At 64.2% G+C, this 57,671-nt stretch carries 52 protein-coding genes (2 of these 52 running past the window's edge); 33 read left to right on the top strand and 19 right to left on the bottom strand.

Features of this window, described 5'->3' with window-relative positions:
- The 3 genes from ACODSP_RS00820 to ACODSP_RS00830 form a co-directional block, all read left to right on the top strand.
- Positions 1-2,087, top strand: the 3' portion of a protein-coding gene (locus tag ACODSP_RS00820; RefSeq protein ID WP_488963737.1) for a calcium-binding protein. The gene continues 640 nt to the left of window position 1, outside the view; 2,087 of the gene's 2,727 nt are visible here — the last part of the coding sequence; its start codon lies beyond the left edge, outside the window; it ends in the stop codon at positions 2,085-2,087.
- Between the two features lie 204 nt (positions 2,088-2,291).
- A complete protein-coding gene (locus tag ACODSP_RS00825; RefSeq protein WP_488963738.1) occupies positions 2,292-3,881 on the top strand; it encodes a calcium-binding protein in 1,590 nt (529 codons plus the stop codon).
- A gap of 30 nt (positions 3,882-3,911) precedes the next feature.
- On the top strand, positions 3,912-4,535 hold the full coding sequence (locus tag ACODSP_RS00830) for a hypothetical protein (protein WP_488963739.1): 624 nt from the start codon (positions 3,912-3,914) through the stop codon (positions 4,533-4,535).
- A 7-nt stretch (positions 4,536-4,542) separates the two neighbouring features.
- Here the strand turns inward: ACODSP_RS00830 and ACODSP_RS00835 are convergent, their stop codons facing one another.
- The gene (locus tag ACODSP_RS00835; protein WP_488963740.1) at positions 4,543-5,112 is read right to left on the bottom strand and encodes a hypothetical protein; all 570 of its coding nucleotides are present in this window, start codon (positions 5,110-5,112) and stop codon (positions 4,543-4,545) included.
- 191 nt (positions 5,113-5,303) lie between these two features.
- Between ACODSP_RS00835 and ACODSP_RS00840 the strand changes: the two genes are divergently transcribed.
- The 17 genes from ACODSP_RS00840 to lpxB all read left to right on the top strand — a co-directional run bounded on the left by ACODSP_RS00840 (position 5,304) and on the right by lpxB (position 21,212).
- Positions 5,304-6,284, top strand: coding sequence for a tetratricopeptide repeat protein (locus ACODSP_RS00840; RefSeq protein WP_488963741.1), 981 nt, complete (start codon positions 5,304-5,306; stop codon positions 6,282-6,284).
- A gap of 253 nt (positions 6,285-6,537) precedes the next feature.
- Complete coding sequence (gene rpsB / locus ACODSP_RS00845; RefSeq protein ID WP_488963742.1) at positions 6,538-7,311, top strand: 30S ribosomal protein S2; 774 nt, start codon at positions 6,538-6,540, stop codon at positions 7,309-7,311.
- A gap of 137 nt (positions 7,312-7,448) precedes the next feature.
- On the top strand, positions 7,449-8,372 hold the full coding sequence (tsf, locus tag ACODSP_RS00850) for a translation elongation factor Ts (protein WP_054167194.1): 924 nt from the start codon (positions 7,449-7,451) through the stop codon (positions 8,370-8,372).
- Between the two features lie 114 nt (positions 8,373-8,486).
- The gene (pyrH, locus tag ACODSP_RS00855; RefSeq protein ID WP_488963743.1) at positions 8,487-9,209 is read left to right on the top strand and encodes a UMP kinase; all 723 of its coding nucleotides are present in this window, start codon (positions 8,487-8,489) and stop codon (positions 9,207-9,209) included.
- 1 nt (position 9,210) lies between these two features.
- Positions 9,211-9,771 (top strand): ribosome recycling factor, encoded by a 561-nt coding sequence (gene frr, locus ACODSP_RS00860; protein WP_488963744.1) that lies wholly within the window; start codon positions 9,211-9,213, stop codon positions 9,769-9,771.
- Between the two features lie 36 nt (positions 9,772-9,807).
- Positions 9,808-10,548, top strand: coding sequence for an isoprenyl transferase (locus ACODSP_RS00865; RefSeq protein WP_488963745.1), 741 nt, complete (start codon positions 9,808-9,810; stop codon positions 10,546-10,548).
- Positions 10,549-10,552: 4 nt separating this feature from the next.
- On the top strand, positions 10,553-11,311 hold the full coding sequence (locus ACODSP_RS00870) for a phosphatidate cytidylyltransferase (RefSeq protein WP_488963746.1): 759 nt from the start codon (positions 10,553-10,555) through the stop codon (positions 11,309-11,311).
- Positions 11,293-12,489, top strand: a complete 1,197-nt coding sequence (locus tag ACODSP_RS00875) for a 1-deoxy-D-xylulose-5-phosphate reductoisomerase (protein ID WP_488963747.1) — start codon at positions 11,293-11,295, stop codon at positions 12,487-12,489. The genes ACODSP_RS00870 and ACODSP_RS00875 overlap by 19 nt, the downstream gene beginning before the upstream one ends.
- 23 nt (positions 12,490-12,512) lie before the next feature.
- A complete protein-coding gene (gene rseP / locus ACODSP_RS00880) occupies positions 12,513-13,070 on the top strand; it encodes an RIP metalloprotease RseP (protein WP_488963748.1) in 558 nt (185 codons plus the stop codon).
- A complete protein-coding gene (locus tag ACODSP_RS00885; protein ID WP_488963749.1) occupies positions 13,067-13,669 on the top strand; it encodes a M50 family metallopeptidase in 603 nt (200 codons plus the stop codon). Before rseP ends, ACODSP_RS00885 begins: the two co-directional genes overlap by 4 nt.
- 17 nt (positions 13,670-13,686) lie before the next feature.
- Positions 13,687-16,014: an outer membrane protein assembly factor BamA gene (bamA, locus tag ACODSP_RS00890; RefSeq protein WP_488963750.1), complete on the top strand. Its 2,328-nt coding sequence runs from the start codon at positions 13,687-13,689 to the stop codon at positions 16,012-16,014.
- A gap of 14 nt (positions 16,015-16,028) precedes the next feature.
- Positions 16,029-16,631 carry an OmpH/Skp family outer membrane protein gene (locus tag ACODSP_RS00895; RefSeq protein WP_488963751.1) on the top strand — a complete coding sequence of 201 codons (603 nt, stop codon included), beginning with the start codon at positions 16,029-16,031 and terminating at the stop codon, positions 16,629-16,631.
- Between the two features lie 39 nt (positions 16,632-16,670).
- Positions 16,671-17,720: a UDP-3-O-(3-hydroxymyristoyl)glucosamine N-acyltransferase gene (gene lpxD, locus ACODSP_RS00900; RefSeq protein ID WP_488963752.1), complete on the top strand. Its 1,050-nt coding sequence runs from the start codon at positions 16,671-16,673 to the stop codon at positions 17,718-17,720.
- Positions 17,698-18,171: a 3-hydroxyacyl-ACP dehydratase FabZ gene (gene fabZ, locus ACODSP_RS00905; protein ID WP_054167202.1), complete on the top strand. Its 474-nt coding sequence runs from the start codon at positions 17,698-17,700 to the stop codon at positions 18,169-18,171. The genes lpxD and fabZ overlap by 23 nt, the downstream gene beginning before the upstream one ends.
- A 123-nt stretch (positions 18,172-18,294) precedes the next feature.
- Complete coding sequence (gene lpxA, locus ACODSP_RS00910; protein WP_488963753.1) at positions 18,295-19,083, top strand: acyl-ACP--UDP-N-acetylglucosamine O-acyltransferase; 789 nt, start codon at positions 18,295-18,297, stop codon at positions 19,081-19,083.
- Positions 19,084-19,090: 7 nt separating this feature from the next.
- Entirely contained in the window at positions 19,091-19,915 is an 825-nt protein-coding gene (locus ACODSP_RS00915; RefSeq protein WP_488963754.1) for an LpxI family protein, read from the top strand.
- 136 nt (positions 19,916-20,051) lie between these two features.
- Positions 20,052-21,212: a lipid-A-disaccharide synthase gene (lpxB, locus tag ACODSP_RS00920; protein WP_488963755.1), complete on the top strand. Its 1,161-nt coding sequence runs from the start codon at positions 20,052-20,054 to the stop codon at positions 21,210-21,212.
- On the opposite strand, the gene ACODSP_RS00925 is transcribed toward lpxB, so the two are convergent.
- Positions 21,209-23,695 carry a sensor domain-containing protein gene (locus ACODSP_RS00925; protein WP_488963756.1) on the bottom strand — a complete coding sequence of 829 codons (2,487 nt, stop codon included), beginning with the start codon at positions 23,693-23,695 and terminating at the stop codon, positions 21,209-21,211. The genes lpxB and ACODSP_RS00925 overlap by 4 nt on opposite strands.
- 111 nt (positions 23,696-23,806) lie before the next feature.
- Between ACODSP_RS00925 and recO the strand changes: the two genes are divergently transcribed.
- On the top strand, positions 23,807-24,574 hold the full coding sequence (recO, locus tag ACODSP_RS00930; RefSeq protein WP_488963757.1) for a DNA repair protein RecO: 768 nt from the start codon (positions 23,807-23,809) through the stop codon (positions 24,572-24,574).
- 6 nt (positions 24,575-24,580) lie between these two features.
- Here the strand turns inward: recO and ACODSP_RS00935 are convergent, their stop codons facing one another.
- From ACODSP_RS00935 to gltX, 3 genes are all read right to left on the bottom strand, one after another.
- Complete coding sequence (locus ACODSP_RS00935) at positions 24,581-24,805, bottom strand: hypothetical protein (RefSeq protein ID WP_488963758.1); 225 nt, start codon at positions 24,803-24,805, stop codon at positions 24,581-24,583.
- Entirely contained in the window at positions 24,798-26,126 is a 1,329-nt protein-coding gene (gltA, locus tag ACODSP_RS00940) for a citrate synthase (RefSeq protein ID WP_488963759.1), read from the bottom strand. Before gltA ends, ACODSP_RS00935 begins: the two co-directional genes overlap by 8 nt.
- Positions 26,127-26,230: 104 nt before the next feature.
- Positions 26,231-27,634 carry a glutamate--tRNA ligase gene (gene gltX, locus ACODSP_RS00945; RefSeq protein WP_488963760.1) on the bottom strand — a complete coding sequence of 468 codons (1,404 nt, stop codon included), beginning with the start codon at positions 27,632-27,634 and terminating at the stop codon, positions 26,231-26,233.
- A 227-nt stretch (positions 27,635-27,861) separates the two neighbouring features.
- Here gltX and ACODSP_RS00950 point away from each other — a divergent pair, with 227 nt between their 5' ends.
- A complete protein-coding gene (locus tag ACODSP_RS00950; RefSeq protein WP_488963761.1) occupies positions 27,862-29,949 on the top strand; it encodes a ComEC/Rec2 family competence protein in 2,088 nt (695 codons plus the stop codon).
- A 262-nt stretch (positions 29,950-30,211) separates the two neighbouring features.
- Here the strand turns inward: ACODSP_RS00950 and ACODSP_RS00955 are convergent, their stop codons facing one another.
- Positions 30,212-30,901, bottom strand: a complete 690-nt coding sequence (locus tag ACODSP_RS00955; RefSeq protein ID WP_488963762.1) for a glutathione binding-like protein — start codon at positions 30,899-30,901, stop codon at positions 30,212-30,214.
- 96 nt (positions 30,902-30,997) lie between these two features.
- Positions 30,998-31,903: a LysR family transcriptional regulator gene (locus ACODSP_RS00960; RefSeq protein ID WP_488963763.1), complete on the bottom strand. Its 906-nt coding sequence runs from the start codon at positions 31,901-31,903 to the stop codon at positions 30,998-31,000.
- Between the two features lie 105 nt (positions 31,904-32,008).
- On the opposite strand from ACODSP_RS00960, the gene ACODSP_RS00965 reads away from it, so the two are divergent.
- Together ACODSP_RS00965 and ACODSP_RS00970 are read left to right on the top strand one after the other, a co-directional pair.
- A complete protein-coding gene (locus ACODSP_RS00965) occupies positions 32,009-33,199 on the top strand; it encodes an MFS transporter (protein WP_488963764.1) in 1,191 nt (396 codons plus the stop codon).
- A gap of 84 nt (positions 33,200-33,283) precedes the next feature.
- The gene (locus ACODSP_RS00970; RefSeq protein WP_488963765.1) at positions 33,284-34,219 is read left to right on the top strand and encodes a bifunctional riboflavin kinase/FAD synthetase; all 936 of its coding nucleotides are present in this window, start codon (positions 33,284-33,286) and stop codon (positions 34,217-34,219) included.
- Between the two features lie 156 nt (positions 34,220-34,375).
- Here the strand turns inward: ACODSP_RS00970 and ACODSP_RS00975 are convergent, their stop codons facing one another.
- Positions 34,376-36,118 (bottom strand): tetratricopeptide repeat protein, encoded by a 1,743-nt coding sequence (locus ACODSP_RS00975; protein WP_488963766.1) that lies wholly within the window; start codon positions 36,116-36,118, stop codon positions 34,376-34,378.
- A 66-nt stretch (positions 36,119-36,184) separates the two neighbouring features.
- On the bottom strand, positions 36,185-36,484 hold the full coding sequence (locus ACODSP_RS00980; protein WP_488963767.1) for a VanZ family protein: 300 nt from the start codon (positions 36,482-36,484) through the stop codon (positions 36,185-36,187).
- 358 nt (positions 36,485-36,842) lie between these two features.
- Between ACODSP_RS00980 and ACODSP_RS00985 the strand changes: the two genes are divergently transcribed.
- Both ACODSP_RS00985 and ACODSP_RS00990 read left to right on the top strand, forming a co-directional pair.
- Complete coding sequence (locus ACODSP_RS00985) at positions 36,843-37,127, top strand: hypothetical protein (protein ID WP_054167215.1); 285 nt, start codon at positions 36,843-36,845, stop codon at positions 37,125-37,127.
- Between the two features lie 111 nt (positions 37,128-37,238).
- Complete coding sequence (locus ACODSP_RS00990) at positions 37,239-37,700, top strand: MmcB family DNA repair protein (protein WP_488963768.1); 462 nt, start codon at positions 37,239-37,241, stop codon at positions 37,698-37,700.
- 131 nt (positions 37,701-37,831) lie between these two features.
- Here ACODSP_RS00990 and ACODSP_RS00995 read toward each other — a convergent pair whose 3' ends face one another.
- The 3 genes from ACODSP_RS00995 to ACODSP_RS01005 form a co-directional block, all read right to left on the bottom strand.
- A complete protein-coding gene (locus ACODSP_RS00995; protein WP_488963769.1) occupies positions 37,832-39,190 on the bottom strand; it encodes a hypothetical protein in 1,359 nt (452 codons plus the stop codon).
- Positions 39,171-39,698 (bottom strand): BON domain-containing protein, encoded by a 528-nt coding sequence (locus ACODSP_RS01000; protein WP_488963770.1) that lies wholly within the window; start codon positions 39,696-39,698, stop codon positions 39,171-39,173. Before ACODSP_RS01000 ends, ACODSP_RS00995 begins: the two co-directional genes overlap by 20 nt.
- A 159-nt stretch (positions 39,699-39,857) precedes the next feature.
- Complete coding sequence (locus ACODSP_RS01005) at positions 39,858-40,631, bottom strand: N-acetylmuramoyl-L-alanine amidase family protein (protein WP_488963771.1); 774 nt, start codon at positions 40,629-40,631, stop codon at positions 39,858-39,860.
- A 375-nt stretch (positions 40,632-41,006) separates the two neighbouring features.
- On the opposite strand from ACODSP_RS01005, the gene ACODSP_RS01010 reads away from it, so the two are divergent.
- Positions 41,007-42,197 (top strand): hypothetical protein, encoded by a 1,191-nt coding sequence (locus ACODSP_RS01010; protein WP_488963772.1) that lies wholly within the window; start codon positions 41,007-41,009, stop codon positions 42,195-42,197.
- Between the two features lie 3 nt (positions 42,198-42,200).
- Here the strand turns inward: ACODSP_RS01010 and ACODSP_RS01015 are convergent, their stop codons facing one another.
- Complete coding sequence (locus ACODSP_RS01015) at positions 42,201-45,986, bottom strand: vitamin B12-dependent ribonucleotide reductase (RefSeq protein ID WP_488963773.1); 3,786 nt, start codon at positions 45,984-45,986, stop codon at positions 42,201-42,203.
- 471 nt (positions 45,987-46,457) lie between these two features.
- On the opposite strand from ACODSP_RS01015, the gene ACODSP_RS01020 reads away from it, so the two are divergent.
- The 4 genes from ACODSP_RS01020 to ACODSP_RS01035 all read left to right on the top strand — a co-directional run bounded on the left by ACODSP_RS01020 (position 46,458) and on the right by ACODSP_RS01035 (position 49,075).
- Positions 46,458-47,429, top strand: coding sequence for a putative bifunctional lysylphosphatidylglycerol flippase/synthetase (locus ACODSP_RS01020; RefSeq protein WP_488963774.1), 972 nt, complete (start codon positions 46,458-46,460; stop codon positions 47,427-47,429).
- A 105-nt stretch (positions 47,430-47,534) separates the two neighbouring features.
- Positions 47,535-47,924 carry an NADH:ubiquinone oxidoreductase subunit NDUFA12 gene (locus tag ACODSP_RS01025; protein ID WP_488963775.1) on the top strand — a complete coding sequence of 130 codons (390 nt, stop codon included), beginning with the start codon at positions 47,535-47,537 and terminating at the stop codon, positions 47,922-47,924.
- Between the two features lie 104 nt (positions 47,925-48,028).
- Entirely contained in the window at positions 48,029-48,505 is a 477-nt protein-coding gene (gene mlaD, locus ACODSP_RS01030) for an outer membrane lipid asymmetry maintenance protein MlaD (RefSeq protein WP_102111531.1), read from the top strand.
- 75 nt (positions 48,506-48,580) lie between these two features.
- A complete protein-coding gene (locus ACODSP_RS01035; protein ID WP_488963776.1) occupies positions 48,581-49,075 on the top strand; it encodes a DUF2155 domain-containing protein in 495 nt (164 codons plus the stop codon).
- On the opposite strand, the gene aat is transcribed toward ACODSP_RS01035, so the two are convergent.
- From aat to ACODSP_RS01050, 3 genes are all read right to left on the bottom strand, one after another.
- A complete protein-coding gene (gene aat / locus ACODSP_RS01040; protein WP_488963815.1) occupies positions 49,009-49,662 on the bottom strand; it encodes a leucyl/phenylalanyl-tRNA--protein transferase in 654 nt (217 codons plus the stop codon). The genes ACODSP_RS01035 and aat overlap by 67 nt on opposite strands.
- A 68-nt stretch (positions 49,663-49,730) precedes the next feature.
- Positions 49,731-51,143, bottom strand: coding sequence for a hypothetical protein (locus ACODSP_RS01045; protein WP_488963777.1), 1,413 nt, complete (start codon positions 51,141-51,143; stop codon positions 49,731-49,733).
- A complete protein-coding gene (locus ACODSP_RS01050) occupies positions 51,140-52,036 on the bottom strand; it encodes an ABC transporter ATP-binding protein (RefSeq protein WP_488963778.1) in 897 nt (298 codons plus the stop codon). The genes ACODSP_RS01045 and ACODSP_RS01050 overlap by 4 nt, the downstream gene beginning before the upstream one ends.
- A 280-nt stretch (positions 52,037-52,316) precedes the next feature.
- On the opposite strand from ACODSP_RS01050, the gene ACODSP_RS01055 reads away from it, so the two are divergent.
- Positions 52,317-54,428, top strand: coding sequence for a methyl-accepting chemotaxis protein (locus tag ACODSP_RS01055; RefSeq protein ID WP_488963779.1), 2,112 nt, complete (start codon positions 52,317-52,319; stop codon positions 54,426-54,428).
- Here the strand turns inward: ACODSP_RS01055 and pth are convergent, their stop codons facing one another.
- The 3 genes from pth to ACODSP_RS01070 form a co-directional block, all read right to left on the bottom strand.
- The gene (gene pth, locus ACODSP_RS01060; protein ID WP_488963780.1) at positions 54,429-55,040 is read right to left on the bottom strand and encodes an aminoacyl-tRNA hydrolase; all 612 of its coding nucleotides are present in this window, start codon (positions 55,038-55,040) and stop codon (positions 54,429-54,431) included.
- A 100-nt stretch (positions 55,041-55,140) separates the two neighbouring features.
- Positions 55,141-55,722 carry a 50S ribosomal protein L25/general stress protein Ctc gene (locus ACODSP_RS01065; RefSeq protein ID WP_102111525.1) on the bottom strand — a complete coding sequence of 194 codons (582 nt, stop codon included), beginning with the start codon at positions 55,720-55,722 and terminating at the stop codon, positions 55,141-55,143.
- A 440-nt stretch (positions 55,723-56,162) separates the two neighbouring features.
- Complete coding sequence (locus tag ACODSP_RS01070; RefSeq protein WP_488963816.1) at positions 56,163-56,579, bottom strand: type II toxin-antitoxin system VapC family toxin; 417 nt, start codon at positions 56,577-56,579, stop codon at positions 56,163-56,165.
- 737 nt (positions 56,580-57,316) lie between these two features.
- Here ACODSP_RS01070 and ACODSP_RS01075 point away from each other — a divergent pair.
- A protein-coding gene (locus ACODSP_RS01075) for a hypothetical protein (RefSeq protein ID WP_488963781.1) crosses the window boundary here: on the top strand, positions 57,317-57,671 show its beginning. 1,388 nt of this gene lie beyond the right edge of the window; the window shows 355 of its 1,743 coding nt (coding positions 1-355); it begins with the start codon at positions 57,317-57,319; its stop codon lies off the right edge, out of view.

The following is a 57,671-nucleotide window of genomic DNA, read 5'->3' on the forward strand; positions in this document are numbered from 1 at the left end:
TGATCGGATCGGACGGCAATGACACGCTGATCGGATTGCAGGGCGATGACCTGTTGCAAGGTGGGGCCGGCGATGATGTGCTGCGCCCTGGCGATCATGGCAACGACACGGTGGATGGTGGGACAGGGCTGGATACGCTTGAACTGCCGGCCAGCGGCTTTGCCCTGAATTCGCATGTCGATGCGTCCGGCCTTCTGCTGGGTGTCGATATCCAGGCGTTCGGTCAGCCCGACCGGCTGATCACCACCACCGGCGTTGAGCGGATTGTCATCGGCGATGCCATCTACCGCTATGCCTACGCCACAACCGGCAATGACCGGATCGTGGGGGAGGCGGGGGCCGTCAACCGCCTTTGGGGCGGTCCGGGGGCCGATCACCTGACGGGCGGTAATCTGGCCGACGAACTCTATGGCGGTGATGGCGCCGACAGCCTTTATGGCGGTGCGGGCGAGGATACGCTGACGGGGGGCAAGGGCAATGATCTGTTGAATGGCGGTGCCGGCGACGATCTGGCGGTTTTCAGCTATGCCGACGCCACGGCGGGTCTCTCCATCTCCGTTGACGCCCTGAATGTCCGGGCGGGTACGCAGGAGGTGGATTGGCTGTTCTCGATTGAGCGGATCAATCTTACGGGCACTGCCTTCAACGATACGATCACCGGCAGCAGCCGGCGCGAAACCCTGTCGGGCGGGGCGGGTGATGATGTCATCCGTGGCGGTGGCGGCGATGACGTCATCGTCGGCGGTACCGGCAGCAATACCCTCTGGGGTGGGGCCGGAAGTGACCAGTTCACGGTGGGTGGGACGGGTTCCACCAATCTGGTCATGGATTTCACGGTGAATGACCGTCTGTCGCTGCTGCGTGCCGACGGGGCCGGGACCTTGGCCATTACCTCCTATGCGGCGGGCAACGGTGACGGGCTCGGCCTGGGTGCCGTGCGGTACCAGGATTTAGGCAATGGTCTTGTGCGGCTGCATGTTGGCGCGGATGATGTTGCCGGTGCCGATTACACGATCGACCTTGCCGGTGTGGGCACCGGCGCGCTGCTGGCCCGGACTGACTTTCAGACGCCGCATATCCTGCAACTGAGCGGCTATTCCATCAATAGCGGTACCGCCAATGCCGATTACTTCATGGGCGTCACGGTCATGCGCGGCGGCGGGGCCGGCAATGATCTCTACCAGGGAAGTGCCGGTGTTCAGGCCGTGGTGATCGGGGCGAGCTTCGCCGACATCACCATCCAGAACCAGGGCAATGGCGCCTTCCAGGTGTTCGACAGCCGCGCGAACGGCCAGGGGGTCGACACGCTCTACAATGTCGAACTTCTGATCCTGTCCGACCGGGTGGTGCAGTTGGCCGATCCGCAATTGCTTTCCTCCATCGGTTCGACCCGCGTGGACGAGGCCTGGTACCTGTCCAGCAATCCCGACATCGCCGAAGCTGTGGCCGCCGGCTGGATCAGCAGCGGTGCCGATCATTACGCCCGATATGGTCAGGCCGAAGGACGACAGCCCAACGCCCTGTCGGACGATCAGGGCAGGGCCTACAGCGAATCCGCCTATCTCGCGGCCAACTCCGACATCCGTGACGCGGTCGCCAAGGGCTGGTTCGACAGCGGTTACGACCATTATCTGGCCTATGGAAGGGCAGAGGGGCGGGTGGCCTATCCCAGCCAGTCGCTGCTGCGCCTTGGGTTCGACGAGGCGGCCTATCTCTCCGCCAATCCCGATATCGCGCTTTCGGTGTCACGCGGCGAATATGCCAATGGCTATGAGCACTACGCCCGCTTCGGTGCCGCGGAGGGGCGCAGCCCCAACGCCTTCTTCGATGCCACCTGGTATCTGGCCCACAATCCCGACGTTGCCACCGGTGTGGCCCAGGGCAAGGTGGCCAGCGCCATCGACCACTACATGCTCTATGGCTGGCGGGAAGGGCGGGACCCGTCCGCCTATTTCGATACCAGCGCCTATCTGGACCGCAATGCCGATGTCGCGTCGGCGGGCATGAACCCGCTTCTGCATTTCCTGGGCTGGGGACAGGCGGAAGGGCGCATCGCCACGGTGGCTGATCTCTCGCTGTTGGGCTAGAGTGTATTCCTCAGGCGCCGGCGCGGCATCCGCCGCTTGGCTTCACGCCGCACATGCGGCGCGGCGGCAGTCGCCGCCGGATCTGTTTACGGTTAACCGTAAACAGCTCTAACAGGCTTGCCATTCCATCCCGTGTTTCCTACGGTGCGCGTGCAGGGGTGCAATACCTGGGACGTCTCACCGTTCCGGGCGCGGGTGGATGCGATGAGCGTGTTAGCGGCGGCTGTGGCCGGCTCCGTCATCAATGGCGGCAACTTCAACGACAACCTGAACGGCACCACGGGCAATGACACCATCGACGGCGGGGCCGGCGATGACATCATCAATGCCGATGCCGGTGATGACAGTGTGCTGGGCGGTGCCGGCATTGATGAACTGCATGGCGGGCTGGGGGCGGACTTCCTGTCGGGCGGGATTGGCGACGATGTGCTGGAGGGCGGTGCCGGTGACGACACGCTGGATGGTGGCGACGGCGACGACATTCTCTATCACCGCATCCAGGCGACGACAGCGGCGGTGCCGCCGGTTGTCATTGGCGACACGACCCTGACCAGTGACCAGGGAACCGACATCCTGCGTTCGATCGAGCGGGCCTGGGTCGAGGGTTCGGCCTTTGGCGACCATGTCACCGGCTCCTGGCGGCAGGAGGTGATGTTCGGGGGTGACGGTGCCGATACGCTGATCGGCGGCGGTGGCAATGATACCCTGATGGGGGGCAAGGGCGCCGACATCCTGACGGGTGGCAGCGGCCTTGACGTGTTTGAATTCCATGCACAGGAATTTGACACGGTGGATACGGTCACCGATTTTGCTATGGGCGATCTGCTGACCTTCCTGACCTATCCCACGGGCAGCCCCTATCTGGCGGTAAAGGCCATCGGCACCATCGCGCAGGGCAATGGCACCGGTCTTCTGGATGGTCAGGTGCATGTGCAGGCGGTTGCCGGTGGCGTGCGCGTCTATGTGGGGCTGGACAGCAAGGCCGGCTTTGATGCCTCCGTCACCCTGACCGGCAATTTCGATCTGTCGCGGTTCATCTCCACGGGCTGGGGTATCGGATACCGCACCACCGACATTCCGGCGGGCACCTCTGGCAACGACCTGCTGGTCGGCTCCGTCTATGGCGACACGTTGCGCGGTGGGGCCGGTGACGACCGGCTGGTCGGCGGCGGTGGGCCGGACCTGCTGGATGGTGGGTCGGGCGCGGATGCGGTGGGCCTGAACACGACCCTGGATCAGCTGTATCTGGCGCGCATGGTCAATGGCTCCGTCGCGATGGGCGTGAAGGCCTGGGGCGATCCGGTGGTCAGCGAACTGGCCAATGTTGAATTCCTGTACCTGTCCGACCGCGTCCTGCTGCTGACGGTGATGGAACAGGCGGTCTCCGCCAATCTGCTGCTGGGCTTCAGCGAACAGGGCTATCTGGCCGTCAATCCCGATGTGGCGGCGGCGGTGACGGCGGGCGTCTTCGCCAGCGGTTGGCAGCATTATCAGTATTACGGCCAGAAGGAAGGGCGCAGCACCACGGCCCTGTTCGATAGCAACTGGTATCTGAAGCAGAATCCTGATGTCGCTGCCGTGGTGGCGGCGGGCGGGATGACGGCCATGGGGCATTTCATGACCTATGGCTGGCGCGAGGGGCGGGACCCGTCGGCGGCTTTCGATGTCAGCGCCTATCTGGAACGCCACACGGATATCGCGGCGGCGGGCGTCAACCCGCTGGTCCATCTCCTGGGTTGGGGTCTGGCCGAAGGACGTGTCTTCACATCCGCCGATCTTGGCTGGATCGGCTGAAACGATAATTGATATTCAGGAGTTGAGTTGATGACCAAGGCCATCTGGGATCTTGAAACACCGCGCGGGCGGTTGCTGCCGGCTTTCGCGGCGGGGCTGGTGCCTGTGCTGGTGGCTCTGGTGGTTGTGGGCCTGCTGCTGGTCCGGCCTACCCTGCGGGGGCTGGACCATGCACAGGAAGTGCTATCCGCCGCGACCGAACTGCGTTCCACCAGCCGCGCGCTGCAGCGCGATGTGCTGCTGCTGATCTTCGACGAAGGAACGCGGGAGAAGACGGGCGCGCGGCTGGAGGCCCGTGTGCCGGAATTCCGTCAACTGGCGGACCGGCTGGGCACCGCCCTTGACCCTGTCGACCCGGAAAAGGCCAGGCGTATTCGCGAAACCCACGCAGCACTGGCCGATGGGGTCCAGGCGGTGGCGCAATCGGTGCAGGCGCGGGAAGGGATCGACGCCAGTTGGCGTGTGCAGCAGGAAAAGGTCCTGGCCAATGAAATCCCCGCCGCCCGCACCAACGACCCGATCATCGTGCAATATCAGGCGTACCTGGCCGCCTCGCTGGGGGAGGTACGGGCCGTTCTATGGATCTGCTTTGCGGTGGTGCTGATCGCGTTGGGTTTCGGCGTGGCGTCGGCGGCTGTGGTGCTGCGGCGCTGAGCTGACTTCACGCGGGCTGATGCCCGCTCAATAATTCCACGGCTGTTGCCAGCACGCGTCCATCATTCTGGGCATAAAGCGTGGTAGCACGGCCATGGACGGCGCTGCCCGGCGTCAGGCGCAGCAGACGGGACAACTCGTCGGTGGCGACCAGACGCAGGAAGCCCGCCGGCTGACTGCGGAAGGAGACGCCGCAGGCCGACAGGATGGCACCGAACGGAATGCGCCGCTGGCGCACCGCGAACAGGGCACCGGCGGGCAGGGCATCCAGCCGAATTTCGATCAAACCCAGCTCGGCAGGCGTGCCGCTGTCGGCACCCGACAGCAAGACGTGCCGGCGCAGCAGGTTGCCCGTCTCTTCCGTATGCAGCACAGACAGGCGCATCTGCTCGCCCCAGAACGCCTCCAGCGTGGCTGTCATGCCATGATCATGCACCAGCAGCCGGCGCGGCACGTCGGGCAATCCGTCAGCCTCCAGCCAAAGCGGCGGCGACGGGTCGCGGCCCGGCGAAAGCTGGCGCAGGAACCCCGTCAGCAGATCGGGCGAGGCATCGGTCGGTCGGGCTGTGACGGTCATTCTTACGGTGCTTGGCATGCCGGGAGCGTGGTCTGGGCCGCGCGCGGCGGACCATAGCCACCCGCCGGGCGCTTGCCAAGGCATGGCGGACCTGCACCACCAAGGATCGTGATAATGGCCCCATCGCGCCACCATTCCGCCACAGCATGGCGCCAAAAGGTTAAGTCTTCTTAACCCTTCTGGATGAGCCCATGCGCCTCTCCCTGTCCGCTGCCGCCCTGACCCTGCTGTGTCTGACCGGTGCCGGTGGTGCCCAGACCTTACCGGCTGATTATGCCACCCTGGTGGAGCCGGTTGACCGCAAGGATGCGGCCGAAGCCCCGTTGAAGGCGCGGCTGGCCACCAATCCGGCTGACCGTGACGCCGCGCGGGAACTGTTGCTGGTCTATCAGCGCTTTGGCGATGTCGACGCCGGCCTGCCTTTGGGGGCCCGGCTGGCGGCGGAGGCGCCGGATGACAGGCAGGTGCTGGAGGCGCGGATGGTGTTGGCCACCCGCCGCATCACCGATGCTTCGCTGTTCTCCAAGAAGTCCGCCGCCGCCGACCTGCTCACCCTGTGCGAGGGGGAGAGGGCGCGCGATCCCCGCAGCGTGCCAGCCATCAAATGCATCGCGCAGTATCACCTTGTCGCGCCGTCCATTGTGGGGGGTGACAAGGTAAAGGCGGAAGAGGCGATCAAGGCCATCCAATCGCTGGACGAGGCCCAGTATGCGCTGCTGCGCGCGACTCAGGCGTTGAGTGACGAGAATGAAGCCTCGGCAAAGACGCTGCTGAAGGAAGCGACGGCGAAGCTGACCGATGCCTCCGAACTGGCCGGTGTCGCGGTCGGCCTTGGGCGGTTGGGTGAAACTGACGCGGCCTTTGCGGCGCTGGACAAGGCGGTGTCGTTCGACCCCGCCGATCCGTTCACCCTGTATCAGCGGGGCCGCGCCTCAGCCTTGGAGAACCGGAACCTGGAGGCGGGCCGCGACTCGCTGCTGCGCTTCCTGTCGGGTTCGGCCTGGATCGGCGGCACCAACTACCGCGCGCCCGCCCATTGGCGTCTGGGCATGATCTATCAGGCGATGGGGGACAAGGTGACGGCGGAGAAGGCCTATAAGCGCGCCCTGGAACTGGAGCCCATGCATAAGGAGGCGCAGGCCGCCCTGAAGGCCCTGAAAAGTGCGGGTTGAGGCTTGAAAAGCCCCCGCCATGCGGAGATGAAGGGGGAGGGCGTGCGCAAAACGCGGCCGGGTGGGCTTGCAATGCGGCCCCGCCTGCGCTATTCCACCGCCCGTCGTTAATCCCACACGTGGGCTTGCGGTGTGTTGGCTTTTACCCGGACGCTGGTTGTCCAGGTGGGCCATCCCATCGATCCGGTGTTCGGCGGGCATGATGCCCAATGGACATTGCTCACGGAGGCCAAACCGGAAAAGGAAGTTTTCCATGGCAATGCCGACCTTTACCATGCGTCAGCTCTTGGAAGCTGGCGTCCACTTCGGTCACCACACCCGTCGCTGGAACCCAAAGATGTCCACGTACATCTTTGGCGCCCGCAACGGCGTGCATATCATCGACCTGGAGCAGACCGTTCCGCTGCTGCACCGCGCCATGCAGGCCGTGCGTGACGTCGTCGCCGGCGGCGGTCGCGTCCTGTTCGTCGGCACCAAGCGCGCCGCGCAGGAGCAGGTTGCTGCTTCCGCCAAGCGCTGCGGCCAGTACTATGTCAACCACCGCTGGCTCGGCGGCATGCTGACCAACTGGAAGACCATCTCCCAGTCGATCCGCCGCCTGAAGGAAATGGACGAGGCGCTGTCTCATGGTGAAGGCTCCGGCCGCACCAAGAAGGAGCTGCTGAACATGACCCGCGACCGCGATAAGCTGGAGCGCGCGCTGGGCGGTATCCGTGACATGGGCGGCCTGCCCGACCTGCTGGTGATCATCGACACCAACAAGGAAAGCTTGGCCATTCAGGAAGCCAACAAGCTGGGTATCCCGGTCGTTGCCATCCTGGACAGCAACAGCTCCCCCGACGGCATCACCTTCCCGGTTCCGGGTAACGACGACGCCCTGCGCGCCATCGAGACCTATTGCGAGCTGCTGAGCGGCGCCGTCCTGGACGGTCTGCAGGCTGAGATGTCGGCTGCCGGCATCGATGTCGGCGCCCAGGAAGTCGCCCCGGAAGAGGCACTGCCCGCCGAAGCGGCCGTCGAGGCCTGAGTTTAAGGTGCGACGGCCGGGCCGCATCCGCTTCGGGTGCGGTCCGGCCGTTGTGCTGTCCGGGCTTGGCGCGAAACCGCCATGACCCTGTGGTAAAAGATATCCCGTCACACCCCGACGATTTGAGAGAGGCGAAAATGGCCGAGATCACCGCTGCCCTGGTGAAGGACCTCCGTGAGAAGTCCGGCGCCGGCATGATGGACTGCAAGAAGGCGCTGACCGAGGCGAATGGCGACGTGGAAGCAGCCATCGACTGGCTGCGCAAGAAGGGCCTCGCCGCCGCTGCCAAGAAGGCCGGTCGCGTTGCCGCCGAGGGTCTGGTCGGCGTTGCCGCCAATGGCCTGTCCGGCGCCGCTGTCGAGCTGAACGCCGAGACCGACTTCGTTGCCCGTAACGACGCCTTCCAGGCCGCCGTTTCCACCGTCACCAAGCTGGCGCTGGATACCGACGGCTCGCTGGACAGCCTGAAGGCCGCCGCCTATCCGGGCACCGGTCGCACCGTCGCCGACGAGCTGCCGAACCTGGTTGCCACCATCGGCGAGAACATGAACCTGCGCCGCGTCGCCAAGCTGTCGGTCACCGATGGCGTGGTGTCGTCCTATGTCCACTCCGCCCTGGTTCCGGGTCTGGGCAAGATCGGCGTGCTGGTCGCTCTGGAGTCGACCGGCGACAAGGCCGCTTTGGCCGATCTGGGCAAGCAGATCGCCATGCATGTTGCCGCCGCCCGTCCGGAAGCCCTGGACGTTGCCGACGTGTCGACCGCCAACCTGGAGCGTGAGCGCGCCGTTCTGATCGAACAGGCCCGTGCTTCCGGCAAGCCCGAGAACATCATCGAGAAGATGGTCGAAGGCCGCGTCCGCAAGTATTATGAAGAAGTGGTCCTGCTGGAGCAGCTGTACGTCATCGACGGCGAAACCAAGATCCGCAAGGTCGTGGAAAACGCCGCCAAGGCCGTTGGCGCCCCGGTTACCCTGACCGGCTTCGTCCGCTTCCAGCTGGGCGAAGGCATCGAGAAGGAACAGTCCGACTTCGCCGCCGAAGTGGCCAAGATGGCCGGCTAAGGCGGTTCGGGGCCGGACCTCGTGCCGGCTCTGGAGCGTTATTCTGTCGGGGCCGGTTCGCCGGCCCCGATATGATCTGTTGAAGACCGGATTTCCAACCGAAAGGACAAACCCGTGCCCGAAGCCCGTTACAAGCGCGTTCTTCTGAAGCTTTCAGGCGAAGCCCTTATGGGGGAAAGGGAATACGGGATCGATCCCAACGTTGTCAGCCGTATGGCGACGGAGATCAGGTCCGTGATCGACATGGGTGTCGAGGTTTGCGTCGTCATTGGCGGCGGCAATATCTTCCGCGGCATTTCCGGCGCTGCGTCCGGCATGGAACGCGCGACCGCCGATTATATGGGCATGCTGGCCACCGTCATGAACGCACTGGCCGTGCAGAATGCGCTTGAAAAGGCTGGCGTGGAGACCCGCGTGCAGTCGGCCATCCCGATGGACAGCGTCTGCGAGCCCTATATCCGCCGCAAGGCCGAGCGTCACATGGAAAAGGGCCGGGTGGTGATTTTCGCCGCCGGCACCGGCAACCCCTTCTTCACCACGGATACGGCCGCCGCACTCCGCGCCTCCGAAATGGCTTGCGATGCGATGCTGAAGGCCACCAAGGTGGATGGCGTCTACAGCGCCGATCCCAAGAAGGTGAAGGATGCCATCCGCTATGACCGCCTGACCTATCTGGACGTGCTGTCGCGCGACCTGCAGGTCATGGATGCCTCTGCGATTTCGCTTGCCCGCGAGAACAAGATTCCCATCCTTGTCTTCTCCATCCAGAAGGACGGCGGGTTCGCCGAAGTGATGGCCGGACAGGGCAAATTCACCATCATAACCGAAGAGGCATAAGGTGGCCGCTCCCGAACTGATCAAGGACATTGAGCGTCGCATGGCCGGTGCGCTTGAGCAGCTCCGCAAGGAATTCGCGGGCCTGCGCACCGGGCGCGCTTCCGCCAACCTGCTGGAGCCGGTGACGGTTGAGGCCTATGGCACCACGGTTCCGCTGAACCAGGTCGCCAATATCTCCGTGCCGGAGCCGCGTCTGATCTCGGTGCAGGTATTCGACCGCTCCACGGTCAAGTCGGTGGAAAAGGCCATCCGCGATTGCGGTCTGGGCCTGAATCCGCAGACCGAGGGCTCGACCATCCGCGTGCCGATTCCCGAACTGAACTCCGAACGCCGCAAGGAACTGTCCAAGGTTGCCGCCAAGTATGCCGAGCAGACAAGGGTGGCCGTGCGCAATGTGCGCCGCGACGCCATGGACGCCCTGAAGAAGCTGCAGAAGGACGGAACCCTGTCCGAGGACGAGCAGAAGACCTGGTCCGACAAGGTCCAGGGCGTGACCGATGCCCACATCAAGAAGGTGGATGAGGCGCTGGCGACCAAGGAAAAGGAAATCCTGCAGGTCTGATCGTTTCCCGGTACCCAAGGGTAAGGACCTGCTGCCATGCCGGGCCCCGACACATCCGCGTTTCCGCCGCCGCCCACGCACATTGCCATCATCATGGATGGCAATGGACGCTGGGCGACGGCACGGGGCCTGCCGCGCACGACCGGCCACAAGAAGGGCGTGGACGCCGTCCGTCAGGCCATTGAGGGTGCCCGCGAACTGGGCGTGCGCTACCTGACCCTCTACAGTTTCTCGACCGAGAACTGGAGCCGTCCGCAGGACGAGGTCTCCACGCTGATGCAGCTCCTGCGCTTCTACCTGCGCGGGGAGATCGCCAAGCTGCATAAGAATGGCATTCAGCTGCGGGTGATCGGTGACCGCTCCCGTCTGTCGGCTGACATCCAGGCACTGATCAGCAATGCCGAGACGCTGACCGCCGACAATACCGACATGACCCTGGTGCTTGCCCTGTCCTATGGCGGGCGCCAGGAACTGGTCGATGCGGCGCGCAAGCTGGCGCAGGCGGTAGAGCGGGGGGAGATGACCCCCGGCGACATCACGAACGATACCTTTGCCCGCGAATTGACCACGGGCGGCAACATTCCCGACCCCGATCTGATGATCCGCACCAGCGGCGAAAAGCGCATCAGCAATTTCCTGCTGTGGCAGCTGGCCTATGCGGAGATGGTTTTTCTGGATACGCTATGGCCGGATTTCACGCGCCGCGATCTGGAGGCCGCCATCCAGGAATTCCACCAGCGCGACCGGCGCTTCGGGGCCACGGCGGGAAGCCGTTGATATCGTGACCGACAGCCAACGCCACCCCAAGAAACCCCGCTCCAACTTCACGCAGCGCGTGATTTCCGCCCTTGTTCTGGCCCCGCCGGTGCTGGGGGCCGTCTGGTATGGCGAGCTGCCGTTCCAGGTGCTGGTGCTGGTGCTGGCCGGTCTGTCGGTGTGGGAGTATTTCCGGTTGGTCATGCCGGGCCGTCATCGTGCCGGCCATTTCGCCTTCATGCCGCTCTATATCGGCCTGCCTTTCCTTTCCATGCTCTGGTTGCGGTTGGAAAGTGGCCCCTATGGGCTGGCGCTGTTTCTGTTCCTGATGCTGTCCATCTGGGCGACCGATATCGGGGCCTATGCGGCGGGCAAGAGCATTGGCGGGCCGAAGCTTGCACCGCGCATCAGCCCCAAGAAGACCTGGGCCGGCCTGATCGGCGGTATGGTGGCGTCTGCGACCCTGGGCGGCTTGTTCGGTGCAGCGCAGAGCGGGGATTGGCTGCCGGGCTGGCTGGTGCCGCTGGCCGCGACCGATGTGCCGCACCATGTGCATGCTACCGCCGTCCTGGCCTATGCCGCCATTGGCGCCGTGCTGGCCGTGGCGGGGCAGGCGGGCGACCTGTTCGAGAGCTATATGAAGCGCCGGGTCGATGTGAAAGACAGTTCCAGCCTGATCCCCGGTCATGGTGGTATTCTGGACCGCATCGACGGGCTGCTGTTCGCGGCACCGCTTTATGCGTTGTTCGAGATGACGGCGGGGCAATGGGTGCGATTTTGGTGAAGCCTGTGACGACGCGCCGCGTAACCGTGCTGGGCTGCACCGGATCGGTGGGCACCAATACCGTCGAACTGCTGGCGGCATATCCTGACCGGTTCCAGACGGAAGCATTGGTTGCGGGCCGCAATGTGGCTAAGCTGGCCCAGCAGGCCCGCCTGCTGCGTCCCGCCCTGGCCGTGGTTGCCGATGACAGCGCCTACGCCGACCTGAAGGATGCGCTGGGGGACAGCGGTATCGAACTGGCCGCCGGTCCCGCCGCCGTTGTGGAAGCCGCCAGCCGCCCTGCCGCCGACTGGGTGATGGCCGCCATTGTCGGCGCCGCTGGCTTGGCCCCAACGCTCGCCGCGGTGCAGCGGGGCGCCACGGTAGCGCTCGCCAACAAGGAAGTGCTGGTCTGTGCCGGCGAACTGGTGATGGCGGAGGTGCGCCGCTGCGGCGCCACCCTGCTGCCGGTGGACAGTGAGCATAGCGCCATCTTCCAGGTGTTTGATGAGGCGCGGCGCGACCGCATCTCCCGCCTGATCCTGACCGCGTCGGGCGGACCCTTTCGTACCTGGACGCGCGATGCCATGCAGGGCGTGACGCCGGCCCAGGCCTGCGCCCATCCCAACTGGTCCATGGGCGCCAAGATCAGCGTCGACAGCGCCAGTATGATGAACAAGGGCCTTGAACTGATTGAGGCCCACCATCTGTTCGCCATGCCGGAGAGCCAGATCGATGTGCTGGTCCATCCGCAATCGGTGATCCATTCCCTGGTCGAATATGTTGATGGCTCGGTACTGGCGCAACTGGGCACGCCCGACATGCGCACGCCCATCGCGGTGGCTCTGGCCTGGCCTGACCGGGTGGCGACACCGGGGGACCGGCTGGATCTGGTGAAGGCCGCCAGCCTGACGTTCGAGTCGCCCGATCCGGTGCGATTCCCCGCACTGGGGCTGGCGCGGCGCGCCTTGCAAAGCGGGGGGGCGGCCCCTACAATCCTGAATGCGGCGAATGAGGTGGCGGTTGCCGCCTTCCTGGCTGGAAATCTGGGTTTTCTGGATATTCCGCGCGTCGTTGAGAAATGTCTGGCCACCCTGGCGCATGCCCCATTGGGCACGCTGTCGGACGTGGAAGCGGCGGATGCGGAAGCACGTCGCCACGCCTTTGCCGAAATTGCGGTTTTATCTCGCGCAAACTGAACGCGGCCCCTGGAGGCGCATTGATGGAAGTCCTGGGCTTCATCTGGAATTACGGGGTGATGTTCCTTGTCGTGCTGACCATTCTGGTCTTCGTGCACGAGATGGGGCATTTCCTGGTGGCGCGCCGTAATGGCGTACGGGTGGAGGTCTTCTCCATCGGCTTTGGGCCGGAAATTTTCGGTCGTACCGACCGGCTTGGCACCCGCTGGAAGTTCAGCCTTATCCCGCTGGGCGGCTATGTGAAGATGTTCGGGGATGCGGGTGCGGCCAGCACGCCCGGCACCGGGCTTGACCGAATGACGCCGGCGCAGCGCGCCGTGTCCTTCCACCACAAGCGGGTGGGGCAGCGCATGGCCATCGTGGCGGCGGGGCCGGCGGCGAACTTCCTGTTCGCCATCCTGGCGCTGGCCTTCATGTTCATGGTCTATGGCCAGCCCTATACCCCGCCTGTGATCCGTGAGGTGTTGCCCGAGGGGGCGGCGGCGGAGGCCGGGATGAAGCCGGGCGACCGCATTATCTCCATGGATGGCCGCGACACGCCCCGGTTCGAGGATGTGCTGGGCGTCACGTCATCGTCATGAATCCGGGCCGCACCGTGTCGATGGTGGTGGAACGGGTCGAGGCGGAAGGGGCGGAGCCCAAGAGCCTTGAACTGACCGTGACGCCGCGCGCGGAGAAGATGGAAGACCGGTTCGGCAATATCCACACGATAGGCCGGCTGGGGGTGATGCGTGGTAATGATGAATATCGTCGCCAGACGCCCCTGACCGCCATCTGGGAAGCCGGCAAGGAGACGGTCCGGTTGACGGAAGGCACCCTGGACGCCGTCTGGCAGATGGCGTTGGGCATGCGCAGCACGAATGAGCTGGGCGGGCCCATCCGCATTGCACAGATGTCGGGCCAGGTGGCACAGACGGGCTTCGTGACCATGATCTGGTTCGTGGCTGTCCTTTCCATCAATCTGGGCCTGATCAACCTGTTCCCCATTCCGATGCTGGACGGGGGACATCTGCTGTATTACGCAGTGGAGGCCGTTCGCGGACGGCCTCTTGGCGAGAGGGCTCAGGAATATGGTTTCCGGGTCGGTCTGGCTTTGGTATTGACCTTGATGGTTTTCGCGACCTGGAATGACTTGGTTCAGCTCCGCGTCGTCGATTTCGTCAAGGGTGTCCTGTCTTAGCCTTTTTGGGGGAACAGTTGGTCTCGGTTTCCAGGTTCGCGCTGTGCCTGCTGCTAGGCGGCACCGCAACATCTGTCATCGCGCTGTCGACCGGCGCCATGGCCCAGGAGGCGTTTGATGGTGGCATCATTCGCGAAATCCGCGTCGAGGGGTCGCAGCGCATCGAAGGCGCCACGGTCCAGTCGTACCTGACGGTACGACCGGGCGACAGCTTCGATCCCGACAAGATCGACCAGTCGCTGAAGTCGCTTTTCGCGACCGGCCTGTTTGCGGACGTGTCGATCCGTCGCGAAGGCGGCGTGATGCTGGTGCAGGTGGTGGAAAATCCCATCATCAACCGCATCGCGTTTGAAGGGAACAAGCGCATCAAGACCGAGGATATCAATCCCGAGGTCCAGTTGCGCCCCCGCACCGTCTATACCCGCACCCGCGTGCAGAACGACGTGGAGCGCATCCAGGAACTCTATCGCCGCAAGGGCCGCTTCGCCGCGCGCATCGAGCCGAAGATCGTTCAGCTGGAACAGAACCGCGTTGACCTGATCTTCGAAATCGAAGAAGGGCAGATGACGGGCGTGCAGGCCATCAACATCGTGAACAACAATGTGTTCGACGATGATGAGCTGCGCGAGATCATGATCACCAAGGAATCGCGCTGGTGGCGGTTCCTGTCGTCCAACGACAATTACGATCCCGAGCGTCTGCGTTACGATCAGGAGCAGGTGCGCCGCTTCTATCTGCGCAACGGCTATGCCGACTTCAAGGTGCTGACCTCGGTCGCGGAACTGACGCCCGACCGCGAGGAATTCTTCATCACCATGACGGTGGATGAGGGCAAGCGCTACAAGTTCGGCAAAATCGAGATCCAGTCGGAAATCCCCGACATCGATGTGACGCCGCTCTATGAGGCCATCAACGCCTATTCCGGCGAATGGTACAATGGCGACAAGATCGAAGAGAGCATCACCGCCCTGACCAACCGGTTGGGCGACCTGCAATATGCCTTCATCGATATCGACCCGCTGCTGGAGCGCAATCAGGAAGATCAGACCATCAATCTGGTCTTCGAACTGAAGGAAAGCCCGCGCGTTTTTGTCGAGCGCATCGACATTGTCGGCAATTACAACACCTTGGACAAGGTCATCCGCCGCGAAATGCTGCTGGTGGAAGGCGATCCGTTCAGCGTGTCCAAGGTCAAGCGCTCCGAACAGCGCATCAAGGATCTGGGTTACTTCCTGGATAGCGGCGTTGAGGTGAAGACGGCGGAGGGCAGCAGCCGCGATCAGTCCGTGATCACGGTCGAGGTCGAGGAACAGCCCACCGGTGAAATTCAGCTGGGTGCCGGTTACTCCTCCACCGACGGCGCGCTGCTGGACTTCTCCATCCGTCAGCGCAACCTGCTGGGCAAGGGCCAGGACCTGCGCCTGTCCACCCTGCTGTCGAGCCGCAGCTTCGAGGTGGATCTGGGCTTTACCGAGCCCTACTTCCTGGACCGCGATCTGGCGGCTGGTGTCGATCTGTTCCGCGTGGTCCGCGACAACCGCGACACCATCTCCTACGATCTGGAATCGACCGGTGTCGTGCTGCGCGCCGGTTACCCGCTGTCGGAAAAGCTGCGGCAGCGCATCAGCTACTCGCTGGTTCAGAACAAGATCGACAATATCTATTTCGGCTCCTCCCTGTTCCTGCAGGATCAGCTGGGCACCACCATCACCTCGTCGGTGGAAAGCCAGCTGCTGTATGATGAGCGTGACAGCAAGATCGAGCCGACCAGCGGCTTCTATGGCCTGTGGTCGGTGGAATTCGCCGGTGTCGGCGGTGACACCCGCTATCTGCGTAACCGCATCACGGCCGGCCAATATTGGTCACCGTTCGAGGAAGTGGTGCTGGGCCTGACCACCGAGGCTGGTTACATCTGGGGCATGGGCAAGGACCTGCGCATCAATGACCGCTTCTTCATCGGTGGTGACACGCTGCGCGGCTTTGAGATCGGCGGTATCGGTCCCCGCAACGTGCCCGATCCGAACAATCCGGAAAACAGCGACGCGCTGGGCGGCACCATCTTCAGCCGCGCCAGCCTGGAACTGACCACCAAGCTGGGTCTGCCGGATGAGTTGGGCGTGAAGGCGCACGCCTTCTACGATGCCGGTACCCTGACGGCGGCCAAGGAAAAGCCGGGTGTCGGCGATGTGTTCCGCGACAGCAACAAGGTCCGCATGTCGGCGGGTGTCGGTGTGTCGTGGAAGTCGCCGTTCGGTCCGATCCGTCTGGATCTGGCCTATCCGATCGCCAAGGAGCCGTATGACCAGACCGAAACGCTGAAGTTCAGCTTCGGTACCCGGTTCTGACGGGGGGTCGGGCCTTGGCGCTTCGCCCCATCGCCCTGTTTCTCACCGGCCTGGCCCTTGTGGCCGGGCCGGCTGCGTCTTATGGCCAGGAGGTTGCGGTTCCGCAGACGCAGGCGTCGCAACCTGCCCGGCGGCTGCCCTATGCCCAGGTGGCGGTGGTGGATATTCCCACCATCCTGCAACAGGCCACAGCCATGCGGACCATCCAGCAGCAGCTGGATGTGCAGAAGGAACAGTTGCAGCGTGACGTGGCGCAGCAGCAGGAAGGGCTGCGGGTCGCGGAGCAGGAACTGGCCCGTCTGCGCCAGACCCTTGCCGTTGAAGAGTTCGACCGTAAACGGACGGAATTCGAAACGCAGGTGTCGGCCACCGGTCGTGCGCTGCAGGAACGTACCCGCCGCCTGGATATCGCCTTCAACCAGGCCCGCAACAGCGTGATCAACACGTTGGATCAGGTGATCGCCGAGGTGGCGAAGGAAGCCGGTGCGACGCTGGTGATCTCCCGGCAATTCATCGTCTATCAGGCGGGCGGTGCCGCCGATATCACGTCGGAAGTGCTGGAACGTCTCAATGCCCGTCTGCCGCAGGTGACGGTCAGCGTTCCGCCGCCGACATAAGGGCCGGACGGTCCCCATTTTCGCCGGAAGGAAACCCCCATGGCCGATCCCCGTTTCTTCGACCGTGCCGGCCCCTTCACGCTGGCCGACCTCGCCGCCCGTTCAGGCGCGACGGTGGCGCCCGGTGCCGATCCTGGCCTTGTGCTGACCGATGTCGCCCCGCTGGATCAGGCCGGGGAAGGGCAGTTGTCCTTCCTGGATAACCGCAAATATGTGGAGGCGTTTCAGGCCAGTCGGGCAGCGGCTTGCGTGGTGCATCCCGCCCTGGCCGACAGGGCGCCGGCGGGCATGGCCCTGCTGCTGTCCACCAAGCCCTATCGCAGCTATGCGCTGTGTGCCCAGGCCTTCTACCCGCTGCCGGCGTCCAGTGGCCTGATCTCCCCGGCGGCGCATGTTGATCCGACGGCGGTTCTGGCCGCGAATGTGGAGGTCGCCGCAGGGGCGGTGATCGAGGCGGGGGCGGAGATTGGGCCGCGCACGCGTATCGCCGCCAATGCCGTGGTCGGGCGCAATGTCCGCATCGGTGCCGACAGTGTGATCGGTGCCTGCGCCTCGCTGTCCCATTGCCTGATTGGCGACCGGGTGGTGATCTATCCCGGTGCGCGCATCGGGCAGGATGGTTTTGGCTTCGCCATGGATGTGACAGGCCATGTCCGCGTGCCGCAACTGGGCCGGGTGATCATCGAGGATGATGTGGAAGTGGGGGCCAACAGCACCATCGACCGTGGTGCCGGTCCCGATACAATCATCGGCAGGGGCACGATGATTGATAATCTGGTCCAGATCGGGCACAACGTCACGCTTGGTGCCGGCTGCGTCATTGTGGCCCAGTCCGGCATCTCGGGCAGCACGAAGTTCGATCATCATGCTGTGCTGGCGGCGCAGGCAGGGGTGGCCGGCCATCTTTCCATCGGGGCGGGGGCCCGTATCGCGGCACAAAGCGGCGTGATGCGGGATGTACCGCCCATGACGGAGGTGTTCGGCACGCCGGCGCAGCCCAAGCGGCAATATTTCCGCCAGGTCGCCATGATGGCGCGGCTGGCGCAGGGGAAAAGTGGACGGGGCGATGAGCACGACGGAAACGAATAAGGTTGCGGTGACCGACCTGGATATCAACCGGATCATGGAACTGATCCCGCACCGGTATCCGATGCTGCTGGTGGACAAGGTCAAGGACATCGTCCCCGGTGAAAGCTGCACCGGCATCAAGAATGTGACGATGAACGAGCCGCAGTTCACGGGCCACTTCCCGCAGAAGCCGGTGTTCCCCGGCGTCATGATCGTGGAAGCCATGGCCCAGACCTCGGCCATCCTGGTCATGCAGACCCTGGGACAGGAGGCGGAGGGCCGTCTCGTGTATTTCATGGGGATTGAGGAAGCGAAGTTCCGCCGCCCCATCGTTCCCGGCGACCAGATCCATATCAAGGTCCAGAAGATCCAGAACCGCCGCAACGTGTGGAAGTTCAAGGGCGAGGCCTGGGTCGACGGCAACCTCCATGCCGAGGCGACCTACACGGCCATGATCGTCATGGGTGATTGAGGTCGGTTTCCGCTCCTTTTGGTGGACACGGGGCCGACGTAATTTTGTCAAACGCCTTTGCTAAAGGCGATGGGAAGGGCGGGCGACCGCCCTTTCGCATGTCAGGAAGAAAAGGGTCGGCCCATGAGCGCCAATATCCATCCCAGTGCCATTGTCGATCCCGGTGCCCATATCGGCGCGGGGGTGGAGATCGGGCCCTTCTGCGTGGTGGGGCCGCATGTGGTGCTAGGCGATTATGTGCGCCTGATCAGCCATGTTGCCATCGATGGCCGCACGACCATTGGCGAGGGCACCATCGTCTATCCCTTCGCCTCACTGGGCCATGCGCCACAGGATTTGAAATACAAGGGCGAGCCGTCGGAACTGATCATCGGGCGCCATAACCGCATCCGTGAGAATGTCACCATGAATACCGGCACCGAGGGTGGCGGCATGGTGACCCGCGTGGGCGATGGTGGCCTGTTCATGGTCGGCGTCCATGTCGGCCATGACTGCATCGTCGGCAACAATGTGATCTTCGCCAACAATGCCACCCTGGGCGGGCATGTGGTGGTGGGCGATCATGCCGTTCTGGGCGGCCTGTCGGCGGTGCATCAGTTCGTTCGCATCGGTGCCCATGCCATGATCGGCGGCATGTCGGGGGTGGAGGCTGACGTCATCCCCTATGGTCTGGTGAAGGGCGACCGCGCCTTCCTGGCCGGGCTCAATCTGGTGGGGTTGCAGCGCCGTGGCTTTGCCAAGGAAGACATCCACGCCCTGCGCGCCGCATTCCGTCAGTTGTTCGAGGGTGAGGGCCAGATGGCCGACCGCATCGCCGCCGTGACGGCAGATGCCGGTGGCGTCCAGGCCGTGGCCGATATCCTGTCCTTCCTGGCCGACCGGGGCAGCCGCGCCCTGACACAGCCGCGCTGATCCCGATATGGCGGATCGGCTGGGCATCATCGCGGGTGGGGGCGATCTGCCACGGCAGGTGGCGGAGACCTGCCGGCGGGGTGGACGGTCGTTCTTTGTCATCGCGCTGGAAGGGCAGGGGGCGGATGCGTGGCTGATGCCCGATTTGCCCCATGCCCTATTCCGCATGGGTGCCGCCGGCGCCATCCTGGAACGGCTTCGGACGGAGGGGGTGACGGAGATTGTGCTGGCCGGCGGTGTGCGCCGTCCGTCGCTGTCCGATCTGCGCCCCGACTGGTACGCGGCCCGTTTCTTCGCGCGCCTGGGCCTGAAGGCTCTGGGCGATGATGGCTTGCTGCGGGCAGTGTCGGCATTGCTGGAGGAAGAAGGATTTCGGGTGATCGGCGTCCAGTCCCTGATCGCCGATCTGTTAATGCCGGTCGGCGTGCTGACGCAGCGGGGGCCGGACGAACAGGCTCTGGCCGATATCGCCCATGGCCTGACGGTCGCCCATGCGCTGGGTGCCGTCGATGTCGGGCAGGCGGTGGTGGTGCAGGCTGGGCTGGTGCTGGGGGTGGAAGCCATTGAAGGCACTGATGCCCTGATCGCCCGCTGTGGATTGCTGAAACGCGAAGGGGCCGCTCCCGTGCTGGTGAAACGGGCCAAGCCCGGCCAGGATCGGCGTCTGGACCTGCCGACCATTGGTCCGGATACGGTCGCCGCGTGCGTTGCCGCCGGTTTTGCCGGTATCGCGGTGGAGGCGGGGGGCACCTTGTTCGTGGGGCGGACGGACGCGGTTCGGGCCGCCGATGCGGCGGGGCTGTTCGTGACGGGCGTGGGGGCATGCGGATGATGGTGCTGGCCCTCACCCTCCCATTGACTGGCGCCAACGGGCCTCTCCCTCTCCCGCAAGCGGGCGAGGGGCAGAATTGGACATCCCTGATTGTTCGCCCCTCGCCCACGTCAGTGGGAGAGGGAGGGACCCGCCCATGACCGGCCCCCTGATCTATCTGATTGCCGGCGAACCTTCCGGCGACATCCTGGGCGCCCGGCTGATGGCGGCGTTGAAGCAGGCGACGGGTGGGCAGGTGCGCTTTGCCGGTGTCGGCGGCGACCGCATGATCGCCGAAGGTCTGGACAGCCTGTTCCCCATGGAGGAACTGACCCTGTTCGGGCTGGCTGAACTGCTGCCCAAGCTGCCGAACCTGATCCGCCGTATCGGGCAGACGGCGGGCGACATCCTGGCCCGGCGACCCGATGCCGTTGTTACCATCGATGCCCCGGATTTCTGCTTTCGAGTGCTGAAAAAGGTGCGCCGTGCCGATCCGGCCATCAAGCTGATCCATTATGTGGCCCCCACCGTCTGGGCCTGGCGGCCTGGCCGCGCGCAGAAGATCGCGCGGTTCCTGGACCATCTGCTGGTCCTGCTGCCGTTTGAGCCGCCTTATTTCGAGGCGGTGGGCCTGCCCGCCACCTTTGTTGGTCATTCGATTGTGGAGGCCGGGGTGGAGCAGGGCGATGGTGCGGCCTTCCGCGCCCGCCACGGCATTGCGGGCGACATCCCCTTGCTCTGCGTCCTGCCCGGCAGCCGGCGTAGTGAGATCAAGGTGCTGTTGCCCGACTTTGCGGCCACGCTGTCCATTCTGAAGGAACACCATCCCGGATTGAGGGTTGTCGTGCCCACCCTGGGCAAGGTGGCGGCCCCCGTGCGGGCGGCCACGGTGGCGTGGCCTGTGCCTACCATCGTGGTGGAGGGCGACACCGAGAAATATGATGCCATGGCGGCCAGCACGGCGGCACTGGCGGCTAGCGGCACGGTCGCGCTGGAACTGGCGCTGGCTCGCCTGCCCGCCGTTATTGCCTACCGTATTCATCCACTGACCTATCGGCTTTACCGCCGCCTGATCCGTGTGAAATATGCCAATCTGGTCAACATCATGCTGGACCGGATGCTGGTGCCGGAACGGTTGCAGGATGAATGCACGCCACCGAAACTGGCCGATGCCGTGTCGGTGCTGCTGACCAATCCCGACGCGCGGCGGACGCAGATCGAGGGCGTGGCACAGGTGGCGCAATGGCTGGGCCAGGGTGGTGAACAGACGCCCAGCCAGCGTGCGGCGGCGGCGGTTCTGACGGTCGCCAGGGGTTAGGGCAGGGCCGGCAGGGCCAGCAGTTTTTCCGCATCCGGTGCCGGCACGGGGCGGGAGAAGTAGTAACCCTGGCCATAGCGGCATTCCAGGCCGCGCAGGAAGGTGACCTCTGACGGGTTCTCGATCCCTTCGGCCACCACATCCAGATCCAGGCTTTTGGCCAGCAGCAGGATGATGCGGGGGATTTCCTCCCGCCGGTCGCCGTTGCCGGCCCCGCTGATGAAGGCGCGGTCGATCTTCAGGGAATTGACCGGGTAGCGGTGCAGGTAGGAGAGCGAGGAGTAGCCGGTGCCGAAATCATCCAGCGACAGGTGAACGCCCAGGCTGCGGATTTGCTGCATCATGGAAACGGCCCGGCCCGGATCATCCATCAGCAGGCTTTCCGTGATCTCCAGCTTCAGCGTGTCGGGCGCGATGCCGGTATCGGCTAAGACATGTCGGACGCATTCTACCATGTCATCATCCAGCATCTGCCGACCGGAGACATTGACGCTCATGAACAGGCCGCTGTCATGGGTCTTCTGCCAGCGCGCCAGTTGTTCCGCCGCCTCCTGCATGGCCCAGCGGCCGATCTGCAGGATCAGGCCCGTATCTTCGGCCAGCGGCACGAAATCAGCAGGCGAGATCAAGCCGCGTTCGGGATGTTGCCAACGGATCAGGGCCTCGAACCCCGCAATGGATTGGTCCGACAGGCGCACGATGGGCTGATAGAACAGGGTGAGCTGGTGCCGGTCGGTGGCCAGCCGCAGGTCAGCCTCCGTCCGCAGACGCGACATGGCGCGGGCGCGCAGAGCATCGTCGAACACTTCCACCCGGTTGCGGCCCGCCCCCTTGGCCCGGAACATGGCAAGGCTGGCATCGCGCATCATGTCGGCGGCCTGGCCATAGCCGGTGTGCGACATGGCGATGCCGCCCGATGCCGTCAGAACCAGTTCCTCACCGCTGACCAGCTTTATGGGATCGGTGATGGTGGCGGCCAGACGTTGCGCCGCCGTCATCGCCGCCTTCACATCCACGACACCATCCATCAGCACGCCGAATTCATCGGCGGAAACCCGTGCGATGGTGTCGCCGGCACGACGCTGCCCCTCCAGCCGCTTGGCCAGGATGCGCAGCACCTCGTCCCCGGCATTGGGGCCCAGGCTGTCATTGACGGTCTTGAAATGGTCCAGATCGAACAGAATGACGGCGCAGGGCGGATCATCGGGCCGGCGGCGGCGGTCAATGGTCTGGCCAATGCGGTCCATGAGCAGCGACCGGTTGGGCAGACCGGTCAGCCCATCATGGAAGGCATCGAACAGGATCTGCTGTTCGGCGCGTTTGCGGGCCGTGATGTCGGTCATGGAGCCGGCCATGCGGATGGCATCGCCCAGGGCGTCGCGGATGGCCACCCCCCGGATCAGCACCCAAAGCTCCGCCCCGCTGTCATGGCGGATACGGACTTCATGTTCCAGATGATCAAGGCGACCCGACAGGTGCAGTTCGAAGGCGGCACGCAGGCCCGGCAGATCGCTGGCATGGACCAGGGCGAACCAGTCCTCCATCGTGCCGACCCATTCGCCGCCGGGCAGGCCCAGCATGTCGGACCAGCGGGGGGAGTAGTAAACCTCCCCTTCCTGCACGCGCCAGTCCCACAGGCCGTCATTGGCGCCCTGGGCGGCCAGCGCATAGCGCTCCTCGCTGATGCGCAGCTGTTCTTCGGCCACCTTGCGGTCGGTGATGTCGGATTGGGAGCCGACAAGGCGCACCGGCTCCGCGTCCGCGTTCAGGACAGCGATCCCGCGGCACAGCATCCAGCGCCAGCCGCCCCGCCCATGCTGGATGCGGTATTCAATCTGGAAAGGTTTGCCGCCCGCCGACATCTGCGCGTCCAGTGTCGCCTGCAACCAGATCAGGTCCTCCGGATGCACGCGGTTCAGCCATTCCTCCGGCCCGTCCGCATCGTCTTCCGGCAGCAGGCCAATCAGCGCCCACCAGCGCGGTGCGTAATAGATACGGTCGGTACGCAGGTCCCAGTCGTAAAGACCGTCATTGGTGGCCGCCGCCGCCAATGCCAGACGCTCCTCACTGATACGCAGCCGGTCCTCCGCCTCCTTGCGTTCGGTAATGTCGGCGGCGGTGCCGATCAGGCGGTTGACGGTACCGTCCGGGCCGGCGATGGCCGCACCGCGGACCAGCAGCCAGGTCCAGTCGCCACGCCCATTGCTGACGCGATGTTCAATGACGAAGCACCGGCCCCCCTCGTCATGGCGTGGGCGAAGCGTTGCCTCCAGCCATTGCAAATCATCGCTATGGACACGGTCGAACCAGTGGCGGGTGCCGATATCGCCCCCGTCTGTGGGCAGGCCCAGATGGTCACGGAAACCCGGCGACAGGAACAGCGTATCGACGGTCAGGTCCCAATCCCAGACGGCCTCGCCGCTGGAAAGTCCCGCCAGCATGTAGCGCTGGGCCAGTTGGTCATCGGGCGTCGGTTGGGACAAGGGCGGATCGGCCGGCAAGGGAAAGATGTAGCTGGGAAACTCTATACCACTTTCGACCGGTGGGGCCATGCCCCTTCGCAGCCCGCCGTTATTTATACTAGACTTGGCGCCATGGACTGGAACGACCAAGCGATCCTGCTATCCGCACGCCCGTATGGGGAAACAGCGGCCCTGGCACTGGTGTTAACGCGGGAGCATGGGCGCCACGCGGGCCTTGTGCATGGGGGTCAATCGGCACGGCTGCGGGCCAGTTTGGAGCCGGGCAACCTGCTGGCCGCCGGTTGGCGGGCCCGTCTGGCGGACCAACTGGGAACTTGGTCGCTGGAACTGGAACGGGCCTATGCGGCCCCGCTTCTGGATGATCCGCTGCGACTCGCCTGTCTGGCATCGGCCTGTGCCCTGATCGATGGGCTGCTGGCCGACCGGGAGCCGCATCCCGGCCTGTTTGACGCCACGCTGGCCCTGTTCGAGGCACTGTCCAGCGAGGTCTGGGCCGAGATTTATGTGCGGTGGGAGATCGGTCTGCTGGATGAGATCGGATTCGGCCTGGACCTGTCATGCTGTGCCGTGAGCGGGCGGGCGGCTGCCGACCTGTTCGCCGGCAATGACGGCCTGTCGCATGTCAGCCCGCGCACGGGCCGTGCCGTGTCGATATCGGCAGCAGAGCCCTATAAGGACAAGCTGCTGGTGCTGCCGCCATTCCTGCTGGGCCTGTCCGATGGCGGGCCGGCGGAGGTGATGCAGGGATTGCTGCTGACGGGCCATTTCCTGGAACGCAGCGCGTTTGCCCAGCGGCATGCGGAGGTGCCGGCGGCCCGTATCCGGTTCGTTGAGCGCTATGCGCGCATGAATGGTCTGTCCGCGCCCGTTTCGCCCTGACGACAGTTACCGGAAGTAAACCGCCGACCACACCAATCCGCCAACCACGCCCAGGATCAGGGCCAGGTTCCAGGCGCGGCGCAGCCGCTTGCCCCACGGGGCGGGATTGTCATTGGCGGATGACGGGCGGCGCCACAGGAAGGGCGGGCGCGACGGAGACAGAAATGCATCACGGGCGATCCCAATGGGACCGCCCGCTTTGCCGGACTGGCTATGCTTACGCTCAGCCACGCTTCTCGACCGGGACATAGTCGCGCGGCGTTTGGCCCATATAGAGCTGACGCGGGCGACCGATCTTCTGACCGGGGTCCTCGATCATTTCCTTCCACTGGCTGATCCAGCCGACGGTGCGGGCCAGCGCGAACAGCACGGTGAACATGCTGGTCGGGAAGCCGATCGCCTTCAGGATGATGCCGGAATAGAAATCGACGTTCGGGTACAGCTTCTTCTCGATAAAGTACGGATCGGACAGGGCAATCCGCTCCAGCTCCACCGCGATATCCAGCAGCGGATCATCCTTGATCCCCAGCTCGGCCAGCACTTCCTTACAGGTCTGCTGCATCACCTTGGCGCGCGGGTCATAGTTCTTGTAGACCCGGTGGCCGAAGCCCATCAGACGGAAATTGTCGTTCTTGTCCTTGGCGCGGGCAATGAATTCCGGAATGCGATCAACGGTCTTGATCTCTTCCAGCATCTTCAGCACGGCCTCGTTCGCACCGCCATGGGCGGGGCCCCACAGGCTGGCGATACCGGCAGCGATACAGGCGAACGGGTTGGCGCCCGACGAACCGGCCAGACGGACGGTGGAGGTGGACGCGTTCTGCTCGTGATCGGCGTGCAGGATGAAGATCTTGTCCATCGCCTTGGCGATGACCGGGTTCACCTTGTACGGCTCACAGGGCACGCCGAACGTCATGTACAGGAAGTTTTCCGCGTAACCCAGATCGTTGCGCGGGTACATGAAGGGCTGGCCGACGGAGTACTTGTAGGCCATGGCGGCGATGGTCGGCAGCTTCGCGATCAGGCGATGCGAGGCGATCATGCGCTGCTTGGGATCGTTAATGTCGGTGCTGTCATGATAGAAGGCCGACAGGGCGCCGACGACGCCGCACATCACGGCCATCGGGTGCGCGTCGCGGCGGAAGCCGCGATAGAACTGCGTCAGCTGTTCATGCACCATGGTGTGGCGGGTGATGGTGGCTTCGAATTCCTTCTTCTGCGCGGCGTTGGGCAGCTCGCCATGCAGCAGCAGATAGCAGACTTCCATGAAGTCCGAGCTTTCGGCCAACTGGTCAATCGGGTAACCGCGGTGCAGCAGCACACCCTCGTCGCCATCGATATAGGTGATGGCCGAGTCGCAGGAGGCGGTCGACGTGAAGCCGGGATCGTAGGTGAAGCAGCCGGTGGCGCCATAGAGCTTTCGGATGTCGATGACATCCGGCCCCGTCGAGCCCTTCAGGATAGGCAAGTCAATCTTCTTGCCGGTCCGGTTATCGATCAGGGTCACCGTCTCGGCGGTTCCATCGCCCGCCGTCTGGGTTGTCTGGCTCATGTCGGCACGTCCTCAAGGGTTTCGTTAGGGGTTATCGCCCTATTTTTGAAAGTGGGGCGGAGTTTAGTGCCGCGCCGCAGCGAGTGCAACGCAACAGCGCTTTTTTAACCATGGTTTTTGACATCTTCTAAACGCGACAGGCTCTCTTCGCGCCCAAGAATTTCCGCCACCTCGAAAATCGGCGGCGAAACCGTGGTTCCGGTCAGCGCAGCGCGCAGCGGCTGTGCCACCTTGCCCAGCTTCAGACCGTTCGCTTCCGCAAAATCGCGGACGATGGCTTCCAGGGCACCTGCCGTCCATTCGCCAGCCTCGGCGAACTTGGCGGCCAGGGCGCCGATCTGCCCGCGCACCTCTGCCGTCAGCAGGGCGCCGGCCTTTTCATCCATGGCCAGCGGGCGGGCGGCGAACAGATAGAGCGAGCCGTCGGCCAGCTCGATCAGCGTCTTCACGCGCGGCTTGAAGCCGGGGATGGACCGCAGCAGCCGGTCCTTCTCCACATCCGTCAGGGGGCGACCAATCTTGGCCTCGATGAACGGGGTGGTCAGGGTGACCAGACGCGCATCCTCCGCCTCACGGATATAATGCGCGTTCAGGTTCTCCATCTTGGCAAAGTCCAGGCGCGAGGGCGAGCGGCCAATGCCGTCCAGCGTGAACCACTCAATGGCCTGTTCGGTCGAAATGATTTCCGCATCGCCATGGCCCCAGCCCAGGCGCAGCAGGTAATTGCGCATGGTTTCCGGCAGGAAGCCCATGTCGCGATAGGCCTCAATCCCCAGCGCACCGTGACGCTTGGACAGCTTGGCCCCGTCCGGCCCATGGATCAGGGGGATATGGGCGAATTCCGGGGTCTTCCAGCCCATGGCATTATAAATCTGGATCTGGCGGAAGGTGTTGGTCAGATGGTCGTCGCCGCGCACGACATGGGTGACGTCCATGTCATGATCATCGACCACCACGGCCAGCAGATATGTCGGCGTGCCGTCGGAACGCAGCAGGATCAGGTCGTCCAGCTGGCTGTTCTGCACCCGCACTTCGCCCTGCACATGATCCTTCACCAGGGTCTCGCCCTCACGCGGCGCCTTCAGGCGGATGGCGGGGGCTACACCGGCGGGGGCGTCCGACGGGTCGCGGTCGCGCCAGCGACCGTCATAGCGCGGCTGCTGGCCGGCGGCCTTCTGCGCCTCGCGCATCGCGTCCAGCTCTTCCGGGGTGCAGTAGCAGCGATAGGCGGTGCCGTTGGCCAGCATCTGGGCCACTACCTCGGCATGCCGGTCCTTGCGGCCAAACTGGCTGATCGCCTCGCCATCCCATTCCAGGCCCAGCCATTTCAGCCCTTCCAGAATGGCGTCCACGGCGGCATCGGTGGACCGGGCGCGGTCCGTATCCTCGATACGCAGCAGGAACTTGCCCTGGTGATGCTTGGCAAACAGCCAGTTGAACAGGGCCGTGCGACCGCCGCCGATATGAAGGTAACCGGTGGGCGAGGGGGCGAAGCGGGTGACGATCATCGCGAAACTCTTATGGGCCCATAAGGGCAGAATGATTGTTTGCGGGTTGGTTTAGCACAGCCGTGCGTCTTGTGAACAGCATTGGACCGGGGATGCTCCCCCCTCGAAAAGTCGTGGGTGCGGCCTTGCCGGGCGGGTTGCTCCGGCCTGTCCGGGATCAAAATAAAATAGTGAAGCATTGTCTGTTTTCATCTAATTGTATTCACCTCCCTGGCAAGGATGGCGGTATGCGGTTGGATGGGCTGGTGCGATGGACCGGGTTATCCTGGCTGGCCGCCGGCCTGCTGGCTGAAAGCGGGCGCTGGGTCCTGTGGTTTCCCGTTCTGATCGGGGTGGGGGTCGGTTTCTACTTCGCCCTGGATCATGAGCCACCGGTTTGGGCCGGTGCAGGGGCCTTGATCCTTGCCGTGATGGCTGGTGTCCTGGTGCAGGTCCGGCGACCGGATTGGGCGTTGGCGGCGTGGATATTGTTGCTGACGGTCCCGCTGGGTTTTGCGGCGGCGCAACTGCGCACCTCACTGGTGGCGGCCCCGATGCTGCGGGAAGATATCGGCCCCGTTGGCGTCAGGGGGCGGGTGGTGCAGATCGACCGGCTGGAGAAGGGCATGCGGCTGTTCCTGACCGACGTGACGGTGCCGGGTCTGGCAGCCGCCGATACCCCCCGCATCTTGCGCATTTCCATGCGGAATACCGAAACCATGCCGCTGATCGGCGAACGGGTGCGTCTGTTCGCGACCATCGGCCCCGCATCGGATGCGGTTGAACCGGGGGCCTTTGATTTCCGCCGTCATCTTTACTTCCTGGGCGTGGGGGGGACCGGTTTCGCGCTGGGCCGGCTACGGCGGCTGGAGGGGCCGGTGGAGGATGGGGTGCTGCTGGAACAGTGGCGCCATGTGATTGCCGACCGGGTGGCGGCACGTCTTCCCGATCCGGCGGTGGCCGGCATGGTCGCGGCCCTGCTGAACGGCCAGCCCACCGCGATACCGGAGCGGGATATGGAGGCGATGCGGCAGTCGGGTCTGCAGCATCTTCTGTCCATCTCCGGCCTGCATATCGCGCTGGTGGCGGGGCTGGTCTTCTTTCTGCTGCGCGGGGGCATGGCCCTCTGGCCCGCCTTGGCCTTGCGCCACCCCATCAAGAAATACGCGGCGGTGGCGGCGCTGGCCGCGTCCATCTTTTATATGCTGATGGTGGGATCGCCGGTACCGACACAGCGGTCGGTGCTGATGACCGGCGTCATGCTGCTGGCGGTGCTGGTGGACCGCAATCCCTTCTCCCTGCGCGTCGTGGCCGTGGCCGCCCTGGTGGTGATGCTGATCCAGCCGGAAACTATCATCGGCCCCAGCTTTCAGATGTCGTTCGCCGCCGTCATCGCGCTGGTGGCGGCGTTCGAGGTGGCGACACCCTGGATGGCCGCACGCCGGAAGGAGGGTGGGCAGGGCTGGTTTGGCCAAAGCCTGACCTATGTCGGCAGCCTGTCGCTGACCTCCCTGGTGGCGGGTCTGGTCACCATCCCCTTCGGCCTGCATCATTTTCAGCAGATGTCGAATTATGGCCTGCTGGCCAACATGATCGCGGTGCCGGTCACCAGCTTCTGGGTCATGCCCTGGGGGCTGCTGGTCTATCTGCTGATGCCGCTGGGCTTGGAAGGCTGGGCCATCACCGCCATGGGCTGGGGGGCGGAGGCGATTTTGTGGACCGCGCATTGGGTGGCGGATATGCCGGGCGCGGCCCTGCATCTGCCGCTGCTGCCCGCGACGGGGCTGGTGATTTTCACCCTGTCCTGCCTATGGCTGTGCCTGTGGCAGGGTCGGATCAGGGTGTTGGGTTTGGCCGGCATGCTGGCCGGTCTGATGTTTTTGCCCCTGACATCGCGGCCCGATCTGCGGATCAACGGGGATGGCAAGGTGGTGGGTATCCGTCTGGCCGACGGTTCCCTGGTCGTCTCCACCCGGCGTTCCGGACGGTTTGACAGTGATGAATGGGCGCAACGGGACGGATTTCCGGTTGAACCCCAAACCTGGCCCAAGAAGGGTAGCAAGGATGGCCGCCTGACCTGTGCCACGCCGGATGCCTGCCTTTACCGGCTGAACGGCCGGACGGTCGCCATCGCCCTGTCCCCGGCTTCTGTCGATATATTGTGCCAGCCTGGCATTGACGCCCTGGTTACGCGCCATCCGTTGAATGAGTGCGCGGCCCCGATTGTGATCGGGCCGCAGACCCTGGCCGACAAGGGGGCTCACGCCCTCTACCTTGATGGCGATATCAGGGTGGATGCCGTCCGGGCCGGTGCGGCGGCGCGGCCCTGGAACTGATCGGGGCCTGTCACTGCGGATAGCAGGGTCTGTTGAGATTCACTGGATCTTGAGGAAATCTGCCTCCCCGGCGGAGGCCGGGGCCCAGGGGTCACAGGCGCAAACCTCGAAGCTGCCTACATCGATGCTGCTGCAAGGTCGGGCGCTTGGCCCCTAGGCCCCGGCCTCCGCCGGGGAGGCAGTCTATGAATTTCAATGGGTTGGAAAAACTACACCCTGAATTTCAACGCCCCCCAGAGGTCAGGACTTTTGACCGTTAGCATTACTTCTTACCGTACAGGTTCTCGCGTTCCTTGTCGGACAGCGGGGTGCCCGTCGGCTTCACCTTGTCGGCCAGCAGGCCCAGGCCGCGCTGCACCGCCGGGCGGGCGGCGATGGCGTTGAACCAGCGCTGCACATGCGGGAACTCGTTCAGGTCGATATCGTATTTCGGGGCGTTGCGGACCCAGGGGAATGTGGCCATGTCGGCGATGCCGTATTCATCGCCACCCAGATAGGCCGCCTCTTCCAGGCGGGTATTGGCCACCTTCAACAGGCGCTTTGACTCGTTGCGGTAGCGTTCGATGCCATAGGGCACCTTTTCCGGCGCGTAGAGCATGAAATGTCCGGCCTGCCCGAACATCGGGCCAACGCCGCCCATCTGCCACATCAGCCACTGAATATGGGTGTACCAGACAGCGGGGTCCTTGGGCCGGAACTGCCCGGTCTTTTCCGCCAGATAGATCAGGATGGCGCCGCTTTCAAACAGGCTCAGCGGCTTGCCCTCCGGCCCCTCGGGGTCGATGATGGCGGGCATGCGATTGTTGGGCGCGATCTTCAGGAAGTCGGGCTTGAACTGATCACCGGCGCCGATATTGACGGCATGCACCTCATAGGGCAGGCCCATTTCCTCAAGCGCGATGGAAACCTTGTAGCCGTTCGGGGTCGGCCAGGCATGAAGCTGGATGGTCATTGACGGTTCCTTGCAATGACGGGTTGGGGCAGATGGCGGCCACCCTACCGGCATTGGTCACAGCCCGAAAGTGAGGACGCGCACAGTCAGGCTGCATCACCCGATGCGCATTTCGCGGGCCAGAAAATCGATCACGGCACGGATGCGCGGCGGCATGACCGGGCCGCCCTGGAACACGGCATGCACCACCTCGACCTCTCCCGTCGAATAATCCTCCAGCAGGGGCACCAGCCGCCCCGCCGCGATATCGGCCGCCACATGGAACAGGCCGTGGCGGGCCAGCCCGTGCCCGGCCAGGGCCAGATGCCGCATGCTTTCACCATCGCCCAGGCGGATATTGCCCCGTACCGGTACCTCGATCCGGCTGCCATCGGGCATGCGGAAGGGCCAGGGACCGACGCTGCGCACGAATCCGAAGGCCATCAGATTGTGATGGGCCAGATCGTCGGGCGTGCGCGGGGTGCCATGACGGGCCAGATAATCGGGAGAGGCCACGATCACCACCCGGCCCTCGCCCAGTTTGCGGGCCAGCAGGTTGGCCCCTTTCAGCGGGCCGACGCGGATGGCGATATCGGCGCGTTCCTGCATCAGGTCCACGACCATGTCGGTCAGGGTGATGTCCAGCTGGATCTCTGGATAAAGCGCCGACAGTTTCGGCACCAACGGCAGCAGATACAGCATGCCCAGCGGTACCGAACTGTTGATGCGAACTGGCCCGCGCGGGGTACTGCCGGCGGCCACCTCCTGCTCTGCCTCCGCCATGTCGGCCAGGATGCGGCGGCAGCGTTCATGGAACAGGTCACCTTCCGGCGTCAGTCGCAGCTGGCGTGTGGTGCGGTTTAACAGGCGTGCGCCCAGCCGCGCCTCCATGCGGGCGACCAGCTTGCTGACCGCCGATGGCGTCATATTCAACGCTCGGGCCGCACCGGAGAAGTTGCCCGCCTCCACCACGCGGGCGAAAACCTCCATCTCACCGGCCCGGTTGATCTCCAATCGCGACATGTGATCTGAACTCACAAATCATGTTCCGATAGGCAGTCTAGTTCACGGATGGGGACGCGTCCATCTTGGCGCCCATGTCATCCGCTTCATCCGGGACCTGAAATCATGCCAATCGGATTATTTGCCCTGACGGCTGGTGCCTTCGGCATCGGCACGACGGAATTCGTCATCATGGGCCTGCTGTTGCAGGTCTCTGCCGACCTTGGGATCTCTGTTTCTACGGCAGGTTTGCTCATTTCCGGCTATGCGCTGGGGGTGTTTGCCGGTGCGCCGCTTCTGACCCTTATGACGGGCCGGCTGCCGCGCAAGGTGCTGCTGGTCGCATTGATGGTGGTGTTCACCATTGGCAATATCGCGTGCGCCATCGCGCCGGACTATGCGTCGCTGATGGTGGCGCGGGTCATCACGTCGCTGGCCCATGGCACCTTCTTCGGTGTCGGCTCCATCGTGGCGACCGGAATGGTGGCGCCCGATCGCAAGGCGTCTGCCATCGCCATCATGTTCACGGGCCTGACCATGGCCACCCTGCTGGGCGTGCCGTTCGGGGCCTGGCTGGGCCTGCATTTCGGCTGGCGTTCCACCTTCTGGGCCGTGGCCCTGATCGGCATTGCCGCCACGCTGGTGCTGGCCGTTTTCGTGCCGGCGGATGATAATACCGCGCCGCAGCCCCTGTCCATCCGCCAGGAACTGACGGTGCTGACCAAGCCGCAGGTCTGGTTGGGGCTGGTGATGACGGCGTTGGGCTTTGCCGGCGTGTTTGCCGTCTTCACCTATATCCAGCCGATCCTGACCCGCATTACCGGCTTTTCCGACGCGGCTGTGTCGCCCATCCTGCTGGTGTTCGGCGGTGGTCTGGCCATCGGCAACCTGCTGGGCGGAAAGCTGGCGGACAAGCGGCTGATGCCCACGCTGCTGGGCACGCTGATCGCACTGGCCCTGGTGGAGGGCGTGATGGGCTTTGTCATGCACGACAAGATCGCGGCCATCATCTTTGTCGGCCTGATGGGTGTCGCCGCCTTCGCCACTGTCGCCCCCTTGCAGATGCGCGTGCTGGAAAAGGCGGAAGGGGCGGGGCAGGGGCTGGCCAGCAGCCTGAACATCGCGGCCTTCAATCTGGGCAATGCCCTTGGCGCCTGGGTTGGCGGGGTGACCATCGATCAGGGGCCGGGACTGGGTGCCGTCACCTGGGTCGCGGCGCTGGTGACGCTGGCCGGCCTTGCTGTGGCGCTGGTCAGCCGTGCCCTGGACCGGGGGACGGTCACTGTCCGCCCTGTGGCCGCGACGCCGCTGCATTGAGGTGGGGTGGGGATGGCGGGACTGGACCGCCATCCCCGCTTGTGACTATACCCATGGCAGATTTCGCAACCATCCTGCGGCGCCATGCTGATTTATCGCCATACTACCGACCTTCCGGCAGCCATTCGCGGCTGTGCGGTCGCGCTTGGCAATTTCGACGGCGTGCATCAGGGTCATCGCGCCGTCATCGACGCGGCGAAGCAAGCCGCCCGCGCAAAGGGCGTTCCCGCCGCCGTCCTGACCTTTGAGCCGCATCCGCGCAGCCTGTTCCGCCCCGACGATGCCCCCTTCCGCCTGACACCCTGGCGCATCAAGGCGCGGCTGGTGGAGGCGCTGGGCATCGATGCCCTGTTCGAGGTGCGGTTCGACGAGGCCTTTTCCCACCTGACCGCGGATGAGTTTGTGCGCCAGATCCTGGTGGATGGGCTGGTCGCATCGCATGTGGTGGCCGGGTACGATTTCGTCTTTGGGCACAAGCGCGGGGGGGATATGGCCTTCCTGCGCGACGCCGGTGAACGGTTCGGCTTCACGGTAACGGAGGTCCGCCCCGTGGCCGGCCCCGATGCCACGGCCTTTTCCTCCACCCGCGTGCGTCAGCATTTGCAGGCGGGCGAGGTGGAGCAGGCAGCTTCCATCCTGGGCCATGACTGGGAGATTGAGGGGCGGGTGGAACATGGTGACAAGCGAGGCCGCACCATCGGCTTTCCCACTGCCAATGTTGAACTGGGCACCTATCTGCGCCCGCGTCTGGGGGTCTATGCCATCATCGCCGGCGTGGATGAGGGGTCGCGCACCGTCTGGCATAAGGGTGTCGCCAATATCGGTCGCCGTCCGACCGTGGGGGGGCTGACCGAACGGCTGGAGGCCCATCTGTTCGATTTCGATGGCGACCTGTATGGCCGGCATCTGCGCGTGCGTCTGTGCCGCTTCATCCGTCCAGAAATGAAGTTCGACAGTTTCCAGGCGCTGAAGGACCAGATCGTGACCGACAGCGCCAAGGCGCGGGAACTTCTGGACTGATACCATCGGTCATAATTTATGACCGATGGTACGGCAGCGACTGCTGCCGCGCGGCACGTGCCGCGTAGCCAAGGCGGCGGATGCCGCCGCCCGGCGATTGAGGGGCACGAAATCATGACCATCGGTCATAATTTCGTGCCGTTGGTATGACCCCGCTTACCGGGTTGTTGTTCCCTCTGCCTTCACCGTCGTGACCATGCCGTTCTTCAGCTTGGCCTCGGCGGCCCGGCGCAGGCCGTCATCCTTTTCGGCCTGTATCGCGGCGCGGGACCATTGGAAACGGGCTTCGTCACGCCGGCCCACGGCCCAATAGGCATCGCCCAGATGGTCATTGATGGACGGGTCGCCGGGTTCCAGCTCCAGCGCCTTTTCCAGCAGTTCCACGGCCTTTTCGGCCTTGCCCAGCTTGAACATGGCCCAGCCCAGGCTGTCGGTGAAGAAGCCGTCATGCGGGCGCTGGGCGACGGCCTTCTCGATCATGGACGTGCCCTGGTCCAGGTTCACGCCGCGGTCGATATAGGAATAGCCCAGATAGTTCAGCAGGCTGGGCTGATCCGGCTGCAATGCCAGCGCCTTTTTCAGCGCGGCCTCCGCCCCCCCCCAGTCGCCCTTGGCGTCCAGGGTCATGGCGCGGGCATAATGTAGCATCCAGTCGCGGGGCTTTTCCTCCTTCACCCGTGCCAGCGCCTGGTCGTAGGCGGCCAGGGCCTGATCCGGGCGTTTGGCAAGGCGGTGCATGTCGCCCAGCCGCAGCAAGGCATCGGTGCGCGTCGGACGCTCCGCCGCCATTTTCTGCAACAGGGCGGCGGCTTCGTCATCCCGGTCCAACTGCCGCAGGACATCCACCTGCCGCATGCGGGCCATCCACAGAATGCCCGGACCGCCATTGACAGCACGGAACTCCGCCAGGGCCGTTTCGTCCCGGTCGCGGTTGGACAGGATGTCACCCACCAGAAGGCGAGCCAGCGGCTGTTCGGGTGTCAGGTGCAGGGCCACGCGGTCATAGAGCAGCGCCATCTCCGCCGCCCCTTCCTGGTGCAGCGCGGAGGCCAGCTGGAACAGCGCCTCGCCCAGGCCGGCGGCGGCATTGCCGACCAGGGGTGCCGGTACGCCGCCCTTGTCCATGCGGGCCAGCACGTCTTCGACCACCATGTTGTCGGGATTGGCGTCAAGATATTGGCGGTAAAGGCGCCGGGCTGCGTCGGTGGCACCGGACCGTTCCTGGAAATTCCCGATCAGCAGCACAAGGCGCAGCGGCATGCCCTGTTTGGCGGCGTCCGAATAATACTGGAACGCGGCATCACGATTGCCGCGCAGATCCTCAATCAGGGCCAGTTGCTGGATGCGGATGGACTTGAACCCTTCATGGGCATTCAGCGGGTCCAGAATTGTGATGGCGCGGTCGTAATCCCCCTCTGCCACGGCAATCCAGCTGGACAGCAAGGGGCCAATATAGGGGGCCATGCCATCCGCCGGCAGCTTGGCAATGCGGGCTGCGGCGTCCGCCGTGCGTCCGGCGCGCAGATCATCGGCGACCAGCAGGGCATGGGCCACGAAGCTGCCCCCCTGTTCCTGTACCGCCTGACGCCGCGCGAGCGTCAGCGCCTCCTGCTGGCGCCCCTCGCCCAAGGACAGAAGAAAGGTCCGGCGCAGCAGGGCCGGGTTTTCCGGGTCCTGTTTCAGTGCGGCGCCCAGATTGGCGCTCGCTACGTCCCAGGCGCCGGCATTCTGGGCAATGCGGCCTGTCAGATATTGGGCAATCGGACTGCTGCCGGTCTTCTGAACCTTCGCTGATGGGGAAGGGGGGGATTGTTGGGCCGATGCGGCACCTGTAAGGGCCAGGGTCAGTATCACCAGATGGATGGCCGCCACCGGCGACTGCAAGCCCAAAACACGCACGGTTCCACCATCCTTCCCACAAGGGGCCTTCCCACAGGGGGCGGCATCGGCGGCGCGTCCCTGTCTTCAATCACCTTCACGGGATAACATATCCCGTGCCGTCGGCCAGCATCGCAAAAGGATGAGTGCCAGCAAAAGTCCGGCTGCATCGGCGGCCAGGTCGCCCCAGCTACCCTGCCGTCCCGGCACCGACGCCTGCAACCATTCGATCCCCGCCCCCAGAAGCAGAAGTAAGGCCAGGACCACCGACCGCGCCAGCAAGGTGCGGACGGTCCAGAGGCCGATGAAGGCCAGGCCCGCGAAACAGAACATGTGCAGATACTTGTCCGCGCCGCCCTCCCCCGGTGGGGCTAGTTGCGGCTGCACCGCCATCCAGGGTAGCAGCAGGATGGCAACAGCCAGGATCAGCCCGCCGGTGGAATGACGGATGACGACGGGAGGGTTCAGTATCTTGGAAAGCAGGATAGACTCCGATCATCCCGGCGGCGCGTTCTGTGCCTAGGATACCGGAAATCCGCCATTCCCAGGACAGAATGCTGAATGCATGCTACCTATGCGTAATTTGCGGGCTGGATGCGCAAAATCATGACAGGTTGGTGCCTGATTTTTAACAAATATCGGCGTAATAAAGGGCCTGCTGACGGCGAAGTCGTGAGCTGCTCGAACCCAGGGACCTTGCATGTATCCCGCAGTGGCGACCGGAGCCCTCAATCCGGCAAACGGCATGGTGGCTGCCGCTCTGTCCACCCAGGCTTTCGAAACGACCGCGGCCCACACGCCGCCACCGGCCAACGATCCCGTGTTCGACGGGGTTGAGGTGCTGAGCGATCAGATATTGACCGCAGTGGCGCGCAGCCGGGCGTTGGGTCATCGCGACACCCGCATCACCCTGACACGCCCCACCGAAACGGTGGAAGGTGTCCGCAACCGCCTGTTGATGGCGGGGCTGACGCCGGTCATCCGGGCCTCCAGCGTGGGTGGCACGTCGGTCCTGACGGTCCGCTGCTGATCAGCTACCCCGTCGGAACGGGCTTGCCAGGACAGGCGGAAATGTTCATGATCCGTACTCATGAGCATTTCCGCGATCCCTGACCTTGTGCCCGTGTCTGAGGCGCCATCAATGCCGATGGTCCCGTTGCCGCGCCCGCAATCGGACGCGGCGGCGGCCATCACGCGGGGCGTGCGCCGTATGCTGGCGGAACGGGGTGTGCGGGGGCTGGTCGAATTCTCGCTGGCCAATGGCCGGCGGGCCGACATCCTGGCGCTGGCCGATGATGGCGAGGTGACCATCGTCGAGGTCAAAAGCAGCATCATCGATTTCAAGACCGACCAGAAATGGCCGGAATATCTGGATTATTGCGACCGGTTCTTTTTCGCCGTTGACGCGGATTTTCCGGTCGATCTGATCCCCGCCGAATGCGGCCTGATCATTGCCGATGCCTTCGGGGCGGAAATCATCCGCCCGGCACCATTGGCCAAGCTGGCGGCAGCCCGTCGCAAGGCATTGACGTTGAAGGTCGCGCACATCGCCATGGCCCGCCTGCACCGGGTGGAAGATCCGGGGTTGCGGGTCGCGGAGTAACCTCTGACCATACAAACATCAGAAAATTGTCGTAACGCGGATTAGGCGAAGCCGTAATCCGCGAAGCGATGCCGGTGCCGGGTTTCCGCGGATTACGGCTCCGCCTAATCCGCGCTACTGATACCCAAACATTACTCCAGCATCGGCTTGCCCGTCTCGATTTCCACCAGGGCCGCCAGCAGGGGCACGGCGATATCGCGGCGTTGGCCGGAACCGCGCTCTGCCTCCGAAATCGCGGCCTGGAAGGTGCCGCGCCAGCGACTGTCGCTATAGAGCAGCCTGTCTGCCCGTGCCCGCTGCACCAGGGTGATGGGCGTGCGGCTGTCGGTAACAGTCTTGTCCAGCCGGGCTGACAGCGTGTCGGCCTGACCCCGGTCCTTGGCCTTCAGCGCGCCGTCGATCAGCTCGACATAGGTTTCGGCCTTCAGGTCATTATCCTGCAACTGGTCGGCATAGGTCAGGGTCAGGACCTTTTCGCCCCGCGCCTCCAGCCGGCCCAGCACCTGTGGGATGGTCCAGGGACTTTCCTCCTGCACCGTGCGCAGCAGGCCCAGGGCCAGGTTGGTGTCCCCCAGATCGCCGGCGGCAACCGCCAGTTCCGGCGGGCAGCAATTGCCACGGCGGTCCTTGAAGCGGCTGAACTGCTCCTCCACGGTATTCAGGAACAGGGTACGCGCCCGCGCCTCCAGCCCGACATGCAGCAGCGATTGGGCAACCAGACCCAGTTCCCAGGCACAGCCCTGGGTGCGGGCGAATTCCGTCACCTCTTCGGTGATCTCCGTCGCTTTGGCCATATCGCCGCGCCAGACCAGCGCCTCGACAATGTCGGACAGGTTATAGACGCGGGTGGCGCAATCCTGAAACTCACGCGTGATGGCCAGGGCCCGGTCCACCTCGCCCGTCAGGGCCAGGGTACGGCTGACGAACAGGTCGGGGCTCACGTCCCCCTTGGCCCCACCCGTCCGCAGGGCCTGCACGAAAGGGGCGACGATGGGTCTTACCCGTGTCTTATCCCCCATCTGCTGATGGGCGATGGCCAACGACAGCCAGTCCCAGCGCGGGGCCGCGATGGGATACTCGATAGGCGTCACCAGCGCCTCGATCCGGTGCAGCAGGCAGGCATTGGATTTCGGGTCGGCACAGACCAGCCCGCGCAGCCGGTTCTTGAACTCGACATAGTCGAAATCGCCGATGAACTGATTGGTCATCAGCTGCACGGCCAGCGTGCTTTCCGGCAGGCGGGTGATGATGTCGGCCAACAAAGCGTCCGCCTGCTGCAGAAGCTTCGTCTGCTCCGCCTCATCATAGGACTGGTCGGCCTGCCGGATGGACTGCATGGCCTGCACGAACTGCCGGTTGGCCTGCGCATTCTGGTCGCTGGTCTGCGCCCAGGCGGCGCTGGGCGCCATCAGCAGGGCCAGGGCCAGCAGGGCAGGGGCGAACAGTGCCTGTCCCCACAGGCGCGCGGCGTCAATTTGGAACTTGGACATGGCTCACCACCCGCCGGACCCGCGCGATTTCACGCGCGTGGTTGCGTACCCGTTCCAGTTCCTGCGGCGAGCGGGCGCGGCCCATCAGGTAAATCACCTGATTGACCGTCTCGATCGTGTAATTGCCCGACGTGATCTCCGCATCCGTCATCAGATCCTTGCGCAGCTGCGCCGTGATCCACATGTCCGTGGTCCGGTCGGACAGGCTGCTTTCGTCGCCGATCCCGATCTCGTTGATCACTTCCTTCAGGCCATCGACCTGCCAAGCCAGCTTCACGGCGTTCACCCGTTCGTCGGGGTTGGCGGCGCGGCCGGTCAAAAGGGCTCGGCTGTCGCGCACTTCCACGCGCAGCCGTTCATCCAATCCGCCATTGTCGCGCCAACGCTTTTCCACGGCCTTGCGCAGGCCGTCATCATCCAACGCGGCAACGGCCGGATTATTCCCCGCATCGGTCTGTGCAATGGCCGGGGCGGCCAGGGCAAAGCCCACCGCCAGCAGCATCGCCATCCCCAGACCCCTGGGCGCCCAAAGGCGCATGTTCCCCATCGTTCATGCCTCCTGCGGCCGTGATTTTCCCGTGGCACGGCCGGACTTTAACGGTGAAATGTGGTGAGAACCGGGCCGGGGGATGCGGTTTCCGCCCCGGCGGGGTGTGTCATGGGGGCCTCAGGCGAAGGGAGCGGCTGTCATCACCGCAGTGAGTTCACGGGCCAGGATACCGGCGATGCTGCGGCGCGCCTTGGCATCGCGCAGCAGCGTCTCATCCTGGGGATTGGACAGAAAACCGGTTTCAATCAGCAGCGAGGGGATGTCCGGCGCCTTCAGCACCGCGAAATTCGCCGACCGCATGGGGTTTTCCAGCAGGCGGACATCCTTGCCCGCCCCCTGGATGATCGATTGTTTGGCATGCAGCGCCGCCGTCACCGTATGGCGGGCGGCAAGGTCCATCAGGATGCCCGCGACCTTCTCATCCAGGCCCGACACGTCCAGACCCAGACCACCGGCAATATTCTCCTGCTGGGCGATGGCAGCGGCGAATTCATCGCTGGCCTTCTCCGACAGGGTATAGGCGGACATGCCGCGCGCCGCCTTGTTGGGCGCGCTGTCGGCATGGATGGAGATGAACAGGTCGGCCTTCGCACCCTGGGCGATCCGCACGCGTTCCTTCAGGTCGATGAAATTGTCGTCGTCGCGCGTCAGTTCCACCTGCCAGCCTTTGGTCTTGCCCACCAGACGGGCGACCTCCTTGGCGATGTCCAGGACGACATTCTTTTCATAGGTGCCCTTGGCCCCTATGCAGCCGGGATCATGGCCGCCATGGCCGGGGTCCAGCATGACAAGGCGGGGCGGGCGGGGTTTGCGCGACGGCGGCTTCGGCTTGCCACCCTCCTGCGCCTGGGCATGCGACGGGGGGACGTGCAGCAGCGTGACCGATGCCATCGGCACAGCAACCGGGACACCCAGAGCAAAACGGAGCAAATCCCTGCGATTCATCGACGCGACCACCAATGGGGCCCGGAACAGTCTGGCCCTTCGTCAACGGACAATGTTTGGACCCCGGTGCACCGTTGCGCAACAGAAACATGCGTCTCTGTTGCGCAACTGCGGCATTGTGTGCCTGCAAAACCACGATAGCGGCCCTGGGGTGCGTCCGTGGAAGGTCTGGATTGGGCTGTTGCGCCACCGGTCCGGTTTCGCCATGGTCCCTCAGCGATGAATAGGGTGCTGCCCAGGGCAGGCACCCTGCGTTATTGTGATGCCATGACAGGCGGCGTTCATCTCGACGGGACCGAGTCCCGGTTACGGACCACACAGATGGTGGCCTTGGGCACCTATCTTCAGCGTGTGGCACAGGCCTATGAAGGCGTGCCCCCGGCCCTGTTGCGGGATCGGGTGGAGGCCCTGTTTCTGGCGGAATTGGCACGGCTCGCCATTGACCAGTACAACATCACCATCCGCCATTTGCTGCGGCCCGCCGATGACGGGGTGGCCTGGTCCATTGATGGTAATCTGGGTGTCATCCCGGCCTATGTCCGCAAGCCCTTCGCCTTTCTCGGCTCCCCCATCCTGCGCCAGACCATGGTGCGGCGGCATGAGGCGGCGATCTTCTGGACCGGCGCGCCGGAGGCGCATGAACGCCCGCTGCTCTGCCCGCGTACCCTGGCGTTCGAGGATTTCTTCGCCGACCACCAGTATTTCATCGGCGCCAGCCTGACCCTGCCGGACCTGATCGAGCCGTCACCCTGGCGCATTACCATGGGCCTGCGGGCCATGCCGGGCGTGTCACGCATGGCATGGGAACAGGGTTTCCGCGCCAATGAATGGTACATTTACGAGTTGGCGCAGCATTTCTGCCATTTCCTGTTGGCCCAGCCCGACTATATCGCCGGCATGCATTACCGGAACGCGGGTGAGCGAAGGGCAGCGGCGGAGGGAAGGGGGCGCCTTCTGGCGCTGTTGGGCCGGCGGTCGGATGCGACGGGACAATCCGCATCCAATGTCCGCTTCTTCGGCTGGACCGCACCCTCATCACCTGTAAAGCCGTCAGTTCCCACCGGTGCGGCGGCGGTTCTGGCCGATCTGCGCGACAGCCTTCACCGGCATCTGCCCGACCATCCGGGCGGCTCGGCACTGCTGGAATGGGTGGGGCGTTTCCTGGCGGGAGAAGGGGCGGTGCAGGGCATGTCGAAGCCTTTGGAACTGCCCGTTCGCGCACCGCTGCTATATTCAGATCGGCCCGACCGGACGCAGGACATCGCCGGTTTCCTGCGCGCCGTCTGGATGCCCTGGATCAAGGCAGGGTCCCTGACCCGTCCGGCCCTGCGTCAACTGGACCCGCAAGCCTATATGGCCATGGCCAACTGGCTGCGGCACCGGGAATGGCCGGAAGATCTGCCGATCCCCACCAAGTCGGACCTAGTCACGGCAGAGCTGTCCGACCCCGAACGGCTGCGGCAGGCACGGCGCCTGGTCCAGGCCCACCATGCCCGCCGCAAGCAGGGCTGAGGGTCAGCTGCAGCCCGTGGTCCCACCACAGGTGTCGCATTTCAGGCAGGTGCCGTTACGGACCAGCGTCATGTTCTGGCATTCGGGACAGGGGTCGCCCTCATACCCACGGGCGCGGGCTTCCCTGACCTTTTCGAACCGGGCGTCATGCCGGCCCACGGTGCCGCCACGCAGGGCCGTGCTGGACAGGCTGTCGGAATGGACCGACGCGCCGCCGGCATAGTTGGTAACGTCGGTGCCAGTTGCGGCGTAGGCCGTCGTTGCCTGCTGGAACCCAGCCAAAACCCGTCCCTGCTGTCCACCCGGCACCACGCGCAGGTTGGAGCGGACATAGCCGGTGGACGCGATGCGCGCGACGGCGGCCAGCGTTTCCTGCGTCATGTAGGCGGCATTGTCCGGCAGTTCGGGGGCGGTATTGGCGGCTTCCGGCACACCGGCCAGATCGGCCTGCGCATCGCCCCGGCCCATTGTATCGGGCAGCAGATCCTCCGGCGTGGCGTGCGCCAGATCGTTGCGGCCCAGGTACGAGATGGCCAGTTCCCGGAACACATAGTCCAGAATGCTGGTCGACATCTTGATGGCGTCGTTGCCCTGCACCATGCCCGACGGTTCGAACCGGGTGAAGGTGAAGGCCTCCACATATTCTTCCAGCGGCACGCCATATTGCAGGCCCAGCGACACCGCGATGGCGAAATTATTCATCATCGACCGGAAGGCCGCACCTTCCTTATGCATGTCGATGAAAATCTCGCCCAGACGGCCATCCTGATACTCGCCGGTGCGCAGATAGACCTTGTGCCCGCCGACCATGGCCTTCTGGGTGTAGCCCTTGCGACGCTGCGGCAGCTTTTCGCGCCCGCCGGACCGCACGACCTTTTCCACCACGCGCTCAATAACCCGTTCCACGACGCGCTCAGCAACCAGCGGGATGCGGGCGGCGGCTGGCGCCTCCACCACGCGTTCCAGCAGGGTCGGTTCCTCGCCGGTCAAATCCTCCTCTTCATCCTCAAGGATCTGGGCGTTCAGCGGCTGGGAGAGTTTGGAGCCGTCGCGGTACAGTGCATTGGCCTTCAGGCCCAGCTGCCAGGACAGCATATAGGCGTCGGTGCAGGCCGTGACGGCCGCGCCGTTGGGCATGTTGATGGTCTTGGAAATGGCGCCGGAGATGAAGGGCTGTGCCGCCGCCATCATGCGGATATGGGCTTCCGCCGACAGGTAGCGCTTGCCGATCTTGCCGCAGGGGCTGGCGCAGTCGAAGACGGGCAGGTGTTCGTCGCGAAGGCCGGGCGCACCCTCCAGCGTCATGGCGCCGGAAACATAGACATTGGCTGCCTCGATCTCCTTCCTGGAGAAGCCCAGATGGGCCAGCAGGTCGAAGCCGGGGCTGTCCAGCAGGTCCGCCGGGATGCCCAGCGTGTCGACGCAGAAATCGGCGCCCAAGGTCCATTTGTTGAACACGAACTTGATATCGAAGGCGGATTCCAGCGCGCTCTCGACCTTCTCAATCTCCCCGTCGCCAAAGCCCAGCTTGCGCAGCCGGTCATGGGTGATGCCAGGGGCACCGACCAGGGTGCCATGGCCGACGGCATAGCGTTCGATCTTGGCAATGGCGGCATCATCATAGCCAAGACGCGACAGCGCCTCTGGCACGACACGGTTGATGATCTTGAAATAACCGCCGCCGGCCAGTTTCTTGAACTTCACCAGGGCGAAGTCAGGCTCGATCCCGGTCGTGTCGCAATCCATGACCAGACCGATGGTGCCGGTGGGGGCGATCACAGTGGTCTGGGCGTTGCGGAAACCATGGGCGCGGCCCAGGTCCAGGGCATGGTCCCAGGAAGCGCGCGCCGCGCTGATCAGGTCGGCATCGGGGCATTCATCACTGACCAGCGGCACCGGCGCCACCGACAGGCCCTCATAACCCGTGCGGGCACCATGCGCGGCGCGGCGATGGTTGGCGATGACGCGCAGCATCGGCTCGCGGTTGGCATCAAAGCCGGGGAAGGGACCCAACTCCCGCGCCATTTCCGCAGACGTGGCATAGGCCACACCCGTCATCAGCGCCGTGATGGCACCCGTCAGCGACCGGCCCGCGACACTGTCATAGGGCAGGCCGGCGGCCATCAGCAGGCCGCCGATATTGGCAAAGCCCAGGCCCAGGGTGCGGAAATCATAGGAAAGCCGTGCGATTTCACGGCTCGGGAACTGCGCCATGGCCACGGAGATTTCCAGGACGATGGTCCACAGCCGGCAGGCATGCGTAAATGATTCGATATCGAAACGACCATCGGGACGCCGGAATTCCATCAGGTTGATGGAGGCAAGGTTACAGGCCGTATCGTCCAGGAACATATATTCGCTGCACGGGTTGGACGCGTTGATGCGACCGGATACCGGGCAGGTGTGCCATTCATTGATGGTGGTGTCGAACTGCACGCCGGGATCGGCGGATTGCCAGGCGGCATAGCCGATCTTGTCCCACAGGTCGCGGGCCCGCAGCGTCTTCGACACTTTGCCGTCGGTGCGGCGGATCAGGTTCCAGGGGCCGTCGCTGTCCACCGCCTCCAGGAACGCATTGGGCACCCGCACCGAATTGTTGGAATTCTGGCCGCTGACGGTCAGATAGGCTTCCGAATCCCAATCAGTATCAAAGGTGCGGATATCGATGCCGGCATGGCCCTGGCCCGCCAGCTGGATCGCGCGCTGGATATAGTTTTCGGGCACCAGATCGCGGCGAGCCGCAATGATGGCGCGTTTCAGGGCCCGGTTCTTGGCAGGGTCCAGCCGTTCGGCGTCCGGGCCGATCCCTTCATTGCAGGCGGCCATCACCATGTTCAGGTGGCGCGACACCTGTTTGGACCCGGTCACCAGGGCAGCGACCTTCTGCTCCTCCACTACCTTCCAGTCGATATAGGCCTCGATATCGGGGTGATCGAGATCGACCGTCACCATCTTGGCGGCCCGGCGCGTGGTCCCGCCGGACTTGATGGCGCCTGCCGCGCGGTCCCCGATCTTCAGGAAGCTCATCAGGCCGGAGGATTTGCCGCCGCCCGACAGCTTCTCATCCTCCCCGCGCAGGCGGGAGAAGTTCGTTCCGCTACCGGAACCATACTTGAAAAGACGGGCCTCGCGGACCCACAGATCCATGATCCCGCCTTCATTCACCAGATCATCGGCCACCGACTGAATGAAGCAGGCATGCGGCTGCGGGCGTTCATAGGCGGAGTTGGACGGGGTAACGGCGCCCGTGGCCGGGTCGACATAGAAATGCCCCTGGGCGGGACCGTCGATGCCATAGGCCCAGTGCAGGCCGGTATTGAACCATTGCGGGCTGTTGGGGGCCGCCATCTGACGGGCCAGCATGAAGCGCATTTCGTCGTAGAAGGCCGAGGCATCAGCATCCGAATCGAAATAGCCGCCCTTCCAGCCCCAATAGGTCCAGGTGCCGGCCAGACGGTCGAAAACCTGCCGGGCGGAGGTTTCCCCGCCCATCCTCTGCTCCGACGGCAGCTTGGCCAGGGCCTTTTCGTCCGCGACATGGCGCCACAGGAAGCTGGGGACGCTGTTCTCCTCCACCGCTTTCAGGGTGTTGGGCACCCCGGCGCGGCGGAAATATTTCTGGGCCAGGATGTCACAGGCAACCTGGCTCCATTCCGCCGGGACCTCGATATCCTTGGCCTGGAACACGGTGGAACCGTCGGGATTGCGAATCTCGCTGGTCGCCGTTCGGAACGGGATGTCCGTATAGGCATCCTGACCTTCGACGGTGAAACGGCGCTCGATACGCATGGTCCTGGCCCCTTTTCCCAGACAAGGCGGCGATCCTGGCCGGTCCCGTCCACGGGGGGACAGGCATGACCACGCCGCTATATATGGTGACGGGCCAGAGGCTAGGCTACCGGGGGCAGGGCCGGCAACCAGATTTTGTTGGGGAAAACAGAACCATACACTGCTTATTGTGGTTGACGATTGCGGCTCGCCGGAATCCATTCCGGGCGGGCAGGCCATGGCGGAAATGCTGGATTTGGCATCCTGCCCCCTTGTGTGAGTCGCTTTGGTCCCCACATCGGGATGACGCAGAAGGTCAGGTGCCCCGCCGCAGGGCATATCCACACCGGACAGGGGGTTTCATTCCGTCCTCAACGGTGGCAGGGTGCGCCCGCCAAATGTGGCCGGTATCATAGCCAAGTCGTGCCCTGAATGCCCCTGACGCCCGATCCCGAGTCTCAACCGCCCCAGACCGTCCCTGCCAGTGTGGGCATGAGCCGGCGGCAGAAGGCGTTGCTGGGCATCGGTACGGTTCTGTTCCTGGGTGTGCTTCTGGTTTTCGCCGTCCGCCATGTGATGGCGGAGGTGAATTTCGGTGAAGTGATCGCCTATCTGGAGGCGCTGCCGCTGTCCAAGGTGATCAAGGCCATCGGCCTGACGGCCTTGGCCTTCTGGCTGCTGACGCTTTATGATCTGTCGGCGCTGATCTATCTGAAGAAGAAGGTTCCGTACCGGACCACCGCCTTCGCGGCGGCCTGCGGCTATGCGATTTCCAACAATGTCGGCTGGGCGGTGATCAGCGGGGCAGGGGTTCGGCTGCGCGCCTATGGCACCGCCGGCCTGTCGCCGGGCGATGTCGCCAAGGTCGTGGTGTTCTCTACCACCACCTTCACCCTGGGCCTGACCTTCACCGGTGCCGTCGGCATGATCGTCGGGCCGCACCCCGTTTCCGTCCTGCTGAAGATCCCGGAACTGGCGGTACAGGCCACCGGTGCGCTGATGCTGCTGGGCCTGCTGGCCATCTGCGTGATTACCGCCGTGACCCACAAGCCAGTGAAGCTCTGGCGCTGGTCGATCCAGCTGCCCAGCTGGGGCGGGGTTGTGTCGCAGATCACCATCGCGTCTGCGGAACTGGTGGTGACGGCGGCCATCCTGTGGATGCTGCTGCCGGTGGATGTGCAGGTGCCGTTCGTTTCCTTCGTGGCCCTGTTCTGTGCCGCCCTGATCGTGGCGATCTTCAGCCATGTGCCGGGCGGTCTGGGCGTGTTTGAAAGCATCATCCTGCTGGGCATGGCCGACCATGACGCGGCCAGTTCCATCCTGGGCGCGCTTCTGGCCTATCGCTTCATCTATTATGTGCTGCCGCTGGCTGTGGCTGGCCTGTCCATCGCCATCTGGGAAATCCGTCACCATACGGGCCGGTTCGGCCGTGCGGCGGACCGGTTGCGGGGACGGGGGGAATAACAGGCTGCTTTCAAGCGCATCTGGGTCTGCCGCGTTGCAGTGGACAAGCTCCCCAACGCCGGTGCATAGTCGCCGCCGATCTTCGTTCCGCATCACGGAAAAGCCATGAGCGACCGTATTTCCCTGGCCACCTGGATGGCCAACATCCAGATCAAGCTGCTTGTCTGGCGTGCTGGCCGGCTGGTTGGCAGCGATGCTGCCGGTAACCGCTACTTCGAAGAGAAGAAGGCGCGTCCCGGCATGAAGGCCCGTCGCTGGGTCCTGTATAAGGGCGAGCCGGAGGCGACCAAGGTGCCGCCGGAATGGCATGGCTGGATGCATTACAACATGTCGGCCCCCCTGCCGGCGGACAGCGCCTTCCACAAGAACTGGCAGTTGGCGCACCAGCCCAACCCGACGGGAACCACCCAGGCTTACCGTCCGCCCGGTCATCTGTTCGCCGGCGGCAAGCGTGACAAGGCGACGGGTGATTACGAGGCCTGGACGCCGAACTGATCATCCCTATCTTTGGGATGTCGCATGGCGGCGCCGCAAAAGCGCCGCCATGATCGTTTAAGGGATCGGGCATTGTCCCAATCCGGCAGGAGTTAAACTGTCCCATGCGCAAGAACGTGATCGAAACCGTCCTGGGTGCCGTCGTCCTTCTGGTCGCCGGCTTCTTCCTGTTCTTCGCCTACACGACCAGCAGCGTGAAGGCTGTGTCGGGATATCCGCTTGAAGCGCGGTTCAGCAGCACGGGCGGTCTGGCCGCCGGCGCTGATGTGCGCATCTCCGGCGTGAAGGTCGGTACTGTGACCAGCCAGCGCCTGGACAAGCAGACCTTCCAGGCCGTGGTCCGCATGGATATTGACAGCAATGTGCAGCTGCCGCGTGACACGACGGCCAGCATCGCCAGCGAGAGCCTGCTGGGTGGCCGTTATCTTCAGCTGGACCCCGGTGGGGAAGAGGACAAGCTGAAGGCCGGTGACACGATCGAATACACGCAGTCCGCCGTGAACCTGGAGGAACTGCTGGGCCGCTTCATCTTCAATTCCGCCGGTGGTGACAAGAAGGCCGAAGCACCCGCTACGCCGTAAATGACGGTCGGCCTTGATGCCGCCGTAAAGCCTCGCTTTCCTGCCTTATCCGTTTCCTGATGCCTGCGGTCCTCAATGTCGATGCGCCTCATCCTTGCCGGTCTTGCCCTTGTTCTGGCCTTGCCGGTAACGGCACAGGAAGTACCGTCTGCTGATCCGACGGCGGCACCGGATGTGCAGGCCCCGGTGGGTGCGGTACAGCGCCCGGCCCCGCCACCGCCGCCCGCCCGCAAGTTCGACCCCATGCCCGTGGCCCTGCTGCAAGGGCTGGACAAGGTGACCGCCCGGACCAGCACGTTTGAGGCCAAGGTGGGCGAGCCGGTGACCTTTGGTCAGCTGACCATCATTGTGAAGGCCTGTCAGAAGGCATCACCCATCGATCCGCCCGAATCCGCCGCCTTCCTGGATGCCCAGGAGAAGCGATCCGACGGTACCGTCGCGCCGGTGTTCCAGGGCTGGATGTTCGCCTCCAGCCCGGCCCTGTCGGCCATGGAACACCCGGTCTATGACGTGTGGGTCAAGGATTGCAGGAAGTCGGACAGCAAGGCCCGTTCATCCTCCAAGCAGTAAAAATTGGCCGGCGCGTTGACGGCCTTGGATAATTGCGCACGGTAACGGTGGCGCGGGATTTCCGTCGCCCCGAACTGTGACAGATGTTCTGTCAGGAACTGCGTGTCCAGCAGCAGATAGCCGCCAGCCTTCAGTCGTGCCACCAGATGCACCAGGGCGATCTTGCTGGCGTCCGTCGCGCGGGAGAACATGCTTTCCCCGAAAAAAGCACCGCCCAGCGACACGCCGTAAAGCCCGCCCACCATCTGTCCATCCTGCCAGCATTCCACCGAATGGGCCTTGCCCATGGCGTGCAACTGACAGTACGCCTCCCTGATCTCGTCATTGATCCAGGTCTGCGGACGGTCCGGGGCCGGCTCGGCGCAGTGCATCATGGTGGCGCGGAAATCGTTGTCGATCCGGACATCAAAGGGGAAGTGGCGCAGCGTCTTGCGCAGCCGCCGGGGCACATGGAACGCGTCCAGCGGCAACACCCCCCGGAAGGGCGGATCAAACCACAGAAGGTCTTTCGCATCCGCGCTTTCCGCCATGGGGAAAACCCCACCGGCATAGGCACGGATCAACAGCTCGGGCGTCAATATACCCATCATTCCCCGGCGCGTGGTGGCAAGGGCCGGCTACAACCATAGCAAGTTGTGCCGTCGCTTACAAATATTCACGCCGAGAACAGCAGATAGCAGGCGATCAGCCCCAGCATCGAAAAGGCCTGCCCTGAACCTGTCAGCCGCCCCAGCAGCAAGGCGACCGCCGGCGCCAGTGCCACGACCAGACCCAGCCATGACCCCGGCGTGGTGCCGGTGCGTAATAGCGTCCCCGCCAGAAGCAACAGCAACGGTGCCCCGGCCAGTATCAGCCCCGCCAGATAGCCCGCCAACAGCCGCACATTGCTGGAGGCCGGCACCGCCATGGCCAAGGGCAGAAGGGACCTGCCCGATGCCCGCACGCCGAGGTCGCCCAGCGGAAACAGGGCCGGCAGCAGCAGCAGCGCCACCGCGCGCCTTACCGCATCCGGCCCGTCGGACAGCAGCGCCAACGCGACTGCACCGCCCAGCCAGATGGCCAACAGCTTCCATCCCGGCCGTGACAGGCGCAGTTCGGCCAACAGAAGGACGGCAAGGCCGGTTCCCCCATTCGGACGCACGCTGATGGGGGCGGCCTGCGTCGGCGAAGCGGGCCTAGCGGTCTTGGCCGCGTCACTGGCCCTGCTTGCCTGCGCCGGCCGCCGGAACCGGTCGCCCAGCAGGCCTGCGGCCATGGCTAGCCCGGCACCCGCCAGGAACCAGATGCCCCGGGCGGCGAGGTAGGAGGGGGCGGACCAGTCAAAGCCGTCCCAGGTGAAACTGCCGTTGATGGATCGGGTGATGTGAATGCCAAAGGAAGTGCCATGGTCTCCCTGCACCACGCCGCCCATATCATGCATGGGCAGGCCGGCGCCCAGCGGGTCGGCGATGGGTCCCAGCATCCCCCGCGACACACTGGTGGTCAGGGGCAGGACCACCAGCCAGGCGACCATCATCAGGATGCCCGCCGCCACCGAGCCGCGCGTCCAGCGCCGGGCCTCCACCAGCCCCCGGAACCCCGCAAGCAATGAGGCGCTGGGCACACTGACCAATAGCAGCGGACCCAGCAATGCCAGCGGCTGCTGCACCGGTGCCTCCCCCCGGACCGCCTGGATGAACAAGGCGCCAAGACCAAAACACAGCAGGAAAGCCACCAGAAAGAAGGTGTCGGCCAGCCAGCGCCCCAGGGCGAAGTCGGTATCGCTGACCGGTGTGGCCCCCGTCAGCAGAAGCGGATGACGCGTGGGCGGAAAGGCGATCCGCAAGGCGATGAAATGCGCCGGCAGCAGAACGGTCACACCCAGCGCCCCCACGACCAGCCCCACGGTTTCCGCGGTATAGATCGGGCGCAAGGTGCCCACGGACACCGTGACATAGCCGGCATCGGCGGGGGGCAGGGCAAGGCTGGCCAGCATGCAGGCCAGCGCCAGCCAGACCCACAGGCCGCGCCGCCGCGTGAAGCCGGCCAATTGGAACCGGGCGACCGCCAGGATAACGCCGATTGTCATGCCCGGTGCTCCGCGACGGCGGCCAGATAGGCATCTTCCAGGCTGGGGGCCTCCGGTATGGCGCCGGGCGGTGCCGCCTTTCCGGCATTCAGCACGAGACGCAGGCGGATGCCGTCCGCCATTCGCTTGCGTCCGGTGACCGTACCGAATTGCAGGGCATGATCAATGGCCGTCGCGGGCACCGTCAGGCTGACGACCCGCCCCTCCAGGGCGGCAGCCAGCATTTCCGGCTGTCCCACAGTGATGGCCTGGCCCTTTGACAGGATCAGCAGATCCTCCGCGATGGCCTCCAGATCGGAGACGATATGGCTGGAGAAGACAATCACGCAGCGCGGCGCCATCTCCGTCAGGATGGATTGCAGGGCCAGCTTCTCGAACCCGTCCAGTTCCGCCGTCGGCTCGTCCAGCAGCAGGATTTCCGGCTGTCCCAGCAGCGATTGCGCGACCACCAGCCGGCGGCGCATCCCGCCTGACAGATCGCCCACCGGCGTATCCAGCTTGGCCGCGATGTGCAGGGCGTCCGCCAAACCCGCCGCCTGCTGGGCGGCCTCCCGCGCGGGCAGGCCCTTCAGGGCGGCCATATAGGCCAGCAATTGGCGCGGCGTGGCATGGGCCGGCAGGTCCACCGATTGCGGGGCATAGCCAAGGCGCGCGTGGTGCACCCGCATGGACCGGGCTATGTCCTGCCCGCCGCTTTCCACGCGCCCCTCGCTGGGCGGAAGGGTGCCGGCCAGCATCGCCAGCAAGGTGGACTTGCCCGCACCATTGGGCCCCAGCAGCCCGTGAATCCCCGGCCCCAATGTCCAGTTCACATCATGAACAGCCTGGAACGTGCCGAACCGCCGCCCCAATCCAGTCAGTGTCAGGGACGGCGAGGCAGTGGGGCTTGTCATCAAGATTGGGTCACCAGGATAAGGCGGCATCGTCATCATACCGACACCGCATGAGGGGCATGCGGATCATGGTAAACCGCAGGGTGCCTTGCTGCAACGCTGCGCCGCTGGGTTCCGTCACGGAAACTTCACGGAACTGCCGCCGATCCTTTACCACACCGTCCCTATGTGATGGGACCGAAGGCCCCCGCGCGGCGGCGAATTCCGTTGTCCCCGCGCGGGGGAGGGAAAACGGGATTTGCTGGGATTTTAGCAAAACCCCATCAATGGGATGCGCGGCATGACCGAATGGACGCTGTCCGGCGACACACTCTCCTTGCAGACGGAACCGGCGGGGCGACCGCGCCCGGTCTGGCAGCAGCGCCTGCTGGCGCTGGTGGAAACCCTGATGGCCCGCCTGCACCGGCAGGGGGATGCGGGGGAGGGGGGCTGGCTGGCCCAGCTGTCGATCTCCACCCGCATCGGCTTTCTGGTGGGGGCGGCCCTGTTGACGGTGCTGCTGACGGCGGGGCTTTTCCTGCTGGGTGATGCCAGACGGGAAAGCGCGACGGGCCGTATGACAGGCCTGTCGGGCTTTGCCGAGACGGCAGCTGACCTGAACCGGGGCATGACGGCCCTGCAGCTTCACGTCACCCGCTTCCTGCGCGAACGCGACGCCGCCGCCGGGGCGGCGTTCAAGACCACCCTGACGGAGGTGGAGCAGGCGGCAGCCGACCTGTCGGCCCATCCCGCCGCCGCCGATCAGGCCGACACGATCACGGCCCTGACGGCCAGACTGTCCAGCCTGGCTGCTGCCTTCGACGCCGTGGACCAGGCGACCCGCGCCGTCGGCCTGACGGATGAGGAAGGCCTGCGCGGGCAGATGGCGCGGTCGGTGGCGGCCACCGAGGAGGAGCTGAAGAAATGGCCGGCCAGCATGGGCGCGCAGCTTTTCATTGGCATGGCGGAAATGCGCAATGCCGAGAAATCCTTCCTGATGACGGGGGATGACAAGTATGTGGGCCAGCATCGCAAGGCCTTCAACGAGTTCTCCTTCTTCATCCCGGAAAGCCAGCTGGATCCGCAGACCAAGGAAGCCATCGACACCCTGTCCCGGCAATACCGCCAGGATATGGTGGCGCTTTCCAGCGCGGTTGCCGCGCAGGATAAGGCGGTGAAGGATTTCAACGCCGCCTTTGCCGAGACGGCCCCCCTGATCAAGCAGCTTTTCGACTATACCCGTGCCGGGCTGGCCGATGCCAAGGAGGCGGAGGGCAGCATCCGTACCCAGACACAGCGCCTGACCATGGCCATCGGCGGGACCCTGGTGGCCCTGTTCTGTGGCCTGTCCTTGCTGCTGGTCCGGTCCATCACGGGGCCGTTGGCGCAGATCGAGGGTGCGATGGAAGGGCTGGCGCGGGGTGAGCGGCTGTCCTTCATCCCCGGTACGGCCCGGCGGGACGAGATTGGCGATATGGCCCGCGCCATTGATGTCTTCCGCGTGAATGCGGAGGAGATGGACCGTCTGAAGGTGGAGGAGCAACAGCGCGAGCGTGCCCACCAGCAGGAGATGGCCGACCGCCTGGGCGGGCTGGCCCAGGCGTTGGAGCAGGAGATGACCCGACGGGTGGAGGCGGTTCTGAGCGAGGCGGCGGGCATCGCCACCATGGCCGAGCGCATGACGGGGGCCGCCACCCGCACCGGTGAGCAGTCCGACGGCGTGGCCGGGGCGGCGGGGGAGGCGACGGGCAATGTCCAGGCCGTGGCCGCCGCCACCGAACAGCTTGCCACCGCGTCCCGCGAGATCGGGCGGCAGGTGACGGAAGTGGCCGACATGGTCCATGCCGCCGTGGAGCGGGGCGCGCAGACCCGCGCGGTGGCCAGCCAGCTGGCCGATGCCGCCCAGAATATCGGGCGGGCGGCGCAGTTGATCGGTGATATCTCCGGTCAGACCAACCTGCTGGCGCTGAATGCCACCATCGAGGCGGCGCGGGCCGGCGAGGCGGGGCGCGGCTTTGCCGTGGTCGCCGCGGAGGTCAAGACCCTGTCGAACCAGACGGGGGCCGCGACCGAGGAAATCGCCTCCCAGATTGCGGCGGTGCAGCGGGCGACGGAGCGGGTGATCACCGATATCCACCAGCTGCACGACGTCATCGCCCGCATTGACGAGATTGCGGGATCGATCAGCGCCGCCGTGACCCAGCAGGGCAGTGCCACCGAGAGCATCAGCGCCAGTGCGGCCAGTGCCGCCGACGGCACCATCGAAGTGTCCGACCGCATCCGCACCGTGGCGGCAGACGCCGCCGAAACCCGTACACTGTCCCAGGATCTGGGCCAGCGAGCCACGCAGGTGACGGCAGAGATGCGGGCGCTGCGGGAGCGGCTGGCCAGTATTCTGGACGCGGCGGCGTAATTAACCGGCCGCCGGGGCGGGTTTTTCCGGCTTCGGCGGCTTGGGCGGGGCGGTCAGGGAGGCGACGCGGGAGGCGTATTTCTCCGGCTCGCCCTTGACCAGCAGGGGCAGCTCGGCGGCCAGCACGTCCAGCAGTTTGGGCAGCCAGACCTCGTCGGCCTTGGCGAAGTTGCCCAGCACCCAGCCATGCACCCGGTCCTTGTCGCCGGGATGGCCGATGCCGATGCGGACGCGCCAATAATCCTTGCCGATATGATCATCGATGGAACGCAGGCCGTTATGGCCGCCATGGCCGCCACCCTGCTTGACCCGGATCTTGCCGGCGGCCACGTCCAGTTCATCATGCAGGGCGATGGTGTCGGCAGGCGTCAGCTTGTAAAAGCGCATCGCCTCCCCCACCGACTGGCCGGACAGGTTCATGAAAGTCTGGGGCTTTAGCAGGAAGCATTTTTCGTTAGATGCGAGGCCTTCGGCGACCATGCCCTGGAAACGCTTCTTCCAGGGGCCGAAGCCATAGCGGCGATGGATTTCATCCACCGCCATGAAACCGACATTGTGACGGTGCCGTTCATATTCCGGGCCGGGATTGCCCAGTCCGACCAGAAGGCGCATCGCCCTATTCCATTTTAAATGAATGACTTAACCAATCAGTCCCGTCACATCTCCGGGCACGAGGCCCGGAGATGTGGGGTACTCAACACCTACTGAACGATTACGCGTCGGCCTTGACGGTCGGGGCGGCAATCGTGGCGACGGTGAAGTCGCGGTCGGTGATGGTCGGGCGCACGCCTTCCGGCAGCTTCACGGACGAGATGTGGATCGACGAACCAACCTCGAAGCCAGCCAGATCGACGGTGATCTTTTCCGGCAGGTCGGCGGCCTTGGCGAACACCTCGATATCGTGACGGACGATATTCAGGATGCCGCCCTTCTTGATGCCGGGGCAGGTTTCGACATTCACAAACTCCACCGGCACCTTCAGGGTGATCTCGGTGGTGTCGCTGACGCGCAGGAAGTCGGCATGCAGCGGACGGTCATAGACCGGGTCCAGCTGCACGTCGCGCGGCAGCACGCGGTGCGTCACGCCGTCGACCGTGATGTCGAACAGGTGGGTGAAGAAGCCCGGACGATGGATCTCACGAGTGAACTTCGTGGTGTCCAGGGCGATCATCACCGGCTTTTCCTTGTTGCCGTAGATCACAGCCGGAATCGAACCAGCACGACGCGTGGCCCGGGCGGTCCCCTTTCCGGCCCGGTCGCGAGCCGTGGCGGCGAGCGCGATAATCTGGGTCATGGTACTCTCCTAGTACGAAAAAAGACCCGGTCACGGGCATCCGTGTCGGGTCCGGTAGTGGCGCCAGCCTCCAGGGGTGCTGTACGCCGCGAAAATGGTCCGGCCTTTTAGGCGCAAACCCGCCAGGAGTCAAGGCACGGCCCCACCTTTCCCCCTGCATGGCACCCAGATCAGGCCCGCACCGGTGGTCGCATGGTGGCCCTGGCGAAAGCTCCGAACGGAAGCGGTGTCGGGCCGGTTTTCCGGCGTTGGTGAAACAGGATGAAACAGAAAATAAAGGTGCGTTCCACGAACTGTGGATAAGTCAGGGTTGCGCGGCCCTCATTTCGGAGGGCAGGCCGGGGGCAGGGCACGGTTTGGGCGTTGATGGCGGTGAGCATAGCACGGGTAGGGGGAGAAGTCAGCGGTTGGGGCGGGCATCGCGGACTGGCTCGCCCCCATCACGCCACAAGCCATGGGTTCAAGATCGGGACGCGCATCGGTTCAAAGTCGCGGGTGTTGCGGGTGATCAGGGTCAGGCGGTGAACCAGGGCGGTGGAGGCAATCAGGCTGTCCTGCGGTTGCCGGTCAGGCACATGCAGACGGGCACAGCGCTGCGCCACGGGGGCATCGACGGGGAGGGTGCGGTCTTTGAAGGTTGGGATAATCTGTGCGTCGATCCAGGTCCGCAACACTCCGCCCTGAACCGGGTCACGCCGCGCGATCTGCGCCGCCCCCACTTCAATCTCGAACAGGGAGATGGCGGAGATGAACAGGTCCGCCGGATCGGTTTCCGCCGCTGAGGCCACCACACCAGCATTGGCCCGATCCGGTCGCCGGAGTTCGGAGAGGACATCGGTGTCGAGCAGGAATATCAGGAAAGATCAACCGGGCGCACAGGATCGGAAATCCGCGTCGGCGCGAACTCAAAGTCTGCCTCGGGCCCATCCTGCCGAAGGGTGTCCAGCAGCGATGACCCCCGCTCCCCCGCCAGACGCTTGTAAGTGTCGTGAAGCGGCGGGTCATGGGCCGGTTCTTCTTGGTCCACTACGATCAAAGTCTCCTGCTCCGCGGCGCGGTCGGCCTTTCTGGTGTTCTGCTTTTGGCGTGCCTGCGACAGGCAAATTTTCTGACTTTTATACAAAGAAATGCATATTTTTAATTTAATTAAAAATTTATTTATATATTTATAGTCTATAATTTCTCCAATTTTTTTTAAGCAAATTGGTAGGATTCTCTATGGTCTTGCTCTATCCTAAATACAGTGAGTCAGTCAGATTTACGTGTTTATTCTTGTATGGGGTGCGGCGTGCCACAAACTAGAAACATTCTCAACCATTTCCGAATTGAAACCGCAGTGTCCAGAAGGACTTGTGATGTCAGTTCATCTCATGTGATTAGTAAAGGTGAAGAACACTTTGCTTATGAAGTGACACCAGGGCAGCGTAAAAACATTTGTAAGACTTGTGCTCCTGGTGTTATCGCTCGGGCGCAAGAGCATCTAAACGGCATAGTCGAAAAAATTTCAATGATAACTTAGCTGGAAACGCAACCTGCTAGTCAATTTTTCTAAATTTTAATGAATTATTGATTTAAATAGCCGGAGGTTTTTCGAATGATTAAGTCCATCTTAATTGAAAATGTGAGGGGAATAGAAAAGAGGTGTTTTGAGCTTGATATATTAAAAAACAAGCCTTCACTGCTTGTTGCGCCGAATGGTTTTGGTAAGAGTTCGATAGCTGCAGCTTTTTCCTCTTTGCGTACTAAGCGCATGGAGCTTCCAAAAGAACAGTATCATTTGGGCGACGAGTCCTTAGAGCCCAAAATAACTATTGTTGTTAAGAAGGATGGATTTTTAAATTCATATACTGCTGATAGAAGTAAAAATCAAATTTCTGGCACATTTGACGTTCACGTTATTTCAAGTCGCCTGCGTGCAAAAGCCATAAGGCATAATATGGGAAAATTTA

The sequence above is a fragment of the Niveispirillum sp. FG156 genome, from assembly GCF_057809555.1.

Coding starts and splice junctions, on each gene's coding strand:
- ACODSP_RS00825 (WP_488963738.1), top strand. CDS start 2,292: ATGAGCGTGTTAGCGGCGGCTGTGGCCGGCTCCGTCATCAATGGCGGC.
- ACODSP_RS00830 (WP_488963739.1), top strand. CDS start 3,912: ATGACCAAGGCCATCTGGGATCTTGAAACACCGCGCGGGCGGTTGCTG.
- ACODSP_RS00835 (WP_488963740.1), bottom strand. CDS start 5,112: ATGACCGTCACAGCCCGACCGACCGATGCCTCGCCCGATCTGCTGACG.
- ACODSP_RS00840 (WP_488963741.1), top strand. CDS start 5,304: ATGCGCCTCTCCCTGTCCGCTGCCGCCCTGACCCTGCTGTGTCTGACC.
- rpsB (WP_488963742.1), top strand. CDS start 6,538: ATGGCAATGCCGACCTTTACCATGCGTCAGCTCTTGGAAGCTGGCGTC.
- tsf (WP_054167194.1), top strand. CDS start 7,449: ATGGCCGAGATCACCGCTGCCCTGGTGAAGGACCTCCGTGAGAAGTCC.
- ACODSP_RS00865 (WP_488963745.1), top strand. CDS start 9,808: ATGCCGGGCCCCGACACATCCGCGTTTCCGCCGCCGCCCACGCACATT.
- ACODSP_RS00875 (WP_488963747.1), top strand. CDS start 11,293: ATGGGTGCGATTTTGGTGAAGCCTGTGACGACGCGCCGCGTAACCGTG.
- rseP (WP_488963748.1), top strand. CDS start 12,513: ATGGAAGTCCTGGGCTTCATCTGGAATTACGGGGTGATGTTCCTTGTC.
- ACODSP_RS00885 (WP_488963749.1), top strand. CDS start 13,067: ATGAATCCGGGCCGCACCGTGTCGATGGTGGTGGAACGGGTCGAGGCG.
- lpxD (WP_488963752.1), top strand. CDS start 16,671: ATGGCCGATCCCCGTTTCTTCGACCGTGCCGGCCCCTTCACGCTGGCC.
- fabZ (WP_054167202.1), top strand. CDS start 17,698: ATGAGCACGACGGAAACGAATAAGGTTGCGGTGACCGACCTGGATATC.
- lpxA (WP_488963753.1), top strand. CDS start 18,295: ATGAGCGCCAATATCCATCCCAGTGCCATTGTCGATCCCGGTGCCCAT.
- ACODSP_RS00915 (WP_488963754.1), top strand. CDS start 19,091: ATGGCGGATCGGCTGGGCATCATCGCGGGTGGGGGCGATCTGCCACGG.
- lpxB (WP_488963755.1), top strand. CDS start 20,052: ATGACCGGCCCCCTGATCTATCTGATTGCCGGCGAACCTTCCGGCGAC.
- recO (WP_488963757.1), top strand. CDS start 23,807: ATGGACTGGAACGACCAAGCGATCCTGCTATCCGCACGCCCGTATGGG.
- gltA (WP_488963759.1), bottom strand. CDS start 26,126: ATGAGCCAGACAACCCAGACGGCGGGCGATGGAACCGCCGAGACGGTG.
- gltX (WP_488963760.1), bottom strand. CDS start 27,634: ATGATCGTCACCCGCTTCGCCCCCTCGCCCACCGGTTACCTTCATATC.
- ACODSP_RS00950 (WP_488963761.1), top strand. CDS start 27,862: ATGCGGTTGGATGGGCTGGTGCGATGGACCGGGTTATCCTGGCTGGCC.
- ACODSP_RS00955 (WP_488963762.1), bottom strand. CDS start 30,901: ATGACCATCCAGCTTCATGCCTGGCCGACCCCGAACGGCTACAAGGTT.
- ACODSP_RS00960 (WP_488963763.1), bottom strand. CDS start 31,903: ATGTCGCGATTGGAGATCAACCGGGCCGGTGAGATGGAGGTTTTCGCC.
- ACODSP_RS00965 (WP_488963764.1), top strand. CDS start 32,009: ATGCCAATCGGATTATTTGCCCTGACGGCTGGTGCCTTCGGCATCGGC.
- ACODSP_RS00970 (WP_488963765.1), top strand. CDS start 33,284: ATGCTGATTTATCGCCATACTACCGACCTTCCGGCAGCCATTCGCGGC.
- ACODSP_RS00985 (WP_054167215.1), top strand. CDS start 36,843: ATGGTGGCTGCCGCTCTGTCCACCCAGGCTTTCGAAACGACCGCGGCC.
- ACODSP_RS00990 (WP_488963768.1), top strand. CDS start 37,239: ATGCCGATGGTCCCGTTGCCGCGCCCGCAATCGGACGCGGCGGCGGCC.
- ACODSP_RS00995 (WP_488963769.1), bottom strand. CDS start 39,190: ATGTCCAAGTTCCAAATTGACGCCGCGCGCCTGTGGGGACAGGCACTG.
- ACODSP_RS01000 (WP_488963770.1), bottom strand. CDS start 39,698: ATGGCGATGCTGCTGGCGGTGGGCTTTGCCCTGGCCGCCCCGGCCATT.
- ACODSP_RS01005 (WP_488963771.1), bottom strand. CDS start 40,631: ATGGCATCGGTCACGCTGCTGCACGTCCCCCCGTCGCATGCCCAGGCG.
- ACODSP_RS01010 (WP_488963772.1), top strand. CDS start 41,007: ATGGTGGCCTTGGGCACCTATCTTCAGCGTGTGGCACAGGCCTATGAA.
- ACODSP_RS01015 (WP_488963773.1), bottom strand. CDS start 45,986: ATGCGTATCGAGCGCCGTTTCACCGTCGAAGGTCAGGATGCCTATACG.
- ACODSP_RS01020 (WP_488963774.1), top strand. CDS start 46,458: ATGAGCCGGCGGCAGAAGGCGTTGCTGGGCATCGGTACGGTTCTGTTC.
- ACODSP_RS01025 (WP_488963775.1), top strand. CDS start 47,535: ATGAGCGACCGTATTTCCCTGGCCACCTGGATGGCCAACATCCAGATC.
- mlaD (WP_102111531.1), top strand. CDS start 48,029: ATGCGCAAGAACGTGATCGAAACCGTCCTGGGTGCCGTCGTCCTTCTG.
- ACODSP_RS01035 (WP_488963776.1), top strand. CDS start 48,581: ATGTCGATGCGCCTCATCCTTGCCGGTCTTGCCCTTGTTCTGGCCTTG.
- aat (WP_488963815.1), bottom strand. CDS start 49,662: ATGGGTATATTGACGCCCGAGCTGTTGATCCGTGCCTATGCCGGTGGG.
- ACODSP_RS01045 (WP_488963777.1), bottom strand. CDS start 51,143: ATGACAATCGGCGTTATCCTGGCGGTCGCCCGGTTCCAATTGGCCGGC.
- ACODSP_RS01050 (WP_488963778.1), bottom strand. CDS start 52,036: ATGACAAGCCCCACTGCCTCGCCGTCCCTGACACTGACTGGATTGGGG.
- ACODSP_RS01055 (WP_488963779.1), top strand. CDS start 52,317: ATGACCGAATGGACGCTGTCCGGCGACACACTCTCCTTGCAGACGGAA.
- pth (WP_488963780.1), bottom strand. CDS start 55,040: ATGCGCCTTCTGGTCGGACTGGGCAATCCCGGCCCGGAATATGAACGG.
- ACODSP_RS01065 (WP_102111525.1), bottom strand. CDS start 55,722: ATGACCCAGATTATCGCGCTCGCCGCCACGGCTCGCGACCGGGCCGGA.